The organism is Candidatus Photodesmus katoptron Akat1 (genome assembly GCF_000478685.1).
Classification (GTDB): domain Bacteria; phylum Pseudomonadota; class Gammaproteobacteria; order Enterobacterales; family Vibrionaceae; genus Vibrio; species Vibrio anomalopis.
The window spans coordinates 115,343-173,013 of sequence record NZ_AMSD01000001.1 but is presented as its reverse complement, the minus strand read 5'-3'; the positions used below and the strand labels follow the sequence as shown (position 1 = coordinate 173,013).

Here is a 57,671-nt window from a genome sequence, read left to right as displayed (position 1 = left end):
TCGAGAAAAAGAGATGATTCGTGCTTTAGATGTGCGTACTGGTATTCTTCCTAGGACTCACGGTTCTTCTTTATTTACTCGTGGTGAAACTCAAGCACTTGTAGTTGTAACTTTAGGAACACAACGTGATGCTCAGGTTATTGATGAAATAACAGGTGAACATAAAGATTATTTTTTATTACATTATAATTTTCCGCCATACTGTGTGGGTGAAATTGGTTTTGTTGGCTCTCCTAAACGTCGTGAAATTGGTCATGGTAAATTAGCTAAACGAGCTATTTCTGCAGTAATGCCTTCTATTGAAGAATTTCCATATACAGTTCGTGTAGTTTCAGAGATTACTGAGTCTAATGGCTCTTCTTCAATGGCTTCTGTTTGTGGAACTTCTTTGGCTCTTATGGATGCCGGTGTACCAATTAAGTCTGCTGTGGCAGGTATAGCTATGGGGTTAGTGAAGAAAGGGGAAGATTTCGTTGTTCTTTCTGATATCCTTGGTGATGAAGATCATTTAGGTGACATGGATTTTAAAGTGGCAGGTACTATTAATGGTATTACTGCACTACAAATGGATATTAAAATTGAAGGTATAACCAAAGATATTATGCAAGTTGCCCTTTACCAAGCTCATTCTGCACGTAAACATATTTTAGCTGTAATGAATAAAGCTATTTCTAGTTCACGTAAAGAAATTTCTCAGTTTGCCCCTCGTATTCATACAATGAAGATTAATACGGATAAAATTCGTGATGTTATTGGTAAAGGTGGAACGGTTATTCGTTCTCTTTGCGAAGAAACTGGTACTGTAATTGAAATTGAGGATGATGGTATTGTTAAAATCGCTGCAACTTCTAGTAAACAAGCTGAAAATGCAATTAATCGCATTAAATTTTTAACAGCTGAAGTTGAAGTTGGCATTATTTATGTAGGAAAGGTTGTTCGTTTAGCTGAGTTTGGTGCATTTGTAAGTATTCTTCCAGGAAAAGATGGTTTGGTTCATATTTCTCAAATTTCTAATTCTCATGTAGAAAAAGTATCTGATTATTTAAAGGAAGGTCAGCAAGTGCAAGTTAAAGTGCTTGAAATTGATCGTCATGGTCGTATCCGATTAAGTATGAAAGAAGCTATAAAAAACAGCTAAGAAAGTTATCAATGCTATTTTTTTTAAGGAATTAAGCATAAAAAGAGAGTATTTTACTCTCTTTTTATGCTTTTGAAGCTTTCTGTTTTATCTACAGGACTTAATGATTTTTTAGTTATTGAATAATTTTATTTAAATAGTTGATCAGGAACAATAGTATTATTAATTAATTTTATGAAAAATAGTCTCTCATTTTTTAAAAACATACCAGTGATATCTAAAAACTCTATGCCAACAGTAGGTGCTCCTATAGTTGTTTTAGCAACGCTGGCTATGATAGTTTTACCTGTGCCAGTTTTAATTCTTGATTTATTTTTTACATTTAATATTGCTTTGTCTATGGTAGTATTATTGGTGACGGTGTATACGCGCCGACCATTAGATTTTTCTGCATTTCCAACTATTCTCCTTATTGCTACTTTACTTAGATTAGCTCTTAATGTTGCATCAACACGTATAGTGCTTCTTCATGGTCATGAAGGATCTGGTTCTGTTGGTAGTGTTATTGAAGCTTTTGGTCATGTAGTGATTGGTGGAAATTATGCTGTTGGTTTGGTTGTATTTCTTATATTAATGATTATTAATTTTATGGTTGTAACCAAAGGGGCAGGTCGTATTTCTGAAGTAAGTGCACGTTTTACCCTTGATGCTTTACCTGGAAAACAGATGTCTATAGACGCTGATTTAAATGCAGGTCTTATTAATCAAGACCAAGCAAGAGCTCGTCGTTTTGAAGTAACTAAAGAAGCTGATTTTTATGGTTCAATGGATGGTGCTTCTAAATTTGTCAAAGGTGATGCTATTGCTGGTATTTTAATTTTATTTATTAATATTATTGGCGGTTTTTTGATTGGAATGGTCCAGTATTCTTTAGAATTAAATAAAGCAGTAGAAATTTATACTTTATTAACTATTGGAGATGGCCTAGTAGCACAAATTCCTTCTTTATTGCTTTCAATTGGTGCAGCTATTATGGTAACACGTCAAAATACTGATGAAGATATGAGTCAGCAAGTTATATTTCAATTATTTGATAACCCTAAATCACTTATGATTACCTCTTTTATTTTAGGTATAATGGGATTAGTACCAGGAATGCCCCATTTCCCATTTTTGTTATTGGCTATTATATCGACTGCTGGTGTATATTGGATTTTTATTAAACAGAAAAAAAAATTAGCAATCAAAGAAACTTTTGATATAAAAAAATCTAATGATGTATTAATGCAGAAAGAATTATCATGGAATGATGTACAACCTGTTGATTCTATAGGTTTAGAAGTAGGTTACAGACTCATTCCATTAGTCGATCGTGAACAAAATGGTGAATTGTTAGATCGTATTAAAGGTGTACGCAAGAAACTTTCTCAAGATTTTGGGTTTCTTATCCCTGCAGTTCATATTAGAGATAATTTAGAGTTAACACCAAATCGTTACCGAATTACTTTAATGGGTGTTATAGTTGGAGAATCAGAAATAAAACCCAATCAAGAACTTGCGATTAATCCAGGGCAAGTACATGGTGATATTAAAGGTGAAAAAACTGTAGATCCTGCATTTGGTTTGGAATCTGCTTGGATTCAAAAAGAACAACGAGAACATGCTCAAGCATTAGGTTATACAGTGGTAGATGCATCAACGGTATTAGCTACGCATTTAAGTCAATTATTGACTAATAATGCATCTCAATTAATTGGATACGAAGAAGTACAGAATTTATTAGAAATCTTATCTCATACTGCACCAAAATTAGTTGAGAACTTTATTCCTGAACAATTACCTCTTAGAGTTGTAGTTAAAGTTTTACAAAATTTATTAAATGAAGCTGTTCCCATTCGAGATATAAAAACAATTGTCCAAACTTTATCAGAGTACTCTAGCAAAAGTCAGGAATCTGATATTTTAACAGCGGCTGTCCGAATTTCATTAAAACGTTTAATTATTCAAGAAATCAATGGGGTAAAGATAGAATTACCAGTTATTACTTTAATTCCGGATTTAGAGCAAGTATTAAATAAGAGTATGAAAGTTTCATCTGAAGAATCATTAGGTATTATAGAACCAGGATTAGCACAACGGTTGCAGACATCATTAAGTAAAGTTACTCAAGAACAAGAACTCAAAGGGGAGCCTGCTATACTGCTAACATCTGGTATATTGCGTACTACACTAGCTAAGTTTGTTAAGAATACTATTCCCTCGTTAAGGGTTCTTTCTTATCAAGAAATTCCAGATGAGAAAGAGATCCGAATTGTACAAACGATTGGCAATTAATCGATGCATAATTTTAATGATGGATATTTATTTTGAAAATTAAACGTTTTTTTGCAAAAGACATGCGTTCTGCTCTACTTCAAGTAAAAGAAGAATTAGGTTCTGAAGCTGTAATTATGTCAAATAAAAAAATTGATAATGGTGTAGAGATTATTGCAGCAGTTGATAGTGAACAAATTAATATTCGTTCAACAAATATCTATGATCCTTTTAAACGTCAATTAAAGGAAGATCAAGTTACTTTACAATCTAATACTACTCAATCTATAAACTGTTTTTCTGACATGCTAAAGCAATATGCTGAAGCCAGTCAAACTAGTCAAAAAGTATACCATAAAAATAATTTTAAGAATGAAAAATCTTTATCTGATATTTTTAAAAAACAACAAAAAAATGATAAGTTTTTTTCAAATTCTCATAGAAAAGTGATTAATAATAATGCTCCATTAGCTCAAACGGTATCAGAAGGACTAGAAAATATGCGTCAAGAAATGACATCTATGCGTCATTTACTTGAACATCAAGTTTCTGGATTAATGTGGCAAGAGGTAGAACGTCGAGAACCTTTACGTGCAATGTTAATAAAACGGTTAGAAAGAATGGGAGTTGCTTCTGAACTTTCAGAACAGCTAGCTTGTTATATTCCAGAAAACACTCCACCAAAAAAAGCCTGGAAAACCTTGCTTAGTTTAATTGCTGATCAAATTCCAGTACCAAAAAATGATATTTTGAAACGTGGTGGAATAGTTGCTTTACTAGGTCCAACTGGTGTAGGCAAAACCACAACTATTGCAAAATTAGCTACAAGAGCAGCAATGGAATATGGTTCAAATAATGTTGCATTAATAACTACTGATACTTATCGTATTGGTGCACATGAGCAACTTTCAATTTATGGGAAAATTATGGGATGTCCTGTAAGAATTGCTAAAGATTCCAATGAATTAGCTAGTGTTATCGAACAATTAAAAAATCGTCGATTGATTTTAGTTGATACTGCTGGGATGGGGCAACGTGATGTACGTTTATCAGAGCAATTAGATACCTTAATGCAAGAAAGCAATGAGATAATTTATAGTTACCTTGTGTTATCTGCAACTGCTCAAAGAAAAGTATTACAAGAAACTATAGAACACTTTAGAAGAATTCCACTTTCTGGTTGTATAATGACTAAACTTGACGAATCATTAGGATTAGGAGAATTCGTAAGCGCAGTAGTTCAAAACGCATTGCCTGTTATTTATATAGCAAATGGTCAACGAGTACCAGAAGATATTGTTTTAGCAAAACCAAAATATATGGTAGCGAAAGCAAATGAATTACTAGAGAAATCAATAGACAATGAACCTTATTATTGGAATAGTAATTCAGATGATAAACGTTAGGCAGAAAAAATTATGACAAATAATACAATACGTGACCAGGCTAGCGGTTTACGTCATTTAGCGAGACCTTTATCAACTAAAGTGATTGCTGTGACTGGAGGTAAAGGTGGGGTAGGCAAATCTAACATAACTTTAGGTCTAGCAATTTGTATGGCTCGTCAAGGGAAAAAGGTGATGGTATTTGATGCCGATTTAGGTTTAGCTAATATTGATGTAATGTTAGGAATTCGACCTAAACTTAATTTAGGCCATGTTTTAATAGGAAAATGTACATTAAAAGATGCTGTTATTGAAGGTCCTTATGGTATTAAAATTATTCCAGCAACTTCAGGAACGAGAAGTATGACAGAACTATCTCATACACAACATGTTGGATTGATCCGAGCATTTAGTACATTAGAGGAAGAAATAGAAATACTATTAATAGATACGGCTGCGGGTATTTCAGATATGGTCATTAGTTTTTCAAGAGCTGCACAGAATGTACTTGTGGTGGTATGTGACGAGCCTACCTCTATTACGGATGCTTATGCTTTAATCAAATTGTTAAGTAGAGAGCATCAAGTACAAAGATTTAAAGTAGTTGCAAATATGCTTAGAAGTTATCGTGAAGGCAGGGAATTGTTTTCTAAATTAACTTTAGTTACTCAAAGATTTTTGAATGTCAGTCTTGATTTTGTGGCATGTATCCCATTAGATGATAAAGTTCGTCAATCAGTTAAAAAACAAAAAATTGTAGTTGATGCTTTTCCTCGTTCTCCAGCAGCATTAGCAATTACTGCATTAGCAAACAAGATTCTTTCATGGCCTACACCAGATGTTCCAAATGGTCACTTAGAATTTTTTATAGAAAGATTACTAAACAAATCTGGTTTTTTTAGGAGAATTATTCGTTGAATAAAGCGATTACTATTACTTACAAGTAGTTCAATAGTGTGCTAACTATAATAGCTAAGACTTTTTTTGCCAGGTAGGTATGATTAGCATTATTGAATGATTTAAAAGCAATTATTTTTAAAAAAATCACCCAAGTGATGATTATATTACTCGAAAGTAAATTTGACCACTATCCAAGTGAGTGATAAATATATAGCTTCAATAAAAGAATGTAAGGATAATACTTTATTTAAAGGTGTTGTGAATGTGTTCTTTCATCAAATATTAATAAATTCAATACAAATGTTGCCAGAATATGAAAGTCGAGTTCTATCGTTTTATTATGATTAAAATTTAAACTTAAAAGAATTTGTAAAAATGATTGGGTGAAGTGAATTTCGTATCGGTTAAATACTTAATCTATTTATAGAATACGAATTATAATTGCTAGTGCCTAAATGTATTGGAGGAAATTTTGAATAAAAACATGAAAATTATTATTGTTGATGATTTTTCAACGATGCGTCGTATCGTTAAAAATTTACTTCGTGAACTAGGTTTTAATAATACCCAAGAAGCGGATGATGGTTTAACTGCCTTGCCTATGTTAAAGAAAGGTGGTTTTGAATTCGTAGTAACAGATTGGAATATGCCAGGTATGCAAGGAATTGATCTTTTAAGAAATATTCGTTCTGATCTTCAACTTAAACATCTTCCAGTTTTAATGATTACTGCTGAAGCTAAACGTGAACAAATTATTGAGGCAGCACAGGCTGGAGTAAATGGTTATATTATTAAACCTTTTACTGCAGCAACGCTTAAAGAAAAGGTAGAAAAAATTTTTGAGCGTCTATAAGAAAATATTATATCAACTCTTAGTTGAGGAAATTAAGAAGGCTAATTAAAATGATTTCATTAGAACAGGCAAAGCAACTTGTTGAATTGCTTGAACAAAATCAGAAAGAAAAAGCTGATATATTTTTAAAAAATATTTATGAAAACAGTGAGCATGTCATGCTTAAACATATAGGAACATTAACTAGGGATTTGCATGATTCTCTCAATCATTTTAGTTTTGATGAACGGATTAGAAAAATTACTGATGATAAAATTCCTGATGCAAGAGAACGACTTCTATACATTATTGAAAAAACAGAAATAGCTGCAAACAAAACTATGAATGCTGTTGATCTATGTATGCCTATAGCAGAAAAATTTTATAATGATTCCATTGAAATTCTTCCTAAATGGAATGAACTTATGCATGGAAGGATAAAATTATCTGAATTTAAAGCACTATGTCATAAGCTTGATAAACTTTTATTTTATGTTGAAAGTAATAGTTCTGAATTAAAAAAGCAACTTAATAGAATATTAATAGCTCAAGATTTTCAAGATTTAACAGGTCAAATTATTCGTCATGTAATTGCTTTAGTTAATGAAGTAGAAAAAAGATTAGTTGATATATTGACTATATTTGCTAGTAATAAAAATGCACAAACATTAAAACTGAATAAAAACAAAGCATTAAAAGATTCTAAAGATTCCATTATAAAATCTGATCAACAAGCTAATATACTTACCTCGCAAGATGAAGTAGATGATTTGCTTTCTAGCCTTGGTTTTTAGAGGTAATTATGGCTTACGATTTAGATGAAAATATCCTTCAAGATTTTTTAATAGAAGCCTCGGAAATACTTGAACAATTATCTCAAGAATTAATTGAACTTGAAAAAAAACCTGATGATGATGAATTGCTTAATTCAATCTTCCGTAATTTTCATACACTTAAAGGTGGTGCAAGCTTTTTATCTTTAACAGAATTTGTAGATCTTTGTCACAGAGCTGAAAATATTTTTGACTCATTAAGAAATAGGAAATATTTGGTAAGTTCCAGTGTAATCGATGCTATTTTAAAAACACTGGATGCTATAAATGAACAATTTGATTGTATTAAGAACAGAAAGCCATTAATTGCAGTCAACCAAAAATTATTAAATGAATTATCTCATGTTGGTAGTTCAGAACTAGAAGAAAAAAAACAGATTACAAATAGTGGAACACTTGATGATATATCTCAGGAAAAGTATGAAAAGCTCTTGAATGAATTGCACAGTGACAATACTGATTCTTTAAATGCAATATCATCTAATGATAGTGAGCTAGAAAAAAAAAACGAAATTATAGATAATGAATTTGAACAATTATTAGATGAATTATATGGTTCTGGCAAAGGTCCATCTTCTAAAAAAGCATCTCCAGTTGTAAATCAAAAACTCTTAGTTCCTAGTAAAGAAGAGATATCTGAATCTACTAATAAAATATTAAAATTTCACACAAAGCAATCTAATGATAAAACTGTTCGTGTAGATACTTTAACACTTGATAGCATCATGAATATGGTAGGTGAGTTAGTTCTTGTACGTAATCGCTTATCAAGCTTAGCTTTACACGATAATAATGAAGACATATCTAAGGCTATTTCTAATCTAGGTATTGTTACAGCAGATTTACAAGGTGCTGTAATGAAAACCCGAATGCAACCTATTAAAAAAGTTTTTGCTCGATTCCCAAGAGTAGTTCGTGATTTATCTCGTAATTTAAAAAAAAATATTGCTCTAGAAATGATTGGTGAAAATACAGAATTAGATAAAAACTTAGTTGAAGCATTATCTGATCCGTTAATTCATTTAGTTCGGAATTCTATTGATCATGGTATTGAAGTTCCAAAGGATCGTATAACTTTAGGGAAAGTACCTACTGGTAAAATTATTCTTTCAGCTTCACAAGAAGGAGATCATATTGAACTTTCTATTACTGATGATGGTATTGGTATGGATCCTAATAAGTTACGTACTATTGCAATTGAACGTCATCTTTTAGATAAAGTTACTGCATCTCGCTTGACCGATAAAGAATGTTTTAATTTAATTTTCATGCCTGGCTTTTCAAGTAAAGACGAAGTATCAGATATTTCAGGTCGTGGCGTTGGTATGGATGTCGTGAAAACTGCAATAAATGCATTAAATGGTTCTATTAATATTGATTCTAAGATAGGGAGGGGGACAAAAATTATAATTAGTGTCCCATTAACGTTAGCTATCTTACCTACTTTAATTATTGGAGTTGCTGGTTATTCATTTGCATTACCACTTACAAATATAGATGAAATTTTTCATTTAGATTTAACTTGTACTAATGTTGTTAATGGTCAATTGACAATTGTTGTACGTAATAAATCTATTCCATTATTTTATTTGCGTAGTTGGTTAGTTCCTAAAGTAATGCCAGTTACTTTGAATAAAAAATATGGACATATCGTTATTGTGAAAATTGGTACTCAACCTGTTGGATTAGTAGTAGATACTTTAATTGGACAAGAAGAAGTAGTTATTAAGCCATTAGATAGTTTACTTCAAGGAACTCCAGGTGTAGTAGGAGCAACTATTGCAAGTGATGGCAATATTGCATTGATTTTAGATATTCCTGATTTACTAAAGCAATATGCATCTGTTTTTCAAATTTAAATTTAAGAGGTACTATGTCAATCAAAGTATTAGTCGTTGATGATTCTAGTTTTTTTCGTCGTCGAGTAACTGAAATTATTAATTCAGGATCCCGATTAGAAGTTATTGGTCTTGCTGTTAATGGAAAAGATGCTATTGAAAAAGCAAAGCTTCTTAAACCAGATGTTATCACAATGGATATCGAAATGCCTGTAATGAATGGAATAGTTGCTGTAAAAGAAATTATGGCAGAATGTCCCACTCCTATTCTTATGTTTTCATCTTTGACTTATAAGGGAGCTACTGCAACTTTAGATGCGCTAGATGCTGGTGCATTGGATTTTTTACCTAAAAATTTTTGGGATATTACTCGAAATTATGATAAAACTGTCGATATAATTCAAAATCGAATTATCCAAATTTCTTATAGAAAAAACAAAATAAGCCATTCTAGCGTATTCTCGTCATCATTAGTATCAAAAACAAAGACTTTTTATCCTTTTATGAAATCACCTGGTAAAATATATCAATTAACTGTAATTGGCACATCAACTGGGGGGCCTATAGCTTTACAGAAAATTCTTACTAAATTACCAGCAAATTATCCTCATCCTATTGTTCTTGTTCAGCATATGCCAGCTTCATTTACTACAACATTTGCTAATCGTTTGAATTCATTATGTAAAATTCAAGTTAAAGAGGCAGAACATGGTGATTTGCTTTGTCCAGGAATAGCTTATTTAGCTCCTGGAGGAAAACAAATGTTACTTGATGGAAATCCTAGATGTGCTAAAGTCAAAGTTATTAATGGTAAAGAAGAAATGAATTATAAACCGTGTGTTGATATTACTTTTAGTTCCATTGCCAAAGTTTATTCTGGTAAAGTATTATCAATGTTATTAACTGGTATGGGTGTAGATGGTTATGAAGGAGCACGCATATTGAAAACAACTGGTGCTACAATTTGGGCTCAGGATGAAGAAAGTTGTGTAGTATATGGTATGCCTCAAGCTGTAGCAAAAGCCGGAATTTCAACTGAAAATTTACCACTAGATTTTATAGCTACTCGAATGCTTATTGAATTAGGTATGATATAAATTTTTAATAATGATTATTTGGTGTATTGCAAACCAAAAAGGTGGAGTAGGGAAAACTACTACTGCTATAACTTTAGCAGGTTTATTAAGTATGAAAAATCGTAAGGTTTTGCTAATTGATACTGACCCTCACGCCTCTTTAACATCATATCTTGGTTATGATACTAATAGTATTAATTCAAGTTTATTTGAATTATTTCAACTAAAAAATTTTAACCCAAAAAAAATATCTTCTACAATTATTAAAACAAATATTATAGGAATTGACATAATTCCTGGTCATATATCGTTAGCAACATTAGACAGGGCAATGGGAAATAAGGGTGGAATAGGTTTAATTCTAAAAAAAACTTTATCAACTTTAAATGAGTATTATGATTATGTCATGATTGATTGTCCTCCTATATTCAGTATTATGATGGTTAATGCATTAGTAGCAAGTGATCGGATATTAGTGCCAGTTCAAACAGAGTTTTTAGCTATGAAAGGGTTAGAATATATGCTTCATACATTGGAAATTATAACAAAAACTTGTAGGAAGAGTTTTAAAATAACTATTGTACCAACTATGTATGATAAACGGACACTTGCTTCTTTTCAAACATTAAATGAACTCAAAAAAGTATACATTAGAAAAGTTTGGAATTTTGCTATTCCTATTGATACTAAATTTAGAGATGCTAGCGTAAGAAATTTACCAATATCTCACTGTTATCCATCTAGTCGGGGAGTACTTGCTTATAAAGAGCTATTATTATATCTTGAGAGACTAAATCTTAATGAGTAACAATCATCAAAAATTTTCTAGTAAAACAGTTCTTGATGCTTATATAAAAGAACTACTTAATGATGATGAAATACTATCTACAGAAGATTTTCAATCTTCCTCTGAACAGTTATTAAAGACAACTTCATTAAGCAAGAACTATTTTAACCTTAAGAGTACAAATTCTAAACATACTGACCACCTTAATAAGTTATTAAAGCAATTAGAATCAGATTATATTGCTCATAATAATTTTGACAGATCATCTCAACAGAGCAAATTTCAATCGAAAAAATTAAAAAGTACGTCTGTTTTTAATCATTTATCCTATCAAAAAGATGCTAAGCGAATTAATAATTTTCCAGTTCTTTATTTTAAGGTTAATGGTATAACTTTAGCTGTTCCTTTAGATGAATTAGGAGGAATTTATCCAATAGGTAAATTAAATCGTGTAATAGGCACTCCAAATTGGTACTTAGGAGTACAAGTTAGTAAAAATATTAAACTAGATGTTGTTGATACTGCTAAGTTGCTTAATTTATCATCCAGAAAGTTGACTTGTAGTAATAATAAAGAATTGAAATATCAATACAGGTATATCATGATGCTTGGTGACAGTGTTTGGTGTTTAGCAAGTAGTAGATTAGAAAGTAATGAAATTTTGGATACAAGTAAAGTTTCTTGGTATCAAAAATCAGGGAAGCTTCCTTGGATTGCAGGCATACTGAAAGAAAAGATGTGTGCTTTAATTTATGTAGATCCGTTAGTATCTATGCTTAATTTGAAAAAAGAGATAAAAGCTCGAGATAAATAGTTATATTTTATAGTTTTTATAGTTCGTCGCGATTTGGAAAAGGAAAATTCATGTCTCAATCTAATGATATTAAAGTTCAGAATAATAAAACTAATGATCAAGTATTTCAGTGGGTTACATTTAGATTAGAAAAAGAGACTTATGGTGTTAATGTAATGCAAGTACGCGAAGTATTACGTCATACTGAAATTGCTCCAGTACCAGGTGCACCTAGTTATGTATTGGGTATTATTAATCTTCGTGGTAATGTAGTGACTGTTATTGATACACGTTCTCGTTTTGGTTTAATGGAAGGTAAAATTACAGATAATACACGTATTATTGTGATTGAATCTAAACTTCAAGTGGTTGGAATTTTAGTTGATAGTGTTGCAGAAGTTGTATATTTGCGTTCTTCTGAGATTGATACTACACCAAGTGTTGGTACTAATGAAAGTTCTAAATTTATACAAGGGGTTAGTAATCGTCATGGAGAGTTACTTATTTTAGTTAATCTTGATAGACTTCTTTCAGATGAAGAATGGAATGAATTGGCTCATGTATAATGATAATTCAATCTTTATTTAGTCTGCTTGGTTTTTTTATTTTTTTGTTTTTTGTTTTTTTGTTTTTTCAAATTAGAATTTCATCTTTAATAAAGAAACAAAAGCAAGAAATAGGAGAATTAAAGAATTGTCTTAGAAAGAGTGGTAAGCAACTTGTAGAATTACGTTCAATAATCATAGGTATTGGGAAAAGGGTAAATGAGCAAGGAGATTCCATTAAGCATATTAATGAAAGATTATTTGAATTAGAAAAAACAGATACTAGTAGTCGTCTTTATACCAGGGCTTCTAAAATGCTGAAGCTTGGAGCAGGTTTACGTGAGTTAATTGAAGAATGTGAGTTACCAAAAGCGGAGGCTGAGTTGATGATGTCTTTACAAAAAAAATTGACGGGTAAAGAAAAAATTCCACCTTTAGAAACCACTCCAGATATGTAATATATATAATATAAAACTATTTTACTTTGATATTAATCATATGCTTGAAGCAAAATATTTAACTGCTATCCGTAATGAAAGGGTTTTATTTAGATCTATTTCTTTTCAAATAAACTTCGGCGAATTTGTGCAAATAGAAGGTAGAAACGGTGTAGGAAAAACAACTCTTTTACGTATTATTGTTGGCCTTTCTTCTTGTGAAGATGGGGAAGTATACTGGAATAGTAATAATATTAAAGATAATAGAAATCTTTTCTATAAAGACTTACTGTTTATCGGTCATAAAAGTGGCATAAAACAGGAGCTTACTGTGTTTGAAAACCTTAGTTTCTATCAAAACATCACCCAGTCTACTTCTAATACTAAAAAAGAAATCTACTATTCTTTAATGAAAGCTGGTTTATCTGGGAATGAAAATTCTCTTGTCGCTCAACTGTCTTTTGGTCAGCAGCGTCGCGTGGCACTTGCGAGGTTATTATTAAGTAAGCAAAAGCTTTGGATTTTAGATGAGCCTATGATATATCTAGATCAGCAAGGAATAAACATTTTTCAAGAATTATTTCTAAGACATATAGAAAATGGTGGTATTATTATCTTGACCACTCATCAAAATCTATTTAGGAATAATATAAAGTTAAGAAAAATCAAATTAGGTAATAATAAGTAATGTTCCTAGCGATGTGTGCACTTATTCGTCGTGAATTTTTCATAATTTTTCATCGTAAAATTGATATACTTAACCATTTATATTTTTTTATTATTATTATTGTTCTATTCCCTTTAAGTTTTAGTCCAGAATTATTGCTTCTTTCTCATACTATCGCAGGTGTTGTTTGGATATCGGTACTATTATCAATTTTTTTATCTCTCGAGCGTTTATTTAGAGATGATTTTTTAGATGGTTCATTAGAACAAATAATGCTCACGCCTATACCATTACCATTGATTATAATCATAAAAGTGATGGCTCATTGGATCTGGAGTTCTTTACCATTGGTATTAATTAGTCCTTTATTATTAGTTTTTTTTCAATTGATTATAACGTTTGGCTTGCTATTGTTTTAACTTTATTAATCGGTACTCCTACTCTTAACTTTATTGGTGCTATTGGTGTTAGTTTAACAGTTACTTTGCAAAAAGGGACCGGTGTATTGCTTAGTTTATTAGTTCTTCCTTTAAGTATACCAGTATTGATTTTTACTACATCAGCGATTAATTCTGCATCTTTAGGAATATCTTATAATGCCCAGTTAGCAATATTGAGTGCAATGTTATTAGGTAGTATAACATTTACACCATTAGTCATTAGCCTATCTTTACGAATAGGTGGAGAAGGTTAGCTATATTTTTCAAAACATAAAGTGAGAAAATATATAATGTTAGTATGGATTCATTCCTGTAAAAAATCAAAGTATGTTTATGAATTATGTGGAAAATTAATTCCTTTATTTTCAATATTAACATTCTTATTTCTTTTTATTGGAACGGTTTGGGGACTTGCATATGCTCCTTCAGATTATCAACAAGGTAATGGATTTAGAATTATATATATTCATGTTCCTGCAGCAATTTTATCTATGGGTGTGTATATGTCAATGGCAATTCTTGCTTGTATTGGAATTATTTGGCAAATTAAATTACCAAATATGGCAGCTTGCGCAATGGCACCAATTGGTGCAGTATTCACTTTTATTGCATTATTTACAGGTTCAGTTTGGGGGAAAGCAATGTGGGGAACTTGGTGGATATGGGATGCACGTCTTACTTCTGAACTCGTTCTTTTCCTTTTCTATTTAGCTTTTATTGCTCTTTACCATGCATTTGATAACCATGAAATAGCATCTAAAGTTGCTAGTATTTTAGCAATCGTTGGAGTAGTAAACTTACCAATAATTCATTTTTCTGTTGAATGGTGGTATACATTACATCAGGGAGCTACTCTTACAAAATTTGAAAAACCTTCAATTTCAAATGATATGCTTTGGCCACTTATTTTAAATATTTTTGGTTTTGCTTTTTTTTATGGCTTACTTACTATGATCCGAATGCGCAATGAAATTCTTCGTAAAGCACTCCATCGTTTATGGATCATGGGTTATAAAGTATAAGGATTGAGAGTAATTAATTTAGTTAAGGAGATTAATTAATTATGTATTTTGATTCATTTGCTGATTTATTAGCTATGGGGGGATATGCTACATCTGTTTGGACTGCTTTTGGGATAACTTTTCTTTCTATGTTTATTTTGTTGTTTGTTAGTATTAGAAAGGGGTTTTTTTTATTAATTGAAATGCAAACAAAACTTCAACTTTATAATTGCAAAACAAACATTGAGAATATTTTATGAATTCTAAATATAAAAAACGATTAGGTTTAATATTTTTAATGTTTACTAGTATTGCTGGAATGATAAGTTTAGTTTTATATGCACTAAAGGAAAATATAGATTTTTTTTATACCCCAACAGAATTAATTTACGGAAAAGGTCATAGTCTTGCCAAACCAAAAATCGGACAACGATTGCGTGTTGGTGGTACAGTTCTTAATGGTTCTGTTAATCGTGATTTAAATTCTTTGCAGGTAAGTTTTAGATTGCATGATATGAATTCAAGTATAGTCGTTTTATATGATGGAATTTTGCCAGATTTGTTTCGTGAAGGTCAAGGAATTGTAGCACAGGGTTTTCTTTTAGATTCAAGCACATTTAAAGCCTCTCAAGTATTAGCTAAACATGATGAAGAATATATGCCATTTGGAGAAGCAGAATCGATGAAGAAGACCCATAAACCTATTCAGCATTCAGATAAACAGGTAAGTATGAAATGATTGTAGAAATTGGTCATTTTTCTATTATTTCTGCATTAAGCATAACCGTATTATTAAGTATTATTCCTTTGATTGGTGCATCAAGAAATAATGTGATTTTAATGTATTCTGCTAAGCCTTTGTCTTTTGCTGTGTTTTTCTTGTTATTAATTGCATTTTTAATTTTACTATGGGCCTTTTATACCAATGATTTTACTTTAATTTATGTAGCAATGAATTCAAATACGCAGTTACCTTGGTATTATCGATTAAGTGCATTGTGGGGTGCACATGAAGGTTCATTATTATTATGGGTGTTGATTCAATCTGGTTGGACTGCAGCAGTCTCACTATATAATCGTTCTATACCACAAGAATTAATATCTCGTGTTCTAGCTGTCATGGGAATGATCAATTTTGGATTTTTATTGTTTATAGTAGTCACATCAAATCCTTTTATACGTACATTGCCTTTTTTCCCAATTGATGGGAATGACCTTAATCCATTACTTCAAGATTTTGGATTAATTGTGCATCCTCCTATGTTATACATGGGTTATGTTGGTTTTTCTGTTGCTTTTTCATTTGCTATAGCATCCTTAATGACGGGAAATTTAGATATGGTATGGATTCGTTTTTGCCGTCCTTGGACAATCACAGCATGGTTATGTTTGACGTTAGGTATTGCATTAGGTTCATGGTGGGCGTACTACGAACTTGGTTGGGGTGGTTGGTGGTTTTGGGACCCAGTAGAAAATTCTTCTCTGATGCCTTGGTTATCTGGTACAGCCTTGATGCATTCGCTTGCAGTTTCAGAAAAACGAGGGACTTTTAAAAAATGGACAATATTATTAGCAATATTTACATTTTCATTGAGTCTACTTGGTACATTTTTAGTACGATCAGGTATCTTAATGTCTGTACACGCATTTGCTGCTGATCCATCGCGTGGTATATTTATGCTTAGTTTCTTAATTTTTGTTATTGGTGGTTCTTTATTGTTATTTGCCATGAGAGTAAAAAGAATACGTTCAACAGGTACTTTTGCATTAGTTTCTCGAGAAAATGCGTTATTAGGAAACAATATTTTTCTTATTACAGCATTATTAGTTGTACTTGTAGGTACATTATTGCCGTTAGTGCATAAGCAGATTGGTTTAGGTTCACTTTCAGTTGGTACACCATTCTTTAACACTATATTTTTCTGGTTAATGCTTCCATTTTCATTTTTATTGGGGATAGGGCCATTAATTCGTTGGAAACGCGATCAATTTCAAAAATTTATAAAACCAATGGTAATATCAGGGCTATTATCCTTAGGTTTATCAGCAGTAGTAGTATTTGTTTTAGACAATAATTTCAACGGTATATTATTTATTGGACTGGTGATGGCATGTTGGATAATTATTTTGCATTGTATTGGATTATATGAGCGTTCTACATATCGAAATAATTTTTTAAAAGGTTTTTTAAAATTGAGAGCTAGTTATTGGGCTATGTTTTTTGCCCATATAGGCTTATCATTAAGTATCATTGGTATTGCAGTAGTTCAGAATTGCAGTATTGAACATGATATTCGGTTAGCACCAGGTGAGTATTTTCAAATTCAAGATTATCATCTTTATTTCAAAGGGTTAAGAAATACAAACGGACCTAACTATAGCAGTTATATCGCAGATTTTGAAATTATTAAAAATGGACAATATCTCACTCTTTTACAGGCAGAAAAACGAATTTATTTTAGTTCTAGTTTAATGATGACTGAAGTAGGAATTGATTGGGGATTAACACGCGATTTATATATAGCTATGGGTGAACCTTTAGAAGATAATAATTCATGGTCTATTCATGTAGCTTATAAACCATTTATCCGTTGGATTTGGATTGGATTATTGTTTATGGCATTCGGTGGACTAATAGCTATTAGTGATAATCGTTATAGTTTTCATAAATTTAATTTGGGAAGATAAATGAAAAAGTTAATTCTATTTATTCCATTGATAGGATTTTTAGGACTGGTTTTTATATTTTCTATTCAATTATTTTATGATTCAGAAAGAGAAAATTCTTTTCAACTAGAATCAATGCTAATTGGTAAAAAAATCCCATCATTTATTTTAGAAGATGTGATTGAACTTGGTAAATTTCATAATGAGACTATTTTTCAAGGTAAGCAACCTACACTATTAAACGTATGGGCTACTTGGTGTCCTACATGTTATTCTGAACATCAGTATTTGCATGAATTAGAAAATGAAGGTGTTAAAATAATTGGTCTTAATTATAGAGATAAACGTTCTGAAGCGATAAAGTGGTTAAATAAATTTGGTAATCCTTATGTTATAAATCTTTTTGATTGGGACAATGTATTAGGTTTTGATCTAGGTGTCTATGGAGCTCCTGAAACTTTCTTGATTGATAAAGAAGCTATTGTTCGTTATCGTTATGTGGGTAAAGTTGATCCGAATATTTGGAATAAAATGTTAAAGCCAATTTATATTAGCTTGCTTGATGAATTAAAATGATGAAAAGAACTTTTTTATTACTGCTGGCTATATTAATTTCTATGACTGTTGATGCTAATATAGACTATTATAAGTTTGATAATTTAAATCAAAAAATCCAGTTTAAAAAGCTGAATAACATACTGCGTTGTCCTCAATGTCCTAATAATAGTATTCATACTTCAAATTCAGAAATTGCAAAGGATTTACGAAAAAAGGTTTATAAAATGATAATAGAAGGTAAATCTAATCAAGAGATTCTTGATTACATGGTTGTTCGTTATGGTAATTTTATTACTTATGATCCTCCATTAACATGGGCAACTTTTTTATTGTGGGGAATTCCGATTTTATCTATTTTTTTGGGTTTAATAATTATTTTAAATAGGAAGGATGACCGTATTTTAATTGAATGGAATTTTCAAAAAGAAGCTGAACTTCAAGCACTGCTTGATGAAGGAGATTTTAGGAGTAAGCGTTAATGGGATTATTTTGGTTAGTTTCTGTGATACTTACTTCATTCATTTGTTTTATTTTGCTTTTTTCAGTTATTAGAAAAAAAAGCAACCATTCTGTATTATTACCTAGTGAAGTAAATAAATTTTTTTATAAAAAAAATCTTCATGAATTTGAAAAAGAAATAGAAGCAGGATTAGTTGGAGAAAAGAAAAAGCTTATTGTAGAGCTTAAACAATCCTTTCTTGATAATATCGTTAAAATAAAATCAGACGAACAAAAATCTTTGACTCCATCATTTTCTATTACTATGTTTTCATTATCCATTATTTTAATGGTTATATGTTCTTATGTGGTTTATATGAAATTTGGTGCATTTTATAAAGTATTACATTGGAAAGATGTAAGCAGTAAATTGCCTGAATTATCTAATAAGTTAATACTATCTGAGAAGATAGTATTAACTAAAGATGAAAGATTAGATTTAATACTAGCTCTACGAACTCGGTTACATTATCAACCAGCAGATTCACTAGGTTGGTTATTACTAGGTCTTATTGGACTAGCTAATCAAGATATAAATATGGCCATTCTTGCGATGAAAAAAGCTTATTCTTTAGAACCAGAGAATCCAAATATACAACGAGGTTATGCACAAGCATTAATATTTTCAAAGAACATTGTAGAAAAAAATAAAGCTTATAGAATTCTTGATACTCTTGAAAAAAAACAATAATTTTTCAGGTTAGCTTTTATTAAGCCCATAAGATTATAGGTAGAGTAATTTTATAATTTTTTAAATATTAAACACTCTGTGGATAACTTATATGATACGTGCTTTAATTTTACTTTTTTTTGTAGCTTCATCAGTAGGCTGTTCAATCTCAACTAGAATCAATGAAAATAACAATAAAGATCCTTTAGAGGACTTAAATCGTATTATATGGGAAATAAATTATGATTATTTAGATCCATATATTCTTTATCCTGTATCATTTTTCTATATTAGTAAAGTTCCTATTCCAATTAGAAGTTGTATCAAAAATTTTTTAGGTAATTTAAGTGAACCTTCCAGTATGATTAATACTCTTTTAATGCAGGACCCGAAAAAATCTTTACATCATTTTAATCGGTTTTTGTTAAATAGCACATTTGGTATGCTAGGTTGCATTGATGTAGCTTCATTATTAGGTATAAATAGCTATTCTCATAAGAAATTTAGTCATTTTCTCGGTTATTATGGATTGGAGAATGGTCCTTATTTAATGTTACCTTTTTATGGACCATTAATTCCAAGAGAAATTGCAAACTTAGTCGATTTTCTATATCCCCCCTTATTCTATATAAACAGTATTTTTTACTTAAAGATGTTTTTTGAATACATGGAATCTAGGTTTTCTTTATCATCTCAAGAAATTCAATTGAAAAACTCACTGGATCCATATATATTATTTAGAGAAATGTACCTGCAAAATCAAACATTTAAATCTGGAATAAAAATTAATGATTACTCTGATGATGAAGAAGACTATCTAGATATTTTTTTAGATAAGATGAAATGAAGTTCTGTTCTTTTTGATTAAAAAATTGTTTTGTCTTATTTAATAAGATGGTACTCTTCATCTAATATTTTTAGAATTTCTTGTTTTGGATTTCTACTTAGAGAAATAGCTTGTCCAGTAATAATTTCAGCAGCATTTAGATAAAGATCTGATATTTTTAATAAAATATTCCTTGGTAACTTGCTATTACATGCTATTTTTTGTCTTTCTACTATTCGTTCTTTATTTAATAAAATATCGCTATCCGGAATATACTCAAGTAAAAATTGGCGAAATTTTTCTTTTGATAGTTCAATAATATTTCCAATTTTGTACTCTTGAGTATTCCAAATACGAGAAGAATCTGGTGTACCCACTTCATCTATATAAATTAGTTTTTTCTTACCAGTAGTATTAGTTATGTAACCAAATTCAAATTTAGTATCAATGAAAGTTTGTCCAATGGTTTTTAGTTTATTACTAATGATAGAAAAACCTTTTTTTGAAAGTCTTTCATATTCTGTGATATCTTCTATTTTTAGAAAATTAAATAAATTAAAGTTGTCTTCAATATTTTTTCGAGAAATATTAGCGTCTGTAGTTTCAGAAACTCCAGGAATACCTCGGAGGATTCCTTTTGTTGATGGTGTAATGATAATTTCTGGTAATTCTGTATTTTTTTTCAGACCTTCTGGTAGAATAAGATTAGAAAATTTTCTTTTCCCTTGTTTGTAATCTCTCCAGATTGAGCCTGTTAGAAACTTACGACAGATTGCCTCAATCATGATAGGCTTGGTCTTTTGTATAATCCAAACTAAAGGATGTGGAATATCTACAATATGATTGTCAGCTAAGCCGTTTGTTTTAAATACTTTAAACCAATATTTAGAAATACTATTAATAGCAGCTCCTTTACCTAGAATTCCGTTCAATCTTCCCTTAGTATGCCAAATACAGTCAAATGCTGAAATCCTATCACTAACTATCATGACGGCTAACAATGAATCAGGAGAAATATTGTATTCTTTTTGTTTGATAAGGCGTTTGCTATCCTCTGAAGTTAAGAAATATATTGAACGAATTTTCCCATTATATATTGGTTTATCAGTACGGATCGGAAAATCATGAGTAATTGTTAACAATTGGTTTTTAAACACCTTTACTATCCTTAATCCTTAGTAAAGAAGATTTTTTTTGAATATTAAACAGATTTTATTCTGCTACTAATGAAATCTTATTCTTGTTTTCTATTAAGGAAACTTTATAGCTAAGCAGCTAGTTTTGATAAAAAAATGTCTTTTCGTTTATTGAAATGATTAATTAAATCATCAACTTCTTTTTTTACGTAAGGTCTAAGACCTCCTGCTATCATACGTTTAATACCTTTACCTACAATAATTTTATTTTCTTTAAAGATAAAATTTAGTGTTATAAAAGCTCTTTTTCCTACTACGTCAAAGGTGGCGTCTAAGAATTCAACTTTTGGTTGAATAAGATTTAAATGATTAAACTCAATTTCCATGCTTTCATAAATGACTAATGGTCGGTTACAGCTAATCATCATTTTTTGTTTTTCCATCAGTGGCACCATAATTTCTGGGAAGCTCATACCAGAAAATTGTACATAATCAACCACTAAACATTCAATTAATTTTTCGTCATAATTAATATTCCCATCATGGGTTATATGCAAATATTCTTTACCGTTTTTATCAACAACAGACTTTTTTTGTTCTGATTTATTCTCAATTTGTAATGCAATTCTATCATTAACCATTTCAGCAAAATCAAAACGCATTTTTTGACTGATCCCTTTTTTTTGTAAGAAAACTGCAAAGAGTAAATCTCCAGGAACACAGAAACGTTTATTATGTTCATCATGGATTGGATTATAATCACCAGCAACTTTTTTAGCGAAGTAACTTGCTTGTTTACGGGTAAACTTAAACTGTTGATTGTAATTTGAGAAGTAAGGAGTTAAGAACATAGTTTGTATTATTCTAGCTAAAATTAGGATAAATTATATATGGCATTTTAAAAAAACTGGTCTGTTTAGTATGTTAAATATTAATCTATAAATAGATTGTATAAAAATATTTAATCTTCTTGTTCTGTCAGATTTGCTTTAACTATATAATGTGTTATACATAAATGTGTATTTTGATTCGATTAAGTTTATTTTTAAGTTATATAACTAGAGATATGAGGTTTTATGATAAATAATAAGGAATCAGTTGTTCCATCAAACTTTATTCGACAGATTATTGATAATGATTTAAAAAATGGCATACATAAGAGCATACATACTCGTTTTCCGCCTGAACCTAATGGTTATCTTCATATTGGTCATGCTAAGTCTATTTGTTTAAATTTTGGTATTGCTAAAGATTACTTAGGTAAATGTAATCTTCGTTTTGATGATACTAATCCTGAAAAAGAAGATCTTGAATATATTAAATCAATTAAAAATGATTTGATTTGGCTAGGATTTAAATGGTCTGGGGATATTCATTATTCTTCTAATTACTTTGATGAATTTTATAAATATGCGATAGAATTAATCAACAAGGGTTTAGCTTATGTTGATGAGCTAAATCCTAAGCAGATTCGTGAATATCGAGGCACTTTAAGTTCTCCAGGTAAACCTAGTCCTTATCGTTCTAGAAGCATTCAGAAAAATTTAGATTTATTTAAAAAAATGCGTCTTGGAAAATTTAAAGAAGGTGAAGCATGTTTGCGTGCCAAGATTGATATGAATTCCTCTTTCATCATAATGCGAGATCCAGTTCTTTATCGTATTCGATTTATCAGACATCAACAAACTGGTAATAATTGGTGTATCTATCCTATGTATGATTTTAGTCATTGTATTTCTGATGCATTAGAAGGGATCACTCACTCAATTTGTACTTTAGAATTTCAAGATAATCGTCGTTTATATGATTGGATATTAGATAATATTACAATTGCTTGTCGACCTAATCAGTATGAATTTAGTCGATTAAATTTACAATATACTATAATGTCAAAGCGCAAGTTAAACCAATTAGTTAAAAGCAATTTAGTGGAAGGATGGGATGATCCGCGGATGCCTACAATCTCTGGATTACGCCGTCGTGGTTTTACAGCAAAAGCCATACGAGATTTTTGTCAGCGTGTTGGTGTAACTAAACAAGAAAATATGATTGAATTTAGTTCTTTAGAATCTTGTATTAGGGCTGATTTAAATAAAACCACACCAAGGGTAATGGCTGTTCTTAATCCTGTTAAAGTAATTATTGAAAACTATAATGAAAAAAATACAGAAACATTGTTAATTAGAAATCATCCTAATAAGCCTGAAATGGGTTTTCGTGAAGTACCTTTTGGTCGTGTTATTTGGATCGAACGCAATGATTTTCGTGAAATAGAAACTGAAACATATAAGCGTTTAGTATTAGGTCAAGAAGTTCGATTACGTGGTTCTTATATTATTCGCGCTAAAGGTATAAAAAAAGATAAGCAAGGTAAAATTACTACTATTTACTGCAGTTATGATATGGATAGCTTAGGTAAAAATCCAAATAAACGTAAAGTAAAAAGGGTAATTCATTGGATATCAGCTGATAAAGCGTTAATTGCTGAAATTCGATTATATGATCATCTATTTACGATTCCTAATCCAGATTCTGTTGATGATTTTATTAATGCTATTAATTCTAAATCTCTATGTAAAGTACAAGGCTTTGTTGAACCTAGTTTAGCTACAGCGAAACCAGGGCAAAGATTTCAATTTGAACGCATTGGCTATTTTTGCTTAGATTCAAAACATTCAAAACCTCAATCATTAGTATTTAACCGAACTGTGAGTTTACGTGAAACTTGGAGCTTCGATTGAACATTATTTTTTCACAAGTATTGAAATTAATGTTTGTTTACGTATTTTATGTATGCATTGGAATTATTTTTACATGAGGTATTTATATCTGAGTGTTTAGCATATAAATAAAGTTTATGGAAAGTTAGAATTAGATTATGTTGTGCAACAATTTTTTTGTCTCTGTTCGATAATTTTATCTAAAAACTCAGTCACTTTCTCACAACCTAAATATAATAGATGATCATGGTATTCTTTTCTGGATAGTTCAAATACTGATCTTACATTGTTAAATTGATTTAAAACTCGATATACTAATATTTTCTTTTATCTGGATTAATTTCTTGTATAAATCTTCAGCAGTAATATGTTGATATTTTGGTTGCTGAAAAAGTTCTAGACTCTTTAATCTTGATGTAGTAACTTTAAGACCAGCATCCATCAAATCTTGATTATTTGACATATCGATTCCTATCAACTATCTATAATAAATAAAAATTCAATCTTTTATAATTTTATTGGATGAGGTTGCTAAATGTTATATGTATAATGTAGTTAGTTATATACTCTAAATATTATTAATCTATTTTTTTAGAAATAAATGGATATGTTTTATAAGTGCATTTGTTATGTATAGTGCTGCATAAAGTAGAAATAGAAAATGTTAAATGATTTTCCATAATAGTGCACGACAATGTATAGAATTACTTAAAAAAACTAAATATAATAGGTATTTTATTTACTATTTCTATAGCAGTATACATGTATATGTAGCATATCCTGAAGGTCTTCATATTTACCGTATATAAGGCCAGTTTTGTTGTGCATAAAAGCAAAATTGTATATTTCTAGCCATTTGGGTATTTCTGCTTTACAAATTAAATTAAGCAAAAACTGTATCGGTTTATCATACTATGATAGATGATAATTGTTAATTTGCTATACTATAATTTATTTTATTTCTAATAGATTTATTGATTTTTCATAGTTTACTTCTTTAAGACCAAAACCAAATAATCCTAAAAATTCTTGTTTATATTCACTATAATCTGATAATTCTTTTAAATTTTCTGAAGTAATATTTGACCATATTTTATAACAGTTTTGTTGGATATCTTCACGAAGTTCCCAATCATCTAGTCGTAAACGATTTTCACTGTCTATATTTGAAGATAAAGTCTTCTTGGTATGCAAATGTTGACTAAAAAGTCGATAAATATTTTCAATACAACCTTCGTGGATCCCTTTTTTCCTCATTTCTTTAAATACTATCGAAATATATAGTGGCATTATTGGAATAGCAGAACTAGCTTGAGTTATAACTGATTTCAGAACAACGATATTAGCACTACCACTGATTATTGTTGACAATTTTTTATTTAGGAGTGATGCTGTATACTCTAAATGTTTTTTAGCTTTACCAATTGTTCCATTCCAGTAAATAGGCCATGTTATTTCTGTACCAATATAACTGTAGGCAATCGTTTTACAGCCTTTTGCTAATACATTTGCATCTAGAAGAGCATTTATCCAAAGTTCCCAATCTCCACCTCCCATTACAGTTACAGTATCTTTTATTTCAGCTTGTGTTGCAGGTTGAATATTTGCTTTAACAATTAGATCTTTGTTTGTATCTACCGCTATTGAAGTATATGTTTTACCTATAGGTTTTAAAACTGAACGAATAATTTTGCCTGTCTCAGGTAATTGTCTTATTGGAGAGGCTAGTGAGTAAACTAGCATATCAATCTGACCTAAATCTTCTTTTATTAGTTTTATTGTTTTTTTCTTGACTGAATCTGAAAAAGCGTCTCCATTTAGGCTTTTTGAGTATAAACCTGCTTGATTAGCTATTTTATCTAAAGCCATTGCATTATAGAAACCGGCAGTGCCTGTTTTCTTTTCAGTCTCTGGTTTTTCAAAGAAAATACCAATTGTAGATGCATTTCCACCAAATGCTAGAGCAATCCGAGAAGATAAACCATAACCACTAGAAGAACCAATAATTAATACACGTTTTGCTATATTCTGAATTATTCCTTGCTTTTTAGTGTAGGCTATTTGTTTTTTTACGTTAACTTCACAACCTATAGGGTGAGCAGTAGTACAAACAAAACCTCGGATTTTTGGTTTAATGATCATATTAAAATTCCTTCGATTATTATTTTGAAACAATAAGTTAATTAGAATGTTATAAGCAATTTAAAATTTTCTATTTACAATTTTTCATAGTTGTTTATCTAAAATTTTATTTATTTTTTGTTTATTAATAATTTTACAATCAGCTACAGTCTGTAGTATTAGTTTTTTAATTTTTTTAAAAAGATTTACTGTATAACACTAAAATTAGTGTGTTATTTTTTTCATTGTTCATAGAACGTATATCAATAATACGTCTAAATTCCATCTATTCTAAACATAGAATTATCAATTAATATTAGTTCATAATGATTTTTGTTTGCCATTTGTTAGCAGTGTCATAATAAATCCTTTATTTTTCATGAAAATTTCTATAATGATTAGATTTAGCTAGATCATTATTAAACAATGAAAGCTTTAATCCTATTATAATTAAAGTTTTTAAACTTTATAACTCACTGTTTCTATTATTAATTTTATCAAAGATAATACCAAAGTTTAGAAATGACTTTAGAGTGAATATTAAATTTTTAATCTTTTCTTATCACATAAAGTTTGATGCATATTATTTTTTTCACATTATATAATTTTGCTTTGATTTTCCCCTTTCTTTAGTAAAAAGTATATTCTTAGTCAAGAATGCTCTTATATTTAAGTGAGAGACACATTTCTATATTTGAATATATGTAGATAGTTTGTCTTGCATTATACATTATAGGGCTTCATTTAGAAATAAAGCATAGGAAAAGAATAGCTGATTAATCAGATATATATTTAGATTCTAATTTAAGAGTTTGAGTTGGAAATGCGATGTCAGCATTGTATTTATAAATGATATTCATAATCTTAAGCAAAATATCCTGTTTAACTTCATGATAATGAACCCAGTTTATTGTTTTTGTAAATGTATATACTAGAAGGTCCAAAGATGATGGTCCAAAAGCGTTGAAACTCACGATTAAAGTTTGCTTAGCATCAATTTCTGGATGGTTCATTAACATACTTTTAATATCTGGAATGATAAGAACAATTTTTTTTCCATCTTCATAACGAATTCCGATATTTTCATTGATGCGTCTGTTGAACATTCGAGATGGATTTTCAACTACTATATTGCTAAATACTGAATTTGGTACATAAATCGGTCTTTTATCAAAGGTACGAATTATTGTAATACGCCAACCAATGCTTTCTACTGTACCTTCAATCTGACGATCTGGTGAGCGAATCCAATCATTGATTTTAAATGGACGATCAAAGTAGATCATTAGACCACCAAAAAAGTTAGATAATAAATCTTTTGCTGCTAAACCAACGATTAGCCCGCTAATACCACTTAAAGTCAATACGCCAGATAAACTGAGACCAAAAGATTGCATTATTATTAATATACCTATAGCTATAAAGAATAAACGAGCTACTTTTGCAGTAATTTGTAAAGTAGTAGCATCTTTATTTTTTTTCATTAAGGTATACTTTTCAGTATTATTAATAATACGAATAGCAATCCAGATAAAACTTATAGAAATTAGTAATAATTTTAATTTTTCGGACCAGTTAGTTTTAAAATTAAACTGAATCTTTAAGAAAAAGTCGAGTGAAATTATAGCGGGCCAAGACCAAATTAATACACTTATAGGGATTTTAAATGCATCAAGAACTAAATTATCCCAGTGAAATTTAGTTTTATTAACTAAAATGCTTAGACGCTTATAAGTAAGATGCCAAGCTATCCAAATAATAAAACTAATTCCTATAATAAAAAAGATATCTTTATGTAGATGCTGAACAAAATAATCTATAGTAAACATAGAGACAATTTATTAAGTTAAACAGATAGTACTAACGGATATAATGAAGTTTATTAATAAAGAGTAAACTGTAACAGTAAAGCATTATTATTTCTCTTTTATTATATTATTATAAGTGATTAGTTTAAATATTACATTACATGTTCTTAATTTTAGATTTAGATAGAATAGATAAAATTAAGCATGTAGCAACAAATACTATTGTTGCTACAGAAAAAGAAATAGCAATAGAAGAAGTTTTTGCTAGGGTTAAAAAACCAGCAGTTGCGGTTATAGCTATAGATAATGCATATGGAAGTTGGGTTACAACATGGTCAATATAATTACATTTCGCTCCTGTAGCAGATAAAATTGTCGTATCTGAAATAGGAGAGCAATGATCACCAAATACAGAACCAGATAAAACAGAACTTAGTATTGGTAAAAATAGTCCAATATTTATTGTTGTGGCTATATCGCCAGCAAGGGGTAACATAATACCAAAGGTTCCCCATGAAGTTCCAGTAGCAAAAGCCATTAAACCAGAAATAAAGAAAAATATTACAGGTAACAAATAAATAGGCATGTCAGTTTTTGAAATAAGCGATGAAAGATAAATTCCAGTTTTCATATCACTGATACTTGAACCAATGACCCAAGAAAATAGAAGAATTAAAATTGCACCAAACATTGATTGAGCACCAATCCAAACCGTTTTCATAATTCGTATTAATTGGATTCGTTTTTGAAATGTAATTAACAATGACAAGATCACACCGGCTAACCCTCCGCAAAATAGAGAAAGGCTGAAATCAGTATTTTCAAATATAGAAAAAAACGTAAATGGTTTCCCATTTTTAGTGATGGAGTGATATCCTGTATAAAGCATCATACTTATAGTCATAACAAGAAGAGCAAATATAGGAATAAGAAGATCTGAGACTTTTCCTTTTATTTTAGGAAAACTATTGCCTTCTTTTGAGTTGTTTTTAAATGCAGGATTAGTAAACTTTTTTTGTTCAATTTTAATTTCATGATAACGCATTGGACCTACATCTAACTTAAACACTATCACAGCAAAAACCATAAGAATAGCAAAAATTGAATAGAAATTCATTGGAATGAGATGTAGATATAAACTTAATGGTGAGTACTCTGTTGTTAAACTGTGTGATATTAATATGCTGCTAAGGATTGTCATGATATAAGCACCCCAACTAGAAATTGGCACAAGAACACACGTTGATGCAGCAGTAGAATCTAAAATATAAGCTAGTTTTACACGAGATACATAAAAGCGATCAGTTATAGGTCTTGCTATTGCACCAACAGCTAGGCTATTAAAATAATCATCTATAAAAACAATTATGCCAAGGAAGGCTGCAAGTAATTTTGAACCACGCTTGTTTTTTACTTTACCTTTAGCCCAATTAGCAAATGCAAAAGTACCACCAGATAAAGTTAATATTGCAGTCATAACTCCTAATAACAATAGGAAACTTAGAATGTATATATTCTCACTATTAATTTTTTCTTGTATAAAGAATACATTTGAGACAGTTTGAATAACATAATCTACAGAGCATATGAAGGAATAATTAGTAAGTAAAATAGCAGAAACCAAAATACCAATTCCTAGGGAAAGTAATACTCGACGCATAACTATAGCAAGGGTAATTGCAATTAAAGGAGGCAGCAATGATAATGAAGAGGATGAAAAATCAATTAAATTCATATTTGTTAAATATTATCTACTATAAAATGAAATAGATAATGATATTAATATAAAGATAAGTCAATGTTATTCTAATACTAATTTTTTCTATGTGTTTCACAAAAAGTGATTTCTAATATATGTCTATATTATTCCATTTTATAAAAACTATTATAATTCTATCTGTTAAAATTTAATTAATATTATTGTATTTTATTTTATTCTAATTAGATTTAGATATTCTAACTTATTAAATAGTTTAGAATTTTATATATTCTAGAGTTATGTAAATATATTGAAATTTATTCGCGATAAGTTTAGTATCTTTGTACTTTAATATAAAGAACTGGTAAAAGAAGTAATGTCAAATTTAATAAAAATACTCTTAAATATTAGGAGTTTACGTGCATTTTCTCGAGAATTAACTTTGCAGCAATTAGAAGAAGGGTTAAATAAATTTAAAATTGTTGTTCAGGAACGTAAAAAAATTGAAGAGCAAAAACATAAATATAAGGCACAACAAAAGGCTAAGCTAGCAGCTATTACAGATCAAATTGAAAAAGATGGCATTGATATTAATGCCTTGATTTCAGCACTATCAAGAGAAATTAGGTATAATAAAATCAAAAGAAAAAGACCTCCACGTCCAGCAAGATATAAATATGTAAATGCTAACGGTGATGAAAAAACTTGGACTGGTCAAGGTAGAACGCCTTCAGCTATTCAAGAAGAATTAGATGCTGGAAAATCTCTGGAATATTTTGCAATATAAAGTTTTTATATTTTAAAATGTTCACCAATGTAGATTGGTCATATTGTTTCATATTGAACACGACCAATCTCAAACAGGTCTTTAAGATCATAAATACATTAGAAGGTGTATATTGTTTCTAGATTTCTAATATTCGTTTTATAAAATGTAAACTCCTGAAATGAGTCATATTTAAGTAAGTTAGCTGATTCTTTTTATTTTTTATACAAATAAAAAAGCATACATAATATGCAAGGTATTTTTTAGGTTTTACTGTGTTAGCAAAGTTTAAAAGTTTATTTATAACACTACGTGTTTTAAAAAATGAAAGATTTCATTTTTTTATATGTAATTTATTATCGATTTAAGCAGATTTTACTCAATTTGAGCATTAAAATATTAATCTCAGGATTACTTGGAATTTACTTGAAAGAATTGTTATATTACTCTTCAATTAGTCTTTTATTGGAGTAATAGCTTTGCTTCGATATATCTTTAAAAGAACATCAGGAAAGCATCGTTTAATTTTTTCAGTTCCTACCTGCATAGATTTGCTAAGATTCTATCTAATAGATACTTTTACTTGAATTAAATTTTTTCTAAGCAAAATCATATTTGCAAGTTAAAGCACCTACTCAGTCATTGTATTGGTTATAGTCCTAAAAATCAATATATCTATGGAGGTTTATATGCAGTTTCTCTTCATAAGAGAAAATTGTTATAAGTTATTTCAACCATTTAGAGTCTAATAAGGGAATCAACTTTGACTTAGTTAGTAATCTTCAATTAGATATAAGGAAGTTTTTAAGAATGTAAAACTTATCCATTGAAGTTTGGTTTAAATTTTTCATGTAAGGATGACTTTAGCAGAAAAAACCATCAAGTGTAAAATACTACACTAGTAGAAAACGCAATTAATAAGGGCTAAAGATATGCGTTTTAATATCCCTAATATTTTGTCTTTATTACGAATTTTTTTAATCCCAATATTTGTTGTTATCTTTTACCTTCCACATAGTTGGGCTCCTTTTGCAGCTTCGATTGTATTTTGGGGAGCAGGATTTACAGATTGGTTAGATGGAATGTTAGCTAGAAGACTTGATCAAATTTCTCGATTTGGTGCTTTTATTGATCCTGTAGCAGATAAAATATTAGTTATTACTGCACTTATATTAATTACTGAAAGTTATCATAATGTATGGATTACTATTCCATCAGTGGTTATGATTTCTCGTGAAATTATCATTTCTGCATTACGAGAATGGATGGCTGAAATTGGAAAACGAGTTATTGTTTCTGTATCTAACATTTCTAAAATTAAGACATTGAATCAAATGTCTGCTTTATGGTTACTGATTTGGAGCTATAATGAATGGATGATTTGGATTGGTTATATTGCTATGTATATTGCTATGATATTAACATGTTGGTCTATGATCAAATATTTAGTTGTAGCTATGGATAATTTATTTAGAGAAAAATAATAGATATAAGTCTTCTTATCATCTAGAATGATAAAATATTAATATGCTTTTTAAAATTGGAAAAAAATAAAATGGAGAAAAAACTCCGTAAAATATTTTGTGATATGCAATTGCGTGCTAAGTTGAACCCCAATCCAGATTATATTACTCGAATTAATAAACTAAGAAAGTTAAAACGAGCTTTATTAAATAAAAAAACAAAATTAGTTCAATCTATAAGACAAGACTATGGTTTTCGTAGTCCATTTGATAGTCTTATTTGCGATATCTTACCTGCTGTTAATCATATTAACTATACTATTTCACGTTTACGTTCTTGGATGAAACCAAGTTCTCGTTCAGAAGGAATTTTATTATTCCCATCAAAAACACAAGTATATTATCAACCTCTTGGTATAATAGGTATTATGGTTCCCTGGAATTTCCCAATTGTACTCAGTTTGTCTCCTGTCGTTACTGCAATTGCTGCAGGGAATCTAGTGATGGTAAAATTGAGTGAATATACGCATAATACCAACAATGTTTTAAGTATAATTTTTGCCAGTTTATGTGATGAGATTCAAGTAGTAGAGGGCGATTCTAAGATAGCTGAATTATTTAGTAATCTTCCATTTAATCACTTAATTTTTACAGGTTCAACTAAAATTGGTCGCCTAGTTGCTCAATCTGCAGCAAAAAATTTAACTCCAGTGACACTAGAATTAGGTGGAAAATCTCCTGTTATTATTTCTGATGATGCAAAACTAAATTCAGCTGTTAATATTGTTATGATGGGAAAAAGCATAAATTCTGGACAAATATGTGTTTCACCAGATTATGTTTTTATTCCTGAGTCTAAGAAAAATTTGTTTGTAGATTTATACTTAAAACAATTTAAAGATATATTTATTACAAAAAAAAGCAAAATAGATTTAACTTATATCATTAATGACATTCACTATCAACGACTCAAAAGATATTTAGATAATGCGAAATTACTAGGAGCTGATATCCATACTTTTGATGAAATTCAGCCAAATAAAAGACAAATGCTTCCACATTTAGTCACTAATGTTAACGATAATATGATCCTAATGCAGGAAGAAATTTTTGGCCCTATTCTTCCGGTTATTGGATATAACCATATTGATGAGGCGTTTAGATATGTTAATAATAAACCTAGGCCATTGGTATTATACTTAATAAGTAATAGAAAGATTCTAAGAAAAAAAGTAATTGAACAAACATATAGTGGCGGAGTTTGTTTTAATGATACGTTACTACATTGTATGGTTGATGATGCTCCATTCGGAGGAATAGGAGATTCTGGGATAGGTCAATATCATGGTATTGAAGGATTCAAGGCATTTTCTCAAGCAAAAACAGTATTTTCTACTCCAAATTGGTTTCCCCGTAGTCACGTTTTATTGAATCATAAAGCAATTATTCAAAAAATATTAAATATGCTATTTCTTCGTTAGTTCGGTTAATACATTGTTTGGTTATTAATCATTTTCTAAATTTAGTCAATTTTTGTATTCGTATAAATTTCTATTATGTTAAATTTTAGATATAGGAAAAAACATTTACTTATTCCTACCATTATTGTTTAGATTTATCATATATAGTAATTAATTTATTAGAGATTTTCCTTGGTGAAATTTATAAAGTACTTATGTATCATCAGCATTGTAATTTTTATAATTCTTGGAACGAGTGTGATTGGATTTTTTTATTATTTTAAGAAAATTGAATTACCAAATGTTGCTATTTTGCGGAATGTTAAATTGCAAACACCGATGAAAATTTTTAGCCAAGATGGGAAATTAATTGCTCAATTTGGTGAAAAACGACGCATCCCTATAAGTTATGATGAGATCCCTGAACCATTGATTAATGCTTTGATCGCAACTGAAGATACTCGTTTTTATGAACATTTTGGTATTGATCCAATAGGCATCATTCGTGCTGCTATTGTTGTTGCACTTTCTGGTTCACCTAAACAAGGTGCTAGTACAATTACCCAACAATTGGCTAGAAATTTTTTCTTATCAAATGAAAAAAAGTTTAGTCGTAAAATTAAAGAAATTTTAATTGCATTGTGCATAGAGCAAGTTTTTTCTAAGGAAGAAATTATTGAGTTATATGTTAATAAAATTTTTTTGGGACAAAGAACATATGGATTTGCCGCTGCTGCACAAACATATTTTGGTAAAGATTTACAAAAATTATCGCTTAGTGAAATTGCAACACTAGCTGGTATTCCAAAAGCACCTTCAACTATGAATCCTATCTATTCTCTTAAACGGGCTATTGATCGTAGAAATTTAGTATTATCACGTATGCTAAAAGAAAAATATATTACTCAAAAAGAGTATTATAGTGCTAGTCATGAAATAATTAAATCATATTATCATTCTTCTAGCATTGAATTACATGCTCCCTATATAGCTGAGCTAGTACGATCTTGGGTTATTAAGAATCTTGACGAAGATGTGTATACCTCAGGTATAAGTATTTATACAACTATAGATTCAAATCTTCAAAAAGCAGCTAATCAAGCAACTATTGATAATCTTTTTTCCTATGATGAGCGTCATGGTTATCGGGGGCCCGAAAAAATTTTTTGGAAAGAAAACCATGATCCATTGACTCAAAAAGAAATGAAGGAAAAATTATCTAGAATACCAACATACGGTCAGCTTATCCCAGCTATTGTTACTAAAGTAGATTTTAAAAGTGCTACGGTTTTTGTTAAATGCAATGGAGAGCAAATTATAAATTGGAATGATATGAGTTGGGCCAGAAGGTTTTTAAGCGACGATGTTCAGGGAATCGAACCAACATCTGCAAGAGATATTCTCACAAAAGGGGAACAAGTATGGGTAAGAAAAATTCAAAAAAATGAAAGTGATAAAAATAAACCAAATACAGTTTGGGCACTGAGTCAAATACCAAATGCTAATACTGCTTTTGTGGCCATGAATCCTAAAAACGGTGCTGTATTATCTTTAGTAGGTGGATTTAATTTTCTTATCAATAAATTTAATCGAGTTACTCAATCTGTTCGTCAAGTTGGTTCAAGTATGAAACCATTTATTTATTCAGCAGCAATTGATCATGGTATGACTTTAGCTAGCTTAATTAATGATGCACCAATTAATCAGTGGGATAAAACCTTAGGAATAGCATGGAGGCCTAAAAATTCTCCAGCATCTTATTCTGGTCCTACTCGATTGCGTGTTGGTTTAGCAAAATCTAAAAATGTAATGGCAGTCCGACTTCTTCGTAAGGTTGGTCTTGATAAAACACGTCAATATCTAACGCGTTTTGGTTTTAATAAAAACGCATTAGCGAATTCAGAAACAATTGCTCTTGGTTCCAGTAGTTTAACACCATTGGAAATGGTGACAGGTTATTCTATATTTGCTAATGGTGGTTTTTATATTAAACCATTTTTTATTGATAAAGTAGAAGGGCAATATGGGGAGATAAAATTTAGAAGAAGAAATAGTAATGACAAGTATACTTTTCAAGTAATTTCAGAACAAACAGCATTTTTAGTTCGTGAAATGTTATATAGCAACATTTGGGGTGGTGGTGATTGGCTTAATAATACTGGTTGGAATGGTACAGGTTGGAGAGCTCAAAAACTTCAGCGTCATGATATTGGTGGTAAAACAGGGACTACCAACGAATCAAAAGATGCCTGGTACCATGGTTACGCTCCTGGAATAGTTGCTACAGCTTGGGTAGGCTTTGATAACCATAATCGAGATTTAGGTAGAACACAGTTAAATAAAAATCTAAAAAATAAAAACCAAATTTCCGGTTCAGAAACAGGAGCGAAAACTGCACAAACAGCATGGATAGATTTTATGCGTGTAGCTTTAAAGCACGAGCCAATTCGAAAAAAACACATTCCTCCAAATATAGTAAGAGTTCGTATTGATCGAAGTTCAGGACTATTAACTGATAAGTTTGATGAAAGCTCTATGTTTGAGTATTTTATACGAGGTAGCGAACCTAAAGAGTATGTACATAATTCTATCACTGATAGTATTTATAATTCTTTTTAAGGAGGATATAAAATATATTTTTTTATATTTAACTAGATTAAAATTATTTCTAATAGATTAGAAGTAATTTTAGTTCATCCTTTCCTTCATATAAATCCAATAATTATGAAAATAGTATTAATAAAATGAGAGATTTTTGGATTTAGTTACTTACATAAAACTTAGTTATCAAAATTCTTAATTGTATTGAAAGATTAAATAAAAAAAGGAATCTTTTTGAATAAAAATGTTGATTTTACTAAAGGATCAACCATAAAACACATATTAGTTATGTCTGCTATGAATTCAATAGGTTTAATGGTGTTATTTATGGTCGATTTTCTTGATATGTTATTTATTAGCATGTTAGGAGAGGTTGAGTTAACAGCAGCGGTTGGTTTTTCGAGTACTTTGATTTTTTTTCTAACTTCTTTATCTCTTGGTAGTTCAATAGCAATGGGGGCCTTAGTTTCTAAAGCTATTGGAAAAAAACACTGGAAACATGCAAAAGAACTTGGAATAAGCATAATGATAACAGCTTTTTTAATTAATTCTACTGTTAGTGTTATCACATATTTTTTGTTCCTGAACTATTATCAATACTTGGAGCAACAGGGTATACTTTAGAAAAAGCTGAGTTATATTTATATATTTTATTACCTAGTGGTCCATTAATTGCTTTAGGAATGACATCTGGTTCTGCACTTAGAGCAACAGGAGATGCAAGGCGTGCTATGTTAGCAGTGCTTTTCGGAGGTGTTGTTAACATTGTTTTAGATTTGCTGTTTATTTTCTTTGGTTGGGATATAAAAGGTGCAGCGTTAGCTTCAATTATCGCTAGATTTACCGTGTTATACTTTTCCATTTATCCTTTAATTTTATACATAAATTGCTAGCTAAACCTTCATTTATTTATTGGAAAATAATATTAAGAGTATTTTAGGTATTGTTGTTCCATCAGTTATAACTAATATTTCTACTCCAATTGGCAATTTAATTGTAACTTATTTTATTGCTAGATTTGGAACAGGTTTTGTAGCAGGATACAGTGTAATAAGTCGTTTAGTACCTGTTTGTTTTTCAGCGATCTTTGCTCTTTCTGGTGCAATCGGTCCTATTATTGGGCAAAATTTTGGTGCAGATAAATTTGATCGGATAAAGATATTTTAAAGAATTCATTGATTATTGTAGTTAGTTATACCGTGTTAATTTGCATAATCCTTTATCATGTTCAAGGGAGTATTATTCAAGCTTTAATTTACAAGGTGATGCATCTATCATCTTATCTAAATTTGTACTTGCGTAGCAATTACCTTTATGTTCAATGGCACCTTATTATTGCTAACGCTTCTTTAATAATTAGGTAAACCTTTACTCTACAGCGTTGAATTAGGTAAAGCAACACTAGGGACATTACCATTTGTTTATTTAGGAGCATATTGGTTTGGAGCATTAGGTGTCCTATATGGTCAAGCTGTAGGTACTATTCTATTTGGATTAATAGCAGTGATTGTATTAAAAGTGCACTGTAGTTCTTATATAAATGAATTTTATAGAAATAAATAACATATAATTAGTTAGTTACTAGTTATATGTCTGACATTTGAATTATTTTTTTTGCAGTTTGAGGTGTAATTCGGCTAAAAAGAGGTTTAAAGTGAGCAATTTTATGATTTACTAGTGGATTATTAATACTGTTCCAGGTTAATTTTGCATTGATGAATTTTTCTGTACGAATTGCTAGTTTAGGCATAACTGGTTTTAAGTAAATAATTAATATTCGAAATAAATTAATACCAAGAGAACAAACATCATGTAATTCTTTTTTTTTCTTTTCTTCTTTTGCCATAATCCAGGGTTTTTTTTCATTAATATACTGGTTAGCTTTACTTGCTAGTGTAGTGATTGTTTGCATAGCGTGAGTGAATTCTCGAGTTTCATATAGTCTAGAAATCTTCTCAGAAGAAGAAACAAATTCATTATATAATTCCAGCTGAATACAATGAGTTGATAGTGTACTTTGAAAATATTTAGAAATAAAACTAGCATTACGAGATGCTAAGTTAACAATTTTATTAACTATATCAGTATTAACACGTTGAATAAAATCTTCTAAATTAAAATCCAAATCTTCTACTCGAGAATTCAGTTTACTCGCATAATAATATCGTAAACATTCTGGATCTAGATATTTAAGGTAGGTACTTGCTTTGATAAATGTCCCTTTAGATTTAGACATTTTTTTTCCATTAACTGTTAAGTAACCGTGAACAAAGATTTGGTTTGGTTTGCGAAAATTTGATGCTTCTAGTATAGCAGGCCAAAATAAACTATGAAAATAAACAATGTCCTTTCCAATAAAGTGATAAAGTTCTGTTTGGCTGTCTTTATTCCAATATTCATCAAAATTAATATTGGTTTTTTTATTGCATAAATTTTTAAAGCAGCTGATATACCCTATTGGAGCATCTAACCAAACATAGAAGAATTTATTTTTTTCGCCAGGAATATTAATGCCAAAGTAGGGAGCATCACGTGAAATATCCCATTTTTTCAGACCTGAACTAAACCATTCTTGTATTTTATTCATCACTGTGTCTTGCAATGAACCAGAGCTTATCCAATTTTTAAGCATAACTTCAAATTTTGGTAGTTCAAAAAAATAATGTTTAGATTTTTTGATTATTGGGGTTGCACCAGAAATTGTGGATTTAGGTTCAATTAATTCAATTGTATTATATGTTGCTCCACAACGATCACAGTTATCACCATATTGTTCTTTAGATTTACATTTAGGGCATGTACCTTTCAAAAATCGATCTGGTAAAAAAAATTGCTTTATAGGATCAAAAGCTTGAGAAATTACGTGGTTAGAAATATAACCATTTCTTTTAAGTTTTGGATAAATTTGAGAAGTTATAAGCTCATAATTTTCTTTGCTATGCGTACTATGATAATTATCATAACTGATATCAAAAGATTTAAAATCTTTTTCATGCTCTCTTTTAATTAACATAATCATCTTTTCTGGAGTGATATTCATTTTTTCTGCTTTCAACATAATCGCTGTTCCATGGGCATCATCAGAACAAATAAAATGTACTGTATTATCACGTAAACGTTGATAACGAACCCATATATCTGCCTGAATATGTTCTAGCATGTGTCCAAGATGGATAGAGCCGTTAGCATATGGTAAAGCACAAGTGACTAAAATTTTTCTTGAATGTTTTAGCATGTTCAACTATTCGATGTATAAGAAATATAAATTAGCAGATGATACTACCATTATATAGATTTAAACCCAAGAGATATTAAATTTAATTAGCTATGGTAGAAAACTAACAAAGTATTGATTAATTGAAAAAATTTGATAAATATCATACTTATTAGTTTTATTATTCTTAAATTTTATTTTGAATGCTTCAAATATAAATAATAACTTTTAAATTAGTTAACTTAGATGATTTATATAGGTCCTATTAATACTTGCTAAGTATTAAATATATTTACAATAGTATTATTATTAAAAAGTAGGTATTTAAAAGTTACTAACTTTTATGAGACATTGTTCAACTTTATGAGTAATTATGTTTAAATTATAACTATTAGAGATTATGTTAATGAATAAGGAACTTATTATTACTTTTAAAATATAAAAGACGCTATTTCAATATTAGTAATATTTGATTCAATTATTAATATTTTGTATTGTTCTTGCATATTTTTCAGTTATATAAACAATAGGATTTTGTATGAAAAAAATTGCTTTAGTAACTGGGTCAACAGGTGGGATCGGAACTGCTATTTCTTCTAAGTTTGTTAGCGATAACTATCGAGTAATAGCTACATATTCTAGTACTGAATATTATAAGGATTCTATTAAATGGTTTAACCAACAAAATTTCTCTGAAGAGCATGTACGTTTATTTAGGTTAGATGTAGCTAATACAACTGAGTGTTTAGAACGTTTAACCAGTTTATTAAAAGAAGAAGGTTGTATTGATATAATTGTTAATAATGCAGGTATTACAAGGGATAGTGTTTTTAAAAAAATGTCAGCAAAATCTTGGTACGAAGTAATAGAAACTAATTTAAATAGCTTATTTAATGTTATTCAGCCTTTGTTCGGTTCAATGTGTGATAAAGGTATGGGAAGAATAATTAATGTTTCTTCAGTTAACGCGTTAAAAGGACAATTTGGACAAGCTAATTATTGTGCGGCAAAAGCTGGTATGATAGGTTTTTCTAAAGCATTAGCAGAAGAAGGTGCTAAGTTTGGTGTAACCGTGAATGTTGTTGCTCCAGGATATACTAGTACACCTATGATAAAAAAAATAAAATCTGAGATATTAGAATCTATTAAATATAAGATTCCTATGAAGCGTTTTGCAAATCCTGAAGAAATTGCGAATACTGTAAGTTTTCTTGCCAGTGAGTCCGCAGCATATATTACTGGAGCAACCTTATCAGTAAATGGTGGTCTGTACATGCAGTAACAATAATCTAAATAAAAAGGAGCCAAACTACAATGAAGAAAGTTTATGCAATTTCAGGTAAGCGTACACCTATTGGTGCTTTTTGCGGCTCATTAAAAGGTATTTCTGCTGGAAAATTAGCATCAATTGCTATAGAAGGAGCCTTAGCATCTGCTAAAGTTTCACCTTCTATTTTGGATGAAGTTATTATTGGTAATGTTATAAGTGCAGGTCAGGGTATGGGAATTGCTCGTCAAGCTGCGATTTATGCAGGTATTCCGAAATCGGTTCCAGCTTATGGCATAAATATGGTATGCGGTAGCGGGATGAAAGCTGTTATGGATGGAGTTGCACACATAAAAAATAATGATGCAGATATTGTAATTGCTGGCGGTGTTGAAGTCATGTCTCAAATTCCATTTATATTACCTTCCAGCATTAGATCTGGCCATAAACAGCATAAAATGGGTAATTTAACTTTAATTGATCTTTTAATTTCTGATGGATTAACTGATGTATACACTAAGCATCATATGGGTATGACAGCTGAAACTATAGCTAAAGAATTTTCTATTACTCGAAAACAGCAAGATTCATATGCAATGACTAGTCAATTTAAAGCTGTTGATGCAATTAAAAAGGGAAAATTTGTAAATGAAATTGAGACTGTTAATGTAAGTCAACCTAGAAAGAGTAATGTGTTTTTTGATACTGATGAATATCCAAGGAAAGAAGTTAAACTAAGTGAACTAGAAAAATTAGCACCTGCTTTTCAAAAAGAAGGAACTGTGACTGCTGGTAATTCATCTGGATTAAATGATGGCGCAAGTGCCATGGTATTAGCATCTGAAGAATCAATTGAAAAATATAATTTGTCTCCAATTGCTGAAATTATAAGTTATGCTCAGTCAGCTCTTGAACCTGAAATGATGGGATTAGGGCCTGTTAACTCAATAAAAAAAGCCTTGAATAAAGCACAGTTAAGCATTAGTGATATTAACCTATATGAGTTAAATGAAGCCTTTGCTGTGCAAACTTTAGCAGTTATTCACAAATTAGCAGATGAATATAATGTATCAGTTTCATCCATTTTAGATAAGACTAATGTAAATGGTGGTGCAATTTCTTTAGGGCATCCGCTTGGTGCTTCTGGAAATCGTATTTTAGTAACTCTTATGCATGAATTAAATAGGAACAAGAAAAAAAGTCATTTTGGTATTGCTGCTTTATGTATAGGTGGAGGTATGGGTACAGCAGTTATTATTAAAACAGTTACATAAATAGTAATAAAATTTCAAAAATTATTAATTAGGAGAAAAATCATAATGTATACAGATTTTTTGAAAACTTTTTCAGAACAAACTGAAAAAAATATGGAACCATATCTTAAGTTTAATAAGCTGCTAACTAAAAATGTCGAAATGTTAACTGAGTTACAACTAGGTGCTATTCGTACTTACAGTGATATGGGATTAACACAAATGAGAGCTGCTAGCAAAATTAAAGATGTAACCTCTTTGACTGAGTTTAATTCACAACAATTATCTCTATTAACCAAGTTTTCTCAACAAGTTATGGATGATACTGCTAAGTTGCAATCTATTGCAAAAGAATTTAAAAATGATGTAGATTCTCTTGCTTCCGAGAATCTTAAAAGTGCTAGTTCTATTTAAATTAGGTTTATGTTGATTGTACAAACCGCCTTCATTTAAAAATTAAAGGGAGGCGATTTCTAGGTATTTAGGAGCGTTTTTTATGTTTCAAAGGTTCTATTTAGATTACTTTGCAAAAGTTCAAGAAGCTAATCAAGAATGGTGGAAGAATTTTGAGTTAAATAAAGAATCTATAGATTCGTCTCCTTTGTATAAAGCAATACAAAAAATAAGTTTTCAGGATAGTATTCAGTTGTTCGAAAAAGCTAAAGAACGACCTACTGGATTATTAAAGTTACAAATTCAATGGTGGGAACAACAATTACAGATTTGGCAACATGTTGTATTTGCTGATAATAATTGTAAACTATTTAAAGAAGAGAAGGGAGATTCTCGTTTTGGTGATGAATTGTGGGAAACAGATGTTTTTTATTCATTTGTTAAACAATCGTACTTGCTTTTTAGTAAAACCTACCTGGATACGATTGATAGCATTGAAGGGTTAGATAAATCGATAAAAGAACGTGTTATGTTTATTTCTCGTCAAATTATCAATGCATTATCTCCAACTAATTTTATTGCTACAAATCCAGAGCTTTTAAAGCTTACACTTAAAAAAAATGGTGCAAACTTACTTTCAGGATTAGAACAATTTAAAAGAGATGTAGATTCTAGTGCAGATATTTTAAGAATACGTATGACTGATAGTAATAATTTTCGTATTGGAAAGGATATAGCAAATACAGATGGGAATATTGTATTTAAAAATGATTTGTTTGAACTTATTCAATACACGCCATTAACTAATATGATAAATTCTACACCACTATTAATAGTACCACCTTTTATCAATAAGTATTATATATTAGATTTGCATAAAAAAAAATCTATGGTGAGATGGTTATTAGAACATAATCATAGTGTCTTTATGATTTCATGGAGAAATCCAGGTAAAGACCAAGCCGAAATAGGATTCGATAATTATATCATTGATGGTGTAGTGAAAGCTATATCAACTGTTATAGAAATTACTAATCAGGAAGAAATTAATACTGTTGGTTATTGCATTGGTGGCACGCTGTTAGCTTCAACAATTTCTTATTATTCGGCTAAGCGAATGAAAAAACGAATAAGGTCTGCTTCTTTTTTCACGACTCCACTTGATTTTTCTCAACCTGGTGAGCTTGGTGTTTACATTAATGAAACAATTATTACTGCTATTGAAATACAAAATAATGAAAAAGGTTATATGGATGGTCGTTCATTAAGTGTTATATTTAATTTATTACGTGAAAATAGCTTATACTGGAATTATTACATTGAAAATTATTTGAAAGGAAATACTCCTGCAGATTTTGATTTATTATATTGGAATAGTGATAGTACAAACGTTACAGCATTATGTCATAATTTTATATTACGTGAATTATATCTTCAAAATAAACTTATTCAGAAGAAAGGTATAAAAGTTGGAGGTGTATGGATTGATTTAAGTAAGATTAAGATTCCAACTTATTTTGTATCTACTAAACAAGATCATATAGTCCCATGGCAAGGAACGTATGATAGTTTATCAAGAATCGGTGGTGATAAAACCTTTGTTCTAGGTGAATCTGGACATGTCGCTGGTGTTATTAATCATCCAGGAAAAGGTAATAAGTATGGCTATTGGTTGAATGATAATCTTAATAATTCCTCTGATGAATGGTTAAAGAAAGCTGCTTATAACAAAGGATCTTGGTGGGTTCATTGGAATCAATGGTTAATGAATTTTAATCAAGATCAAGTGGAACCATTTAGTAAAGGTTCAGAGAAAAATCCTATAATTGGAATCGCCCCTGGAGAGTATGTAAAACAATCATTGCCAATTTGAAAAACTATATTATATAAGTTATTCAGAATTCAACTGGTTATTTTATTTATCATTATATTAGAAAAAACTAGTCTGAGCTGATTCTTCTTCTTGTTTTAGGTACCTATCTTATTATAGAATAGTCATTCTTCTTCAGAAGATTATTGGAATTGTTTTAGATTTATTGAAAAACTAACTATTCTCTTGTGGGTGTTGATTAAATGTCTAAAATTTGTTAATTACCATTTAAAATAAGTTAACTGAAAAATTCAGTCTTTTATTATTTTTATTAAAATTAAACTGTTAGAGAGATAAATGAAAAAAATATCAATGGAAACGATGGAAAATTTGTGTAAGGCACTTTTTAAACAGGCTAAAGAGTTAAACTTTGTTATTAGTGGGGTAATTGTTATTGATGAAGGTAATTTATATTGGTTTGATAATAGGCAAGATACACAAGCTGAATCTCAAAATATGAAGGCATTTATAACAGTTAAGGATACGAATAATATTTTTTCTGAACTAAATTCAAAAAATAGTGTTTCAATAAAGGTAGGAAATAAAGCTGTACACTTTACGCAAACAAATCCACAAGTTCTTTACACATATCACTAAAAAAACTTTTTTATTTATATATAAGGAGTTATGTATTATATGATTAGCTAGGATAGTTAACTGAAACTGACTTTGATTTATTGATTTTTATCAAGATATAATTCTATTTTGTATCTAAATGTTCTTCTTAGTTTTAATAAGTCGATTTTACTAACTATATTTTATCTGTTTGAACATCAGTTTTAATTTGAAGTAGCAATCAGTTCTGATTTTTTTCTCAAAAGTTCTTTAAAATGCTTACTTAAAAGCATTTTATGCCGTAATGCAATAGGCAAGTGAGTTATTCAGTATTTTTTTATGACCTTACCTTGGATAAGTATCATGAGTAATGAGTTAATAAATGTGAGTAAAATAATTGCATTGATTCAGATAAAAAGCTTCCATATCAATTATCAACTAGATAATAGCATTATTTCTTTTTTATACGAAAGTCTAATGACTTATTACTGGTTAAATAAATTTCTTCATAAATTTGAGTTACCCAATTTTTTACACGTTTTTCTGTTAGTTCCGGTTGACGATCTTCATCAATGCACAGGCCAACAAATGTTTTTTCATCTTCACCAATAAGGGCTTTTGATGATTCAAATTCATAACCATCAGTAGAAGTATAACCGAGGACACTCCCTCCTTTTGATGTGATAATATCGTGCATTGTCCCCATGGCATCACAAAAATACTCCGAATAATCTTCCTGATCACCACAACCCCAAATAGCAATTAATTTGGTTGAAAAATCGATACTTTCTAATTCAGGGAAGAAATCCTCCCAATCACATTGAGCTTCTCCATAGTACCAAGTTGGAATACCAAAAAGTAAGATGCTAAAGCGTTCAATATCCTCTTTAGTACTTTTAGCAATATCTTGTATATGAACTAACTTTTTTTTAAATTGCTGTTTAATCATTTTTGCAACAGCTTCAGTATTACCTGTATCAGTACCAAAAAAATACCTATACTTTTTTCCATAGAAATCTTAACCTTTTAAAAACATCTAAATCTTAATTAATTACATCATAGACCAGAGCTTTCTAAAACTAATTGAATTATACTTTTCAATATAAAACTAACACAACCGAGAAAGAGAACTAACCAAGCAATAAATTGACCAAATTTAGAAATATTGCTTTTCTTAACAAGATCTTTTATTGTTATACATATTAAAAGAAAAACAGATGCTAAAAGAAAATTTAATCCAATAAATTCTAGGATATTTATATAATCATAAAGCATATATCTACCTTATTACAAGGATATAAAATATAGCATTATTATTTAATAAAGTTAATGCTTAAAGATTAAATTTATTATTTAATCTAGAGATAGAGAATTAATTAACTATTTTTTTAATAAAATTTTGAATAATTTTAATTATTTGAATAGGATTTTCAACATGAAGCCAATGTCCTGTATTAGAAATACTATGTATTTCTGAGTTACTCAATTGTTTTTGAATATTTTCTTTGTGCTTAGGCAGTATATAATCTGAATTGGCACCTTTTATAAAAATAGTAGGTATTGATATTAAGGAAATACTTTTCCAACCTAGTATAGATTCGTAGTTATTATTAATTGCATCAATGTTGAATCTCCAACATATTATTCCTTTATTATTAAGATAAAGAGATTTATTAAAAAATTGTCTAATGCTTTGTTCTTTAATATATTCAGCTAGTATTTTTAAAGCTTTACTTCGGTTATCTAGTTTTTGTTGCTTTATTAATAAAAGTCCTTTTAGCATGTTATCATCTTGTTTTCTAAAATACTGAACTGGTGATATATCTAATATAATTAGTGTGCTAATTTTCTTTTCTATTAATGTAGCAACTTTCATAGCTACTTTTCCCCCCATAGAATGACCAATGATATGAATATGATCAAAATCAAGATGCATAAGTAGAGTAACTACATCTTTAGCCATTATTTCATAATTATGAATGTTACTATGAAAAGATAATCCGTGATTACGAAGATCTACACTTAAAGTTTGGTAATGTTGTTTAAAATTACGGGATAAAATTCCTAGATTATCTAAATTTCCAAATAAACCGTGAAGTAATAGAATAACTGAAGAAGTTCTTTTACCTTCTAGTTTGTAGTTTAATAATTTTGACATTTTAGCTCACTTAGTAATAGATTAAAGATAGAGTATTAGAACAGATCTAGTTATACTTGCTTAGTTATTAAAATATAGAGATTGAAAAAAAACAAATGAAAAAATTGAAATTGATGAAGATTTATACCGCTATATCGCTAGTCAAACTCAGTATATTAGTGAATGCTGCTTCAGTTATTTTACATCGTTTGTTAAATATAGATAATAATCGTAGAAAATCTATAGAATTGTCACAGTTAGTTAAATAAAAAACATCCCTATTAGCAAGAATTTTCAAATTAGAGGGATAGGGTAAATAGAATCCTTATTAATTTCTAGTAAATTTTCTAACCTGAAAAAGGCAATTGATCGTTTTATGTTAATACTTTCTACATTATATTATAGTGATCCAAAAGGTTTTTATAAATCTACTCAAGTTAAAGGACGTAAAAGACTGTATTTTGCTGATACTAAAAAAGTATTATTAGAAAATGGTAATGCAACAAACAAAACCAAGAACTATTCCAAATACTCATTTTGGGGTTATCACAAATAATAATACTAGTCGTAAACACCAGATGATCAAACAACTGATATCAGGATGCATTTTTCTGAAGAGTTAATTAAAATAGTGATAAATTTAACATAATATTATCTTAAGTATTGTTTTAATTACTAGTCCTTTTAAGTTTATTTTAAATAAGGATATTTAAATGACTATACATTCTAAAGCTGGTCAAGGAGCTAAACAAGAAGATTTATACAATATCCCTGCTTTGGTTGCTAATTATTTTCTTTTAAAACCTGATTTAAATAATCCTGAACATATGGTGCAATTTGGTACTTCTGGGCATCGTGGTAGCGCAGATAAGTATACTTTTAATGAAAATCATATATTAGGTATTGTTCAAGCAATAGTTGAACTACGTGATGAAAAAAATATAACAGGACCATTGTTTATTGGGAAAGATACCCATGCATTATCAGAACCTGCTTTTGCTACTGCAATCGAAGTACTTATTGCAAATAATATAAAGGTTATTGTTCAAGAAAATAATGGTTATACTCCCACTCCTGCTATATCTCATGCAATTTTAAGTTTTAATTCAGTTCATAAAGATAAGGCTGATGGTTTAGTTATTACTCCATCACATAATCCACCACAAGATGGTGGTATCAAATATAATTATGTTCATGGTGGTCCTGCTGGTTCAGAGCTAACTCAATTAATTGAAGAAAGAGCTAATCTCTTTATTTCTAAAAAATTAAAAGATGTGAAGCGTATAAGTTTATCAAAGGCTAAGTTATCTAGTTTATTTATTGAAAAAGATTTAGCAAAATCCTACATTAACGACTTAGTAAATGTAATTAATATACAGGCTATTCAAAATGCTAATTTGAAATTAGGAGTGGATCCACTTGGTGGTAGTGGTATTAATTATTGGAAAAAGATTGGAGAGGTATATAATTTAGATCTTACTTTGATTAGAGAAGATATTGATCCTTCATTTCGTTTTATGTCTTTAGATAAAGATGGAGTGATTCGTATGGATTGTTCTTCTCCTTATGCGATATCTAGCTTAATAGACTCAAGGGGCAGTTACGATCTTTCATTTGGCAATGATCCTGATCATGACCGTCATTGTATTGTTACACCTCAAGGTTTAGTGGAGTCAAATCATTTTTTAGCTGTATGTATTGATTATTTATATCGATATCGTAAAAATTGGAATCAAAATATCGCTGTTGGAAAAACCTTAGTATCAAGCTATTTGATTGATTGTGTTGTAGAAAATTTAGGTAGAAAGCTATATGAAGTACCAGTTGGTTTTAAATGGTTTGTAGATGATTTATATAAATGCCAGTTAGGATTTGCAGCTGAAGAAAGTGGAGGAGCTTCTTTTTTACGTAAAGATGGGACTCCTTGGTCTACCGATAAAGATGGAATTATTTTGTGTTTATTAGCTGCTGAAATTACTGCTGTAACAGGTAAAAATCCTCAAAAGTACTATGAAGATTTAGTTGGTAAACATGGAAAATTTTGGTACGATCGTGCACAAGTTTTTGCAAATCGTTTTCAAAGAGATATTTTAGCTAAATTATCACCAGAGATGATTCCTATAAAAACTTTAGCTGGGAGTGATATAGTTTCTCGATTAACTCACGCATCAGGTAACAATGTTAATATTGGTGGATTAAAAATAACTACCAAAGATGGTTGGTTTGTAATTCGTCCATCTGGTACTGAAGATATGTATAAGATTTATTTCGAAAGTTTTAAAAGTGAAGAGCATCTTAGACTTATTAAAGTTGAAGTAGAGGAAATAGTAAATCAAATATTTTCTGATACTAAATTAGGTAAAAATTTCAATGAATAATATGATTCTTGAAAAAATTCTTAATGAAAAGTTATCTTCCAATGTAATTCAGGATTATTCTCCCAATGGAATGCAAATAGAAGGTAAAACTGAAATTCAGCGCATTGTAACAGGTGTCACAGCATCACAAGAATTAATTGATCGGTCAATTAATTACAATGCAGATGCATTATTGGTTCATCATGGTTATTTTTGGAAGGGTGAATTAGAACCTATTAAAGGTATAAAAGGCAAACGTATTCGTACATTGATTAAACATGATATAAATTTATATAGCTACCATTTACCGTTAGATATTCATCCTACATTAGGGAATAACGTTGAATTAGCCCGATTACTAGATATAGAAATCCAAAGTGCTTTAGAAGGAAATACATCTTCTCTTTTTATGTTTGGTAAATTCAAGCAGTCTATAATGCCTTCTATTTTATTTGATAAAATCGCTCGTGTACTAAATCGTATTCCCTTGCATATACATCCTAATAATATGAATAATAAATTAATTCAAACAGTAGGTTGGTCTACTGGAGCTGGTCAAGATTACATAGAAAAAGCATCTCAATATAATTTAGATGCCTTTATTTCTGGAGAAATATCAGAAAGAACTAGTCATTTAGCAAGAGAGTTAAATATTCACTACTTTTGCGCTGGTCATCATGCAACTGAACGTTATGGAATTAAAGCATTAGGAAATTGGTTAGCATCTAGATACAATTTAGATGTTCAATTTATAGATGTTGATAATCCAGCATAGTTCATATTTAAAATTATTTAGAAAACTTCAAATACATTTCATGAATGAGTTAGTAGTCAATCAAATTTCCTTATTTTTTCACCAGAATATAATTGACGAGGTCTTCCAATTCGATTTTTAGAGTCGCTATGCATTTCGTTCCAATGCGCGATCCAACCAATTGTACGTGATACAGCGAAAATAACTGTAAACATATATCTTGGGATACCAATAGCTTTTAGAATAATTCCAGAATAAAAATCAACATTAGGATAAAGTTTCTTTTGAATAAAGTATTCATCAGTAAGTGCGATACGTTCTAATTCTATAGCGATGTCGAGTAGTGGATCTTGAATATTAAGTTCTCTTAAGACATCATGGCATGCTTTACGCATTACAGATGCTCTTGGATCATAATTTTTGTAAATTCGATGACCAAATCCAATTAACCGGAATGAGTCATTCTTATTTTTAGCTTTTTCTAAAAATTTTTCAATGTTATGTATTGTGCCAATTTGCTCAAGCATATTTAAACAAGCTTCATTAGCACCACCATGAGCAGGTCCCCAAAGAGATGCAATACCTGCTGAGATACATGCAAATGGATTTGCACCTGATGAGCCCGCTAAACGTACTGTTGATGTTGAGGCATTTTGCTCATGATCTGCATGCAGGATAAAAATTTTATTGATCACATTAGCAAAAACAGGATTAACTTTGTAGTCTTCGCATCTAGTAGCAAACATCATATATAGAAAATTTTCTGCATAGTTTAAATCATTACGTGGATAAATAAATGGTTGTCCTATTGAGTACTTATAACACATTGCAGCAAGGGTAGGCATTTTTGATAATAAACGATATGCTGCTATTTCTCGGTGAATATCATTATTAACATCTAAAGAATCATGGTAAAAGGCGGCTAATGCTCCTACTACACCACACATAACAGCCATTGGATGAGCATCACGACGAAATCCCTGAAAGAAATTTGCAATTTGCTCATGTACCATGGTATGATGCGTTACTGTCGATTTAAATTTTTCATATTCTTTTTTACTAGGTTTTTGACCATAAAGGAGTATGTAGCATACTTCTAGATAGTCAGCAAATGTTGCTAATTGTTCTATTGGATATCCTCGATGTAGAAGAATACCTTTATTTCCATCTATGTAAGTGATTTTAGATTCACAAGAAGCAGTTGAAAGGAAACCTGGATCAAAGGTGAAGTATCCGCTTTCTCGGAGTTTTCGGATATCAATAACACCTGGGCCTACAGTGCTGTTGATAATTGGCAGTTCTATTTTCTCCTTCCCTTTAATATGAAGTACAGCTTTCTCATTTGACATAATATTTCTCCTATCTCCTTATTATTGCAGTTTAATTCATTATTTTTATAACAGCTTTTTTTTTACGTTTGTTTATTGGTAAAGTCAATTATTCATATTCTGATGTTTGTTACAGTTACTACTTTTAATAATCGTAAAGATTAAAAATATGTTCTATGTATCAAAAATTGTTCTAATAATTATGTTAGAGTTTTTATTCTGTATTTTTAATCGTTAAGATTTAGTCAGGTTTTCTATAAAAATTTAGTTCTTGATTTTTTTATTTAAGTGGTGGTCCCTTAAATTTTAGAAAAATAGATTTTTAGGATTAGGCGTTTTATAAAATGAATCAAAAAAGAAAATTAAGACCGATAAATTTGGATTTAAAAACTATAAAATTTCCAATTACAGCAATTGTATCTATATTGCATCGTGTGTCTGGAATAGTGATGTTTTTTTTTCTTGGTGTTTGTTTATGGTTATTATTAAATTTACTTAAGTCTCCTTCAGATTTTTTAGAAACTAGGTTTCTTTTTGAAAATTATTTAGTAAAATTCGTTTTTTGGGTTGTTTTTACTACACTAACTTATCATGTTATAGCTGGTATACGTCATTTTTTAATGGATCTTGGATATTTTGATGAACTAAAGTCTAGTATATTAAGTGCTAAGATAACTATTTTTATAACAACAATATTGTCCAGTCTTTTGGTGGTCATATTATGGTGAATAACCTTTTTTCATTTAGTCGTCATGGAATACAGGATTTTTTATTGATCCGTATTACAGCAATTATAATGCTTCTTTATATTATTTACTTTTGTAGTTTTTTGTTTTATTTATCTGAATTTTCTTATGTTTCTTTAACTTATTTTTTTAGTTTTCTTTTCACAAAACTTTTTTCTATGTTAGCTTTAACTTCTGCATTGATTCATGTTTGGATTGGTTTATGGCAAGTACTAACAGATTACATTCATTCAAAAAAAGTGCGTGTTTTTTTGCAACTACTTATCATGATTACAATCATTGGGTATTTTTTTTCTGGTCTATTTATTTTTTGGAGAACATAAAAATGAGTATTCCGATTCGAGAGTTTGATGCTATTGTGATTGGTGCAGGTGGTGCTGGGATGCGTGCTGCATTGAAAATTTCAGAGCAAAATCTTTCATGCGCATTACTTTCTAAAGTATTTCCGACTCGTTCTCATACCGTATCTGCTCAAGGCGGTATTACGGTTGCTTTAGGTAATGCTCACGAAGATTCTTGGCAAGAACATATGTATGATACTGTTAAAGGTTCTGATTATATTGGGGATCAAAATGCTATCGAGTATATGTGTAAAAATGGTCCAGAATCAATTATTGAGTTAGAGAGAATGGGATTGCCTTTTTCTCGTTTTAATAATGGAAGCATTTATCAACGTCCATTTGGTGGTCAGTCTAAAAATTTTGGAGGGGAACAAGCTTCACGGACTGCAGCTGCTGCAGATCGAACTGGTCATGCTTTATTACATACACTCTACCAACAGAATATTAAGCATAAAACCATTATATTTTCCGAGTGGTATTCAATTGATCTTGTTTTAAATGAAGATGGTATAATTTTAGGATGTGTAGCTATTTGTATAGAAACAGGAGAAATTTGTTACTTTAAGTCTAAAGCTACTATTTTAGCAACTGGGGGGGCAGGTCGTATTTTTGCATCAACAACTAATGCACATATTAATACTGGTGATGGTGTGGGTATGGCAGTTCGTTGCGGTGTTCCTATGCAAGATATTGAAATGTGGCAATTTCACCCAACTGGAATTGCAGGTGTTGGTATATTAGTTACTGAAGGTTGTCGTGGAGAAGGGGGTTATTTACTAAATAAGGAAGGTGAACGTTTTATGGAACGTTATGCTCCAAATTCGAAAGATTTGGCTAGCCGTGATGTAGTTTCAAGATCAATAATGATTGAAATTCGAGAAGGTCGAGGTTTTGAAGGACCTTATGGTTCTCATGTCCAGTTAAAACTGGATCATCTTGGCAAAGATATATTAGAATCACGGTTGCCAGGTATTTGTGAACTTTCTAAAACTTTCGCGCATGTAGATCCCACTAAAGAAGCGATTCCAGTAATTCCTACTTGTCATTATATGATGGGTGGTATTCCAACTAAAATTTCTGGACAAGCTATAAAACAAGATAAATATGGGAAAGATATAGAAATTCAAGGTTTATTTGCTTGTGGTGAAATTGCTTCAGTTTCAGTACATGGAGCCAATCGATTGGGTGGTAATTCATTATTAGATTTAGTTGTATTTGGCCGTGCAATAGGTATTCATTTAGGTGAAACATTAAAAAAACAAGCAGATGCTAAACCGGCTAGAAAAATGGATATTGAACATTCTCTCGAACGTTATTATCGCTGGGAAAACAGCACAGTGACTGGTGAAAATCCTAAAGAAATTCGAAAAATGTTGCAAAAATGTATGCAGGAGAATTTTTCTGTATTTCGTGAAGGGTCTTCTATGGCTAAAGGGTTAAAGGAACTAAAAAGTATTCGAGAATGTTTGAAAACTGCATATTTATCAGATAAATCCTTTACCTTTAATACAAAGCGCATCGAATGTTTGGAGCTAGATAACTTGATGGAAACAGCATATGCTACTGCAATCGCAGCAAACTATCGAAAAGAAAGTCGCGGTGCTCATGCTCGTTTTGATTTTTCTGTTCGTGACGATAAGCAATGGTTATGTCATTCTATCTATGATCCTAAAACAGAATTAATGTCTAAACGTGCTATAAATATGGAACCTATTTATTGCGAAGTATTTCAACCAAAATTACGTGTTTACTAATTAATAAAGGATTTTAAAATATGGATTTAAATCTTTCCTTGTATCGTTATAATCCTGATTATGATAATCAACCTTACATGAAAGATTATACAGTTACACTGGAAAAAGATACAAATATGATGTTACTGGATTTATTATCTTTATTACAGGAACAAGATTCGACAATTGTATTTCGTCGTTCTTGCCGTGAAGGGGTTTGTGGTTCTGACGGCTTAAATGTTAATGGTAAAAATTGTTTGGCGTGTATTACTCCTTTATCTTCTATTTTAAAAGAACAAATTATTATTCGTCCATTGCCCGGTTTGCCAGTTATACGTGATTTAGTTGTAGATATGACTCAGTTTTATAATAATTATAAAAAAATCAAGCCTTTTTTAATTGGTGAAACTAATACATATTCTATCAATGAATACCTTCAAACTCCAAAGGAGCGTGAAAAATTAGATGGCCTATACGAGTGCATTATGTGTGCCTGTTGTACTGCATCCTGTCCTTCATTTTGGTGGAATCCTGATAAGTTTATTGGTCCTGCTGGATTATTAGCAGCTTATCGTTGGTTAATAGATAGTCGAGATACAGCTACAAATGAACGTTTGTCTTATCTCGATGATGCATTTAGTGTTTTTCGTTGCCATACTATAATGAATTGCGTAAGTGTCTGTCCAAAAGGATTAAATCCAACCAGAGCTATTAGGAATATAAAGTCAATGTTATTTACTCATTCTATTTAGTTATTTAGTTAGTTATTTAGAATATGTTTTTTGCTTAAAAGCAAAATTTACACATATATGTATAAATTTTAAATAGATATCAACAAAATAGTAGTTAGGGGAAAATATGCATAATGGTGTGATGGAAACTTGGCTTAAGTCTTCACACTTGTCTGCTAGCAATGCGACTTATTTAGAAGAACTTTATGAACTATATTTAGATGGATCAAAATTTGTAACTGAAGAATGGAGGTTCATTTTTGATGATTTATTATTAAAATGTTCTGGGGAAATTGAAGAATCTCACTCTTATATTCGTAATTACTTTCGAGAACTTGCTAAGGGGAAAAAAACATATTCTGATAATATTATTAATAATCAGAAACTGAAAGTATCAAGATTTATCAATGCATATAGATTAGAAGGACACCAATTTGCTAATTTAGATCCACTAGGGCTTTGGAAAAGAAATATGATTTCTGAGCTTGATCCTTCTTTTTACCAATTTTCGAAAAGTGATTTACAAAAAAAAATTAATAATGTAGGTTTTTTTTCTATTAATCAAGACAAGAGGACCTTAAGAAATATTCATAAAGCACTCAAGCAAACATATTGTGGTTCAATTGGTACTGAATATATGCATATAACTAGTACAACTCAAAAACAATGGATTCAGCATCGTTTAGAGTCTGTTTCTGGAAAACCTGCATTTAAAAAGGAAGAAAAAATATCCTTGTTAGAAGAATTAACTGCAGCAGAAGGACTTGAGCGCTATTTAGGTACTAAATTCCCTGGATCAAAACGTTTCTCCTTAGAAGGTGCTGATTCTTTGATTCCTATGATAAAGCGAATTATTCATCATGCAGGTAGTCAAGGAATGCGTGAAATTGTTATTGGTATGGCTCATCGTGGGAGACTAAATATGTTAGTCAATGTTTTAGGTAAACAACCGAAAGATTTATTTAATGAATTTTCTATTCAACATAGCGAAGGTTGTGGAACTGGTGATGTCAAATACCATCAAGGTTTTTCTGCTGATTTTCATACAGCGAGTGGAAATATTCACTTAACCTTAGTATTTAATCCTTCCCATCTTGAGATCGTAAACCCCGTTGTTATCGGTTCAGTTCGTGCTCGTCAGGATCGTTTAAATGATAAAGATAGAAGTTTTGTATTACCTATTACTATACATGGAGATTCAGCAATTACAGGACAGGGGGTTGTACAAGAAACATTCAATATGTCACAGGCAAATGGATTTTGCGTAGGAGGAACAATACGTATTGTTATTAATAATCAAATTGGTTTTACCACTTCAAATCCAACTGATAGCAGATCTACTATGTATTGTACTGATATTGCTAAAGTAGTTCAAGCTCCAATCTTTCATGTAAATAGTGATGATCCAGAAGCAGTTGCTTTTGTAGCACATTTAGCCTTGGATTATCGTAATACTTTTAAGCGTGATGTAGTGATTGATTTAGTATGTTATCGTCGTCGTGGTCATAATGAAGCTGATGAACCAAGTGCTACTCAGCCATTAATGTATAAAACTATTAAGAAACATCCTACAACAAGAAAACTTTATGCTGAACTTTTAATTAAACGCAATGAATTAAGTATAAAAACAGTCAATCAATTAGTTAATCAATATCGTAATGCACTTGATCACGGGGATGTTGTTGTAAAAGAATGGCGTCCAATATCGTCGCATCCAGTAGATTGGTCACTTTACTTCGGACATGACTGGAATATTAATTGGAAAGCTAAAATTGATATTAACCATTTAATAAATCTCGGTAGAAAAATTTGTCAATATCCAGCTACTTATGTATTGCAAAGCAGAGTAAATAAGATTTATAAAGATCGATTAGCTATGATTAATGGTCAAAAGCAAATTGATTGGGGAATGGCTGAAAGTTTGGCTTATGCTACTTTAGTTGATAGTGGTAAAAGAGTTCGTATTTCTGGGCAAGATTCTGGACGTGGTACTTTTTTTCATCGTCATTCTATTTTGCATAATCAATTAGATACTAGCATTTATGTGCCACTAGCAAATATTCACAATAAACAAGGAAAATTTCAAATTTTTAATTCTGTTTTATCAGAAGAAGCGGTATTAGCATTTGAGTATGGATATGCAAGTTCAGAACCTAGTGGTTTAACATTATGGGAAGCTCAATTTGGTGATTTTGCTAATGGAGCTCAAGTTGTTATTGATCAATTTATTTCCTCTGGTGAGCAAAAATGGGCACGTTTATGTGGTTTAACCATGTTTTTGCCTCATGGTTATGAAGGCCAAGGTCCAGAGCATTCTTCTGCACGTTTAGAACGTTATTTACAATTATGTGCGGAACAAAATATGCAAGTTGTCATTCCTTCCACCCCTGCTCAAGTTTATCACATGATACGTCGTCAAGTACTTCGTCCAATGCGTCGTCCATTAATTGTTATGTCTCCAAAATCTTTACTTAGACATTCATTATGTACCTCTTCTCTTAAAGAACTTTCTGAAGGAACATTTCAAGCTATAATAGGAGAAACTGATTCTTTAAAGTCAGATGAGGTAGAACGAGTTATATTTTGTTCCGGTAAAGTTTATTTTGATTTGCTTGAACAACGTCGCAAAAATAAACAGTTTAATGTAGCAATTATTCGTATTGAACAGCTTTATCCATTCCCATTAGAAGAATTAGAATTTACTATTGCAAAATATAAACATGTTATAGATTATGTTTGGTGTCAAGAAGAACCTAAGAATCAGGGTGCTTGGTATAGTAGTAAACATAATTTTCGTGCAGTTATTCCCGTTGGTTCAGGTCTTAAATATGCAGGTCGCCCTGCTTCTGCTTCTCCAGCAGTGGCTTATATGTCATTACATTTAAAACAACAAAAAGAATTGATTGAAAATGCACTTAAATTATAGAAAAGCATATATTAAAGATGTTTAGATAAACTTTAGAAGGATAAAATATAAATGATAATTGAAATCCTGGTTCCAGATTTACCAGAATCAGTTTCATCTGCGACTATAGCTAAATGGCATAAAAAAACAAATGAAACTATCAATCGCG

Annotated in this window: 48 protein-coding genes and 6 pseudogenes (2 of these 54 running past the window's edge); 43 read left to right on the top strand and 11 right to left on the bottom strand. The window is 30.2% G+C overall.

What is annotated here, in order from left to right:
- The 22 genes and pseudogenes from pnp to O1U_RS00670 form a co-directional block, all read left to right on the top strand.
- On the top strand, window positions 1-1,138 hold the 3' portion of the coding sequence (pnp, locus tag O1U_RS00775) for a polyribonucleotide nucleotidyltransferase (RefSeq protein ID WP_016503507.1). Its footprint begins 956 nt before the window's first position; 1,138 of the gene's 2,094 nt are visible here — the last part of the coding sequence; the start codon falls outside the window, past its left edge; the stop codon is at window positions 1,136-1,138.
- A 174-nt stretch (window positions 1,139-1,312) separates the two neighbouring features.
- Complete coding sequence (gene flhA, locus O1U_RS00770) at window positions 1,313-3,412, top strand: flagellar biosynthesis protein FlhA (RefSeq protein ID WP_016503506.1); 2,100 nt, start codon at window positions 1,313-1,315, stop codon at window positions 3,410-3,412.
- A gap of 32 nt (window positions 3,413-3,444) precedes the next feature.
- The gene (gene flhF, locus O1U_RS00765; protein ID WP_016503505.1) at window positions 3,445-4,797 is read left to right on the top strand and encodes a flagellar biosynthesis GTPase FlhF; all 1,353 of its coding nucleotides are present in this window, start codon (window positions 3,445-3,447) and stop codon (window positions 4,795-4,797) included.
- Window positions 4,798-4,809: 12 nt separating this feature from the next.
- Window positions 4,810-5,694, top strand: a complete 885-nt coding sequence (locus tag O1U_RS00760) for a MinD/ParA family protein (RefSeq protein ID WP_016503504.1) — start codon at window positions 4,810-4,812, stop codon at window positions 5,692-5,694.
- Between the two features lie 466 nt (window positions 5,695-6,160).
- On the top strand, window positions 6,161-6,529 hold the full coding sequence (gene cheY, locus O1U_RS00755; RefSeq protein ID WP_034411369.1) for a chemotaxis response regulator CheY: 369 nt from the start codon (window positions 6,161-6,163) through the stop codon (window positions 6,527-6,529).
- Between the two features lie 50 nt (window positions 6,530-6,579).
- Window positions 6,580-7,302: a protein phosphatase CheZ gene (locus tag O1U_RS00750; protein ID WP_016503502.1), complete on the top strand. Its 723-nt coding sequence runs from the start codon at window positions 6,580-6,582 to the stop codon at window positions 7,300-7,302.
- Between the two features lie 8 nt (window positions 7,303-7,310).
- Window positions 7,311-9,200 (top strand): chemotaxis protein CheA, encoded by a 1,890-nt coding sequence (locus tag O1U_RS00745; protein ID WP_016503501.1) that lies wholly within the window; start codon window positions 7,311-7,313, stop codon window positions 9,198-9,200.
- Between the two features lie 14 nt (window positions 9,201-9,214).
- Window positions 9,215-10,276, top strand: a complete 1,062-nt coding sequence (locus tag O1U_RS00740; RefSeq protein WP_016503500.1) for a protein-glutamate methylesterase/protein-glutamine glutaminase — start codon at window positions 9,215-9,217, stop codon at window positions 10,274-10,276.
- Window positions 10,277-10,286: 10 nt separating this feature from the next.
- Window positions 10,287-11,063, top strand: coding sequence for a ParA family protein (locus tag O1U_RS00735; RefSeq protein ID WP_016503499.1), 777 nt, complete (start codon window positions 10,287-10,289; stop codon window positions 11,061-11,063).
- Window positions 11,056-11,856 carry a chemotaxis protein CheW gene (locus O1U_RS04715; RefSeq protein ID WP_016503498.1) on the top strand — a complete coding sequence of 267 codons (801 nt, stop codon included), beginning with the start codon at window positions 11,056-11,058 and terminating at the stop codon, window positions 11,854-11,856. Before O1U_RS00735 ends, O1U_RS04715 begins: the two co-directional genes overlap by 8 nt.
- A 50-nt stretch (window positions 11,857-11,906) precedes the next feature.
- On the top strand, window positions 11,907-12,401 hold the full coding sequence (locus O1U_RS00725; RefSeq protein WP_034411375.1) for a chemotaxis protein CheW: 495 nt from the start codon (window positions 11,907-11,909) through the stop codon (window positions 12,399-12,401).
- Entirely contained in the window at window positions 12,401-12,838 is a 438-nt protein-coding gene (locus O1U_RS00720) for a DUF2802 domain-containing protein (protein ID WP_016503497.1), read from the top strand. Before O1U_RS00725 ends, O1U_RS00720 begins: the two co-directional genes overlap by 1 nt.
- A gap of 40 nt (window positions 12,839-12,878) precedes the next feature.
- Window positions 12,879-13,505 (top strand): cytochrome c biogenesis heme-transporting ATPase CcmA, encoded by a 627-nt coding sequence (ccmA, locus tag O1U_RS00715; protein ID WP_016503496.1) that lies wholly within the window; start codon window positions 12,879-12,881, stop codon window positions 13,503-13,505.
- Window positions 13,505-14,178: pseudogene (gene ccmB, locus O1U_RS00710) on the top strand (heme exporter protein CcmB). Before ccmA ends, ccmB begins: the two are co-directional and overlap by 1 nt.
- A 36-nt stretch (window positions 14,179-14,214) precedes the next feature.
- Entirely contained in the window at window positions 14,215-14,946 is a 732-nt protein-coding gene (locus tag O1U_RS00705) for a heme ABC transporter permease (protein ID WP_016503494.1), read from the top strand.
- A gap of 41 nt (window positions 14,947-14,987) precedes the next feature.
- On the top strand, window positions 14,988-15,185 hold the full coding sequence (ccmD, locus tag O1U_RS00700) for a heme exporter protein CcmD (RefSeq protein WP_016503493.1): 198 nt from the start codon (window positions 14,988-14,990) through the stop codon (window positions 15,183-15,185).
- Window positions 15,182-15,664, top strand: coding sequence for a cytochrome c maturation protein CcmE (gene ccmE, locus O1U_RS00695; protein WP_016503492.1), 483 nt, complete (start codon window positions 15,182-15,184; stop codon window positions 15,662-15,664). The genes ccmD and ccmE overlap by 4 nt, the downstream gene beginning before the upstream one ends.
- The gene (locus O1U_RS00690) at window positions 15,661-17,613 is read left to right on the top strand and encodes a heme lyase CcmF/NrfE family subunit (protein WP_016503491.1); all 1,953 of its coding nucleotides are present in this window, start codon (window positions 15,661-15,663) and stop codon (window positions 17,611-17,613) included. Before ccmE ends, O1U_RS00690 begins: the two co-directional genes overlap by 4 nt.
- The gene (locus O1U_RS00685; protein WP_016503490.1) at window positions 17,614-18,168 is read left to right on the top strand and encodes a DsbE family thiol:disulfide interchange protein; all 555 of its coding nucleotides are present in this window, start codon (window positions 17,614-17,616) and stop codon (window positions 18,166-18,168) included.
- On the top strand, window positions 18,165-18,629 hold the full coding sequence (locus tag O1U_RS00680) for a cytochrome c-type biogenesis protein (protein WP_034411381.1): 465 nt from the start codon (window positions 18,165-18,167) through the stop codon (window positions 18,627-18,629). The genes O1U_RS00685 and O1U_RS00680 overlap by 4 nt, the downstream gene beginning before the upstream one ends.
- On the top strand, window positions 18,629-19,339 hold the full coding sequence (gene ccmI / locus O1U_RS00675; protein WP_016503488.1) for a c-type cytochrome biogenesis protein CcmI: 711 nt from the start codon (window positions 18,629-18,631) through the stop codon (window positions 19,337-19,339). The genes O1U_RS00680 and ccmI overlap by 1 nt, the downstream gene beginning before the upstream one ends.
- Before the next feature lie 91 nt (window positions 19,340-19,430).
- On the top strand, window positions 19,431-20,165 hold the full coding sequence (locus O1U_RS00670) for an MlaA family lipoprotein (protein WP_016503487.1): 735 nt from the start codon (window positions 19,431-19,433) through the stop codon (window positions 20,163-20,165).
- A 35-nt stretch (window positions 20,166-20,200) separates the two neighbouring features.
- Here O1U_RS00670 and purC read toward each other — a convergent pair whose 3' ends face one another.
- Together purC and O1U_RS00660 are read right to left on the bottom strand one after the other, a co-directional pair.
- Complete coding sequence (gene purC, locus O1U_RS00665; RefSeq protein ID WP_016503486.1) at window positions 20,201-21,301, bottom strand: phosphoribosylaminoimidazolesuccinocarboxamide synthase; 1,101 nt, start codon at window positions 21,299-21,301, stop codon at window positions 20,201-20,203.
- A gap of 110 nt (window positions 21,302-21,411) precedes the next feature.
- A complete protein-coding gene (locus O1U_RS00660; RefSeq protein ID WP_016503485.1) occupies window positions 21,412-22,131 on the bottom strand; it encodes a DUF3581 family protein in 720 nt (239 codons plus the stop codon).
- 225 nt (window positions 22,132-22,356) lie between these two features.
- Here O1U_RS00660 and glnS point away from each other — a divergent pair, with 225 nt between their 5' ends.
- A complete protein-coding gene (gene glnS, locus O1U_RS00655; protein ID WP_016503484.1) occupies window positions 22,357-24,021 on the top strand; it encodes a glutamine--tRNA ligase in 1,665 nt (554 codons plus the stop codon).
- A gap of 26 nt (window positions 24,022-24,047) precedes the next feature.
- Here glnS and O1U_RS00650 read toward each other — a convergent pair.
- From O1U_RS00650 to O1U_RS00635, 4 genes and pseudogenes are all read right to left on the bottom strand, one after another.
- Window positions 24,048-24,463: pseudogene (locus O1U_RS00650) on the bottom strand (transcriptional repressor).
- Between the two features lie 488 nt (window positions 24,464-24,951).
- The gene (gene fabV / locus O1U_RS00645; protein WP_016503483.1) at window positions 24,952-26,142 is read right to left on the bottom strand and encodes an enoyl-ACP reductase FabV; all 1,191 of its coding nucleotides are present in this window, start codon (window positions 26,140-26,142) and stop codon (window positions 24,952-24,954) included.
- Between the two features lie 755 nt (window positions 26,143-26,897).
- The gene (locus tag O1U_RS00640) at window positions 26,898-27,950 is read right to left on the bottom strand and encodes a mechanosensitive ion channel family protein (protein WP_016503482.1); all 1,053 of its coding nucleotides are present in this window, start codon (window positions 27,948-27,950) and stop codon (window positions 26,898-26,900) included.
- Window positions 27,951-28,086: 136 nt separating this feature from the next.
- On the bottom strand, window positions 28,087-29,664 hold the full coding sequence (locus tag O1U_RS00635; RefSeq protein WP_016503481.1) for a Na+/H+ antiporter NhaC family protein: 1,578 nt from the start codon (window positions 29,662-29,664) through the stop codon (window positions 28,087-28,089).
- 340 nt (window positions 29,665-30,004) lie between these two features.
- Here O1U_RS00635 and O1U_RS00630 point away from each other — a divergent pair, with 340 nt between their 5' ends.
- The 6 genes and pseudogenes from O1U_RS00630 to O1U_RS04975 all read left to right on the top strand — a co-directional run bounded on the left by O1U_RS00630 (window position 30,005) and on the right by O1U_RS04975 (window position 37,085).
- A complete protein-coding gene (locus tag O1U_RS00630; RefSeq protein WP_016503480.1) occupies window positions 30,005-30,415 on the top strand; it encodes an H-NS family histone-like protein in 411 nt (136 codons plus the stop codon).
- Window positions 30,416-31,326: 911 nt separating this feature from the next.
- Window positions 31,327-31,878: a CDP-diacylglycerol--glycerol-3-phosphate 3-phosphatidyltransferase gene (gene pgsA, locus O1U_RS00625; protein ID WP_016503479.1), complete on the top strand. Its 552-nt coding sequence runs from the start codon at window positions 31,327-31,329 to the stop codon at window positions 31,876-31,878.
- A gap of 71 nt (window positions 31,879-31,949) precedes the next feature.
- Window positions 31,950-33,338: a coniferyl aldehyde dehydrogenase gene (locus tag O1U_RS00620; RefSeq protein WP_016503478.1), complete on the top strand. Its 1,389-nt coding sequence runs from the start codon at window positions 31,950-31,952 to the stop codon at window positions 33,336-33,338.
- A 174-nt stretch (window positions 33,339-33,512) separates the two neighbouring features.
- On the top strand, window positions 33,513-35,936 hold the full coding sequence (locus O1U_RS00615) for a penicillin-binding protein 1A (RefSeq protein WP_034411390.1): 2,424 nt from the start codon (window positions 33,513-33,515) through the stop codon (window positions 35,934-35,936).
- Window positions 35,937-36,206: 270 nt separating this feature from the next.
- Window positions 36,207-36,811 (top strand): annotated as a pseudogene (locus tag O1U_RS04980) (MATE family efflux transporter).
- A 19-nt stretch (window positions 36,812-36,830) separates the two neighbouring features.
- Window positions 36,831-37,085 carry an MATE family efflux transporter gene (locus tag O1U_RS04975; RefSeq protein ID WP_051348133.1) on the top strand — a complete coding sequence of 85 codons (255 nt, stop codon included), beginning with the start codon at window positions 36,831-36,833 and terminating at the stop codon, window positions 37,083-37,085.
- A 427-nt stretch (window positions 37,086-37,512) separates the two neighbouring features.
- Here O1U_RS04975 and metG read toward each other — a convergent pair.
- Window positions 37,513-39,153: pseudogene (metG, locus tag O1U_RS00605) on the bottom strand (methionine--tRNA ligase); the annotation flags it as partial.
- A 517-nt stretch (window positions 39,154-39,670) separates the two neighbouring features.
- Between metG and O1U_RS00600 the strand changes: the two are divergent.
- The 5 genes from O1U_RS00600 to O1U_RS00580 all read left to right on the top strand — a co-directional run bounded on the left by O1U_RS00600 (window position 39,671) and on the right by O1U_RS00580 (window position 44,512).
- The gene (locus O1U_RS00600; RefSeq protein ID WP_016503475.1) at window positions 39,671-40,414 is read left to right on the top strand and encodes an SDR family oxidoreductase; all 744 of its coding nucleotides are present in this window, start codon (window positions 39,671-39,673) and stop codon (window positions 40,412-40,414) included.
- A 32-nt stretch (window positions 40,415-40,446) separates the two neighbouring features.
- On the top strand, window positions 40,447-41,673 hold the full coding sequence (locus tag O1U_RS00595) for an acetyl-CoA C-acetyltransferase (RefSeq protein ID WP_016503474.1): 1,227 nt from the start codon (window positions 40,447-40,449) through the stop codon (window positions 41,671-41,673).
- Window positions 41,674-41,718: 45 nt separating this feature from the next.
- Complete coding sequence (locus O1U_RS00590) at window positions 41,719-42,066, top strand: phasin family protein (RefSeq protein WP_016503473.1); 348 nt, start codon at window positions 41,719-41,721, stop codon at window positions 42,064-42,066.
- 82 nt (window positions 42,067-42,148) lie between these two features.
- Window positions 42,149-43,918: a class I poly(R)-hydroxyalkanoic acid synthase gene (gene phaC, locus O1U_RS00585; protein WP_016503472.1), complete on the top strand. Its 1,770-nt coding sequence runs from the start codon at window positions 42,149-42,151 to the stop codon at window positions 43,916-43,918.
- 294 nt (window positions 43,919-44,212) lie between these two features.
- The gene (locus O1U_RS00580; RefSeq protein ID WP_034411396.1) at window positions 44,213-44,512 is read left to right on the top strand and encodes a hypothetical protein; all 300 of its coding nucleotides are present in this window, start codon (window positions 44,213-44,215) and stop codon (window positions 44,510-44,512) included.
- Window positions 44,513-44,921: 409 nt separating this feature from the next.
- Here the strand turns inward: O1U_RS00580 and fldA are convergent.
- The 3 genes and pseudogenes from fldA to O1U_RS00565 form a co-directional block, all read right to left on the bottom strand.
- Window positions 44,922-45,461 (bottom strand): annotated as a pseudogene (gene fldA, locus O1U_RS00575) (flavodoxin FldA); the annotation flags it as partial.
- A gap of 65 nt (window positions 45,462-45,526) precedes the next feature.
- On the bottom strand, window positions 45,527-45,745 hold the full coding sequence (locus O1U_RS00570) for a DUF2788 domain-containing protein (RefSeq protein WP_016503470.1): 219 nt from the start codon (window positions 45,743-45,745) through the stop codon (window positions 45,527-45,529).
- Between the two features lie 97 nt (window positions 45,746-45,842).
- Window positions 45,843-46,628: an alpha/beta fold hydrolase gene (locus O1U_RS00565; protein WP_016503469.1), complete on the bottom strand. Its 786-nt coding sequence runs from the start codon at window positions 46,626-46,628 to the stop codon at window positions 45,843-45,845.
- A 103-nt stretch (window positions 46,629-46,731) separates the two neighbouring features.
- On the opposite strand from O1U_RS00565, the pseudogene O1U_RS00560 reads away from it, so the two are divergent.
- The 3 genes and pseudogenes from O1U_RS00560 (at window position 46,732) to O1U_RS00550 (ending at window position 49,739) form a co-directional block, all read left to right on the top strand.
- Window positions 46,732-47,256: pseudogene (locus tag O1U_RS00560) on the top strand (replication initiation negative regulator SeqA).
- 64 nt (window positions 47,257-47,320) lie between these two features.
- Entirely contained in the window at window positions 47,321-48,985 is a 1,665-nt protein-coding gene (gene pgm / locus O1U_RS00555; RefSeq protein ID WP_016503468.1) for a phosphoglucomutase (alpha-D-glucose-1,6-bisphosphate-dependent), read from the top strand.
- The gene (locus O1U_RS00550; protein ID WP_034411401.1) at window positions 48,978-49,739 is read left to right on the top strand and encodes a Nif3-like dinuclear metal center hexameric protein; all 762 of its coding nucleotides are present in this window, start codon (window positions 48,978-48,980) and stop codon (window positions 49,737-49,739) included. The genes pgm and O1U_RS00550 overlap by 8 nt, the downstream gene beginning before the upstream one ends.
- Window positions 49,740-49,795: 56 nt before the next feature.
- On the opposite strand, the gene O1U_RS00545 is transcribed toward O1U_RS00550, so the two are convergent.
- On the bottom strand, window positions 49,796-51,067 hold the full coding sequence (locus O1U_RS00545; RefSeq protein WP_016503466.1) for a citrate synthase: 1,272 nt from the start codon (window positions 51,065-51,067) through the stop codon (window positions 49,796-49,798).
- A gap of 323 nt (window positions 51,068-51,390) precedes the next feature.
- On the opposite strand from O1U_RS00545, the gene sdhC reads away from it, so the two are divergent.
- The 6 genes from sdhC to odhB all read left to right on the top strand — a co-directional run.
- The gene (gene sdhC, locus O1U_RS00540) at window positions 51,391-51,774 is read left to right on the top strand and encodes a succinate dehydrogenase, cytochrome b556 subunit (protein ID WP_034411404.1); all 384 of its coding nucleotides are present in this window, start codon (window positions 51,391-51,393) and stop codon (window positions 51,772-51,774) included.
- The gene (gene sdhD / locus O1U_RS00535; RefSeq protein ID WP_016503464.1) at window positions 51,768-52,115 is read left to right on the top strand and encodes a succinate dehydrogenase, hydrophobic membrane anchor protein; all 348 of its coding nucleotides are present in this window, start codon (window positions 51,768-51,770) and stop codon (window positions 52,113-52,115) included. Before sdhC ends, sdhD begins: the two co-directional genes overlap by 7 nt.
- Window positions 52,116-52,117: 2 nt before the next feature.
- Window positions 52,118-53,887, top strand: a complete 1,770-nt coding sequence (sdhA, locus tag O1U_RS00530; RefSeq protein WP_016503463.1) for a succinate dehydrogenase flavoprotein subunit — start codon at window positions 52,118-52,120, stop codon at window positions 53,885-53,887.
- Window positions 53,888-53,907: 20 nt separating this feature from the next.
- On the top strand, window positions 53,908-54,618 hold the full coding sequence (locus O1U_RS00525; protein WP_016503462.1) for a succinate dehydrogenase iron-sulfur subunit: 711 nt from the start codon (window positions 53,908-53,910) through the stop codon (window positions 54,616-54,618).
- A 106-nt stretch (window positions 54,619-54,724) separates the two neighbouring features.
- The gene (locus tag O1U_RS00520; protein WP_016503461.1) at window positions 54,725-57,523 is read left to right on the top strand and encodes a 2-oxoglutarate dehydrogenase E1 component; all 2,799 of its coding nucleotides are present in this window, start codon (window positions 54,725-54,727) and stop codon (window positions 57,521-57,523) included.
- A 51-nt stretch (window positions 57,524-57,574) separates the two neighbouring features.
- Window positions 57,575-57,671, top strand: partial view of a 2-oxoglutarate dehydrogenase complex dihydrolipoyllysine-residue succinyltransferase gene (odhB, locus tag O1U_RS00515; RefSeq protein ID WP_016503460.1) — the 5' portion only. Its footprint extends 1,109 nt past the window's final position; only the first 97 of its 1,206 coding nucleotides appear in the window; its start codon is at window positions 57,575-57,577; the stop codon falls past the right edge of the window.

Excerpts from the sequence above, each read along its gene's own strand:
- O1U_RS00550 (WP_034411401.1), top strand. The coding sequence starts at position 48,978 with ATGAATAATATGATTCTTGAAAAAATTCTTAATGAAAAGTTATCTTCC.
- O1U_RS00640 (WP_016503482.1), bottom strand. The coding sequence starts at position 27,950 with ATGTTTACTATAGATTATTTTGTTCAGCATCTACATAAAGATATCTTT.
- O1U_RS00720 (WP_016503497.1), top strand. The coding sequence starts at position 12,401 with ATGATAATTCAATCTTTATTTAGTCTGCTTGGTTTTTTTATTTTTTTG.
- O1U_RS04715 (WP_016503498.1), top strand. The coding sequence starts at position 11,056 with ATGAGTAACAATCATCAAAAATTTTCTAGTAAAACAGTTCTTGATGCT.
- ccmI (WP_016503488.1), top strand. The coding sequence starts at position 18,629 with ATGGGATTATTTTGGTTAGTTTCTGTGATACTTACTTCATTCATTTGT.
- O1U_RS00635 (WP_016503481.1), bottom strand. The coding sequence starts at position 29,664 with ATGAATTTAATTGATTTTTCATCCTCTTCATTATCATTGCTGCCTCCT.
- phaC (WP_016503472.1), top strand. The coding sequence starts at position 42,149 with ATGTTTCAAAGGTTCTATTTAGATTACTTTGCAAAAGTTCAAGAAGCT.
- O1U_RS00735 (WP_016503499.1), top strand. The coding sequence starts at position 10,287 with ATGATTATTTGGTGTATTGCAAACCAAAAAGGTGGAGTAGGGAAAACT.
- O1U_RS00600 (WP_016503475.1), top strand. The coding sequence starts at position 39,671 with ATGAAAAAAATTGCTTTAGTAACTGGGTCAACAGGTGGGATCGGAACT.
- ccmD (WP_016503493.1), top strand. The coding sequence starts at position 14,988 with ATGTATTTTGATTCATTTGCTGATTTATTAGCTATGGGGGGATATGCT.
- O1U_RS00725 (WP_034411375.1), top strand. The coding sequence starts at position 11,907 with ATGTCTCAATCTAATGATATTAAAGTTCAGAATAATAAAACTAATGAT.
- ccmA (WP_016503496.1), top strand. The coding sequence starts at position 12,879 with ATGCTTGAAGCAAAATATTTAACTGCTATCCGTAATGAAAGGGTTTTA.
- O1U_RS00660 (WP_016503485.1), bottom strand. The coding sequence starts at position 22,131 with ATGTTCTTAACTCCTTACTTCTCAAATTACAATCAACAGTTTAAGTTT.
- sdhA (WP_016503463.1), top strand. The coding sequence starts at position 52,118 with ATGAGTATTCCGATTCGAGAGTTTGATGCTATTGTGATTGGTGCAGGT.
- sdhD (WP_016503464.1), top strand. The coding sequence starts at position 51,768 with ATGGTGAATAACCTTTTTTCATTTAGTCGTCATGGAATACAGGATTTT.
- O1U_RS00595 (WP_016503474.1), top strand. The coding sequence starts at position 40,447 with ATGAAGAAAGTTTATGCAATTTCAGGTAAGCGTACACCTATTGGTGCT.
- O1U_RS00565 (WP_016503469.1), bottom strand. The coding sequence starts at position 46,628 with ATGTCAAAATTATTAAACTACAAACTAGAAGGTAAAAGAACTTCTTCA.
- cheY (WP_034411369.1), top strand. The coding sequence starts at position 6,161 with ATGAAAATTATTATTGTTGATGATTTTTCAACGATGCGTCGTATCGTT.
- flhA (WP_016503506.1), top strand. The coding sequence starts at position 1,313 with ATGAAAAATAGTCTCTCATTTTTTAAAAACATACCAGTGATATCTAAA.
- O1U_RS00690 (WP_016503491.1), top strand. The coding sequence starts at position 15,661 with ATGATTGTAGAAATTGGTCATTTTTCTATTATTTCTGCATTAAGCATA.
- O1U_RS00620 (WP_016503478.1), top strand. The coding sequence starts at position 31,950 with ATGGAGAAAAAACTCCGTAAAATATTTTGTGATATGCAATTGCGTGCT.
- O1U_RS00685 (WP_016503490.1), top strand. The coding sequence starts at position 17,614 with ATGAAAAAGTTAATTCTATTTATTCCATTGATAGGATTTTTAGGACTG.
- pgsA (WP_016503479.1), top strand. The coding sequence starts at position 31,327 with ATGCGTTTTAATATCCCTAATATTTTGTCTTTATTACGAATTTTTTTA.
- O1U_RS00590 (WP_016503473.1), top strand. The coding sequence starts at position 41,719 with ATGTATACAGATTTTTTGAAAACTTTTTCAGAACAAACTGAAAAAAAT.
- glnS (WP_016503484.1), top strand. The coding sequence starts at position 22,357 with ATGATAAATAATAAGGAATCAGTTGTTCCATCAAACTTTATTCGACAG.
- O1U_RS00740 (WP_016503500.1), top strand. The coding sequence starts at position 9,215 with ATGTCAATCAAAGTATTAGTCGTTGATGATTCTAGTTTTTTTCGTCGT.
- O1U_RS00630 (WP_016503480.1), top strand. The coding sequence starts at position 30,005 with ATGTCAAATTTAATAAAAATACTCTTAAATATTAGGAGTTTACGTGCA.
- O1U_RS00570 (WP_016503470.1), bottom strand. The coding sequence starts at position 45,745 with ATGCTTTATGATTATATAAATATCCTAGAATTTATTGGATTAAATTTT.
- O1U_RS00670 (WP_016503487.1), top strand. The coding sequence starts at position 19,431 with ATGATACGTGCTTTAATTTTACTTTTTTTTGTAGCTTCATCAGTAGGC.
- pgm (WP_016503468.1), top strand. The coding sequence starts at position 47,321 with ATGACTATACATTCTAAAGCTGGTCAAGGAGCTAAACAAGAAGATTTA.
- O1U_RS00745 (WP_016503501.1), top strand. The coding sequence starts at position 7,311 with ATGGCTTACGATTTAGATGAAAATATCCTTCAAGATTTTTTAATAGAA.
- O1U_RS00750 (WP_016503502.1), top strand. The coding sequence starts at position 6,580 with ATGATTTCATTAGAACAGGCAAAGCAACTTGTTGAATTGCTTGAACAA.
- O1U_RS00580 (WP_034411396.1), top strand. The coding sequence starts at position 44,213 with ATGAAAAAAATATCAATGGAAACGATGGAAAATTTGTGTAAGGCACTT.
- fabV (WP_016503483.1), bottom strand. The coding sequence starts at position 26,142 with ATGATCATTAAACCAAAAATCCGAGGTTTTGTTTGTACTACTGCTCAC.
- O1U_RS00760 (WP_016503504.1), top strand. The coding sequence starts at position 4,810 with ATGACAAATAATACAATACGTGACCAGGCTAGCGGTTTACGTCATTTA.
- sdhC (WP_034411404.1), top strand. The coding sequence starts at position 51,391 with ATGAATCAAAAAAGAAAATTAAGACCGATAAATTTGGATTTAAAAACT.
- O1U_RS00705 (WP_016503494.1), top strand. The coding sequence starts at position 14,215 with ATGTTAGTATGGATTCATTCCTGTAAAAAATCAAAGTATGTTTATGAA.
- O1U_RS00525 (WP_016503462.1), top strand. The coding sequence starts at position 53,908 with ATGGATTTAAATCTTTCCTTGTATCGTTATAATCCTGATTATGATAAT.
- O1U_RS00520 (WP_016503461.1), top strand. The coding sequence starts at position 54,725 with ATGCATAATGGTGTGATGGAAACTTGGCTTAAGTCTTCACACTTGTCT.
- ccmE (WP_016503492.1), top strand. The coding sequence starts at position 15,182 with ATGAATTCTAAATATAAAAAACGATTAGGTTTAATATTTTTAATGTTT.
- O1U_RS00545 (WP_016503466.1), bottom strand. The coding sequence starts at position 51,067 with ATGTCAAATGAGAAAGCTGTACTTCATATTAAAGGGAAGGAGAAAATA.
- O1U_RS00680 (WP_034411381.1), top strand. The coding sequence starts at position 18,165 with ATGATGAAAAGAACTTTTTTATTACTGCTGGCTATATTAATTTCTATG.